Source organism: Dietzia sp. IBK-p2-16D, from assembly GCF_057773085.1.
Map to the genome: position 1 here is coordinate 111,515 of NZ_JBYMTL010000007.1, position 57,671 is coordinate 169,185.

Sequence of the window (57,671 nt, forward strand, 5' to 3'; positions counted from 1 at the left end):
ACTCCGAAGCCGGATCCGCTACCCCGATACGGGTAGCGGATCCGGCGGGAGAGTAGCGGATCTCGTTGTCTGCGGGGTGGTCCGGGCGGCGGAAGGGCCGGGCGGGGTGTACAGGCCGGGTGACGGATGGGCCGGGTCCACAGGCGGGCTCACACGGCCCAGCGGCCGCCGGCGTTCCAGGCGTCCCCTGGCGAGGGCCGGCCGCGCCGCGAGTGCAGGAACCGGCCCACCACGGCCGCCCCGAGGTCGTCGACGTCCGGCGCGACCACCGTGCCGTCGACCCGCCGGGCGAGGGCATCGAGGAACCGGGACAACCCCGGGTCGTCGCCCAGTCGGAAGAACGTGGTCTGGGCCCCGAAGCGCGCAACCCGGTCCAGCTCGTCCACCGTGGTGCGGATGGTGTCGGGGTCCGGCGGGTAGGCGAACCACGGATCACCGCCGCTGAGCAGGTGGGCGGTGGGTTCGCCGTCGGTGACGATGAGCAGCACGGGCTGCATCGTCGGGTGCTCCCGGAAGTACCGCCCCGCCAGGAGCAGCGCGTGGTGCAGATTCGTCCCTGCCTCGTACTGCGCGTCCAGGGCGAGCAGGTCCTCGACGGTCCGGGTCTGGGCGAAGCGGCCGAACGAGATGAGCTGCAGCCGGTCCTGCCGAAAGCGGGTGCTCACCAGGTGGTGTAGCGCCAGGGCCGTCCGCTTCATCGGCACCCAGCGCCCCTCCATGGCCATGGAGAACGACGTGTCCACGAGCAACGCCACGGCGGCCTGGGTGCGGGCCTCGGTCTCGCGGACCTCGATGTCCTCCGGCAGGAGCCGGACCCCCGTCCCCGGGTCACCTCCCTCGGCGGCGATGCGGGAGATCGCGTTGCCCACCGTCCTGGGCACGTCCCACGACTCGACGTCGCCGAACTCCCATTCGCGGCTCGATCCCGTCTGCTCCCCCGCGGCCCCCGACAGCCGGGTCTCGCGCGCCCCGGTCCGTCCGGACAGCCGCTGCGCGGCGTCGCGGAGCAGGGACCTGCCGAGCTTGCGCAACGCGGACGGGGAGAGTCTGAGGTCCCCGTCCGGCCGGCGGCTCAGGTAGCCCGACTCACGCATCTGCTGCTCGAGCCGCGCGAGGGTCTGCACGGACACCGCCGCCTCGCGCCCGAGATGGCGGGCCACGGCCTCCAGGTCGAGTTCGGACAACGGGGACCGGTCACTCCGTGACAACTGCTCGGCGAGCCGGTCCAGGTCCCCGATTTCGGCCATCGCCGAGGTCCCGTCGGACATCCCCAGCCCCTCGGACCCCTCGAAGTCCTCGGAGCCGTCCCAGTCCTCGCCCGGACGCAGGGACTGCAACAGCCCGTCGAGCCGGCCGAGTTGCTCCATCAGTTCGGGCGAGCCGAACGCCTGTTGCGACAGTGCCATGAGCTCTTCGCGCTGCTCCGGGGTCATCGAGCGCATCATCCGCTGGGCGGCCGCCGCTCTCCTGGCGAGGGTGTCGATCAGCTCCTCGACGTTCTCCGGCTGCTCCGGGAACGCGTCGGAGTGCTTGTCCATGAATTCACGGAAGTCCTCGGGGGTGTCCTGCCCGCGCGCGTGCTTGTCGAGTAGATCGGTGAGGTCCGACAGCATCTCCGAGACCGCGGCGCGGTCGGCGTCGGTCGCGTTCTCCAGTGCCTGCTTCATCCCGGCGAAGCGGGCGTCGAGCACCTCGGCACCCATGAGGTCCTGGATCCTGCGGTAGGCCTCGCGTGCGTCGGAGGAGGCCCAGTCGTAGTCCTTGAGCTCCCCCACCGCGGCGGCGGGCGAGTCGGGCAGGCTCTCGATGGTCATCTCCCGCAGGGTGCGGTCCATCGGGTCCATCGCGGTGTCGCGTGCGAGTTGCCCGCGCTCGGCGAGCAACGCCTCGTCGAGCAGCTGGGAGATCTGGTCGAGAGTGCCGCCCAGACGATTCCGCTGGAGCAGTTCGCGGCGACGACGCTGGACCCGACCGGCCAACTCGTCGAGGCCCGTCTGGTCGCGGCCGCCGCTGCGGAGGAACTCCCGCATGGACTGCTCCGGGGAGTACCCGGCCATGACTCCCTCGGATACCGCGTCGAGCGCCTCGGACAGGTCGAGTGGGGGCGCGAGCGGGTCCGGCCCGCCGACGTAGCGCCCGTAGCGGGCGCGGGGTTCCGGTCGCGACATCGCGCACCTCCTGTGCCGGCGGCCCACGGCCACCGGGCGATCGTCAGCCGTAGACGGCGGCGCCGTCCCCGGTCTCCTTGGACAGGCGCCGCGAGAGGTAGAGACCCTCCAGCGCGAGTTCGATACCGCCGGCCCGCTGGCCGACGTTGCTCGCCCCCACCCGCGAGGCGATCTCGTCATAGAGCCCCGGCACGGACAGCTCGGGCAGGGCGGCGAGGAACTCGGCGGCGGTCACGCTCGCGCCGGTCGTCAGGGTCACCGACCCGTCGAACGCCTCGACGAGCGGGGCCATGTCGATCCCCCGGAACAACCCGCGGACCACGTCCACCGTGGCGATGCGCAACAGATACCGCAGGATCTCGGTCTCGCGCCCCTCCTCGCCGGGTTCGAACTCGATCTTCCCTCGCAGGACCTCCACGGCGGCGTCCACGTCGACGAGCCGCGCCACGGCCTCGCCGGGGTCGTCCGCGCCCCGCACGGCCGCCCGGCGCCGGGCCGCTGCGGCGACGGTCTCCGCGCCGGCGATGGCGAAGCGGGCGGAGACGCCGGATGCCTGGTTGATCGGGTCGGAGGTGCGCAGCTCGCGCGTGAACCGGGCGAGCAGCTCCATCAGCGGGTCCGGCACCTCGGCGGTGAGCTCGGCCTCCTGCCGCACGACCTCGATCTCGTCGGCCAGGTCGAGCGGGTAGTGGGTGCGGATCTCGGCGCCGAACCGGTCCTTGAGCGGGGTGATGATCCGGCCGCGATTCGTGTAGTCCTCGGGGTTGGCCGAGGCCACGACCAGCACGTCCAGTGGCAGGCGCAGGACGTATCCGCGGATCTGGACGTCCCGCTCCTCCATCACGTTGAGCAGTGCCACCTGGATCCGCTCGGCCAGGTCGGGCAGCTCGTTGAGGGCCACGATCCCGCGGTTCGCGCGTGGGACCAGCCCGTAGTGGATGGTCTCCGGGTCGCCCAGCCGGCGCCCCTCTGCGACCCGCATGGGGTCGACGTCGCCGATCATGTCCGCCACGGAGGTGTCCGGGGTGGACAGCTTCTCCACGTAGCGCTCGTCGCGGTGTCTCCATTCGACGGGTAGCGCGTCCCCCTCGGCGGCGATCCGCTCACGGGTGGGCCCGGTGATCGGTGCGAGTGGGTCCTCCCCCAGTTCGGACCCGGCGACGACGGGTGACCACTCGTCGAGCAACCCGACCAGCGTTCGCAGCAGGCGGGTCTTGCCCTGCCCGCGCTCGCCGAGCAGGACGATGTCGTGCCCGGCGATGATCGCCCGCTCGACCTGGGGGATCACGGTCGTGTCGAAGCCGTGCATGCCGGGCCACGGATCCCGCCCGGCGGCAAGAGCCGCGAGCAGGTTCTCGCGCAGCTCCTCCCGGAGGGTGCGGCTGGTGTACCCGGCGGCGCGCAGCTCGCCGAGGGTCTTCACGTCCGGCTTATCGCTCACACCGCCCACCGTAGCCCTGCGGTGCGACTTCCGCTTCCGGCCAACAGCGGCCACCGTGCGTGCAGTGCTGGCCCTGGCCCTGGCCCTCGGGCATCATCCGCCTGGGTGACCGCGGGCGTCCGGCTGTTCCTCGGCTCTGTGGCGGCCGGGCCCGGCGGGGTGAGCACGGCCGCTCCGACCGGCCGTCGAGGGTGCCGGTCGCCACCCGCTGACGACGCGGGCGTCGGTCAGTCGTCGATCGTCGGCTGGTGGTGGCTCGCGACCGACACCCTGTTGAACGCGTTGATCAGCACGATCGTCCACTCCAGTGCCGCGAGTTGCTCGTCGGAGAAGTGCTCCGCCGCGGCGGCGAGGGCGGCCATCCGCTCATCGGAGTCGTCCAGTCGCGTGAGTGCCTCGGCCAGGCGGAGCGCCGCCCGCTCCGGCTCACCGAAGTCGTCGAGCTCCCGCCACGCCGAGAGGAGGTCGAGCCGCTCCCGCGACACCCCCGCCTTGCGGGCGGCCGGCACGTGGGTCGCCAGGCAGGCCGCGCAGCCGTTGATCTGCGAGACCCGGACGTTCACCAGTTCGAGCAGCGACTCCTCGAGCCCGGCCTCCCCGGAGGCCTCCCGGGACGCGACGGCGGTGCGTACGAGCCGCTTGTAGACCTCCCGCGGGGTCCGGTCCAGCTGCGGGACCGCCATGTCAGCCGTCCTCCCCGCCGACCCGGGCGCGGTCCTCGTCGGTGGCCGCGCGGTACGCACCCGCGAACTCGTCGGCGTTCTTGGCGAGGAATCCCTCCACCATCGAGCACACGGGCACGATCGTCACGCCCTCGTCCCGGGTGGCCTCCACCGCGCCGCGCACGAGCGCGGTGCCGATGCCCCGGCCGCCGAACTCCCCGTCGACCACGGTGTGGTGGAAGATGCGCTCGCCGGCGATGTCGCGGAAGTCGGCGTGGCCGGCGGTCACACCGGAGGCGTCCCGGATCTCGAACGCGTCGGTCCGGTCGGAGCGCTCCACGGTCACGGCGGCGCCGGTCTTGTCGGTGTACTCGGTCATCTCCAACGGTCCTCTCACATCGGGGTCGACTGCGCGCGCGGGTCCGGGTTGACCCGCGGCTTGAGGGTGGTGGTGGGCAGCGTGGGCGCGGGCAACCGGGTCAGTCCCCGGGGGTCGTGGCCGATGTACCCGTCCACGCGCCCGAAGCGCTCCGCACCGGCCTCCCACTGCTCGCGGTAGCCGGCGATCTCGTCGTGGGTCCGGCCGATGAAGTTCCACCACATGATGATGTCCTCCTCGAACGGGGTGCCGCCGATGAGGATCGCCCGCCCGGCTGTGGTGCCGGTGTTGCGGATGGTCAGCGTGGACTCGCCGACGCCGGTGTAGGCGAGGTACGACACCTCGACGGCGACGCCCTCGAGCGTGAGGTCGCCGGCGTCGACGAGCAGCCCGTGCTCGAATCCCGGGTCCACGTCCAGGCGCATCTCGGCACCGGGGTCCAGGCGGAGTTCCGCTGCGACGAGTGGGGTGTAGGTGGGGACCGACGACGACGAGCCCAGCAGCGAGCCCAGGAAGACGCGTGCCGATCCGCCGTCGACGCGGACGGGGTCGGGTACGTGGTGATCGAACCTCCGCCCGCTGCTGTCGCGGTGAGCCTCGGGCAGGACGGTCCACAGCTGCACGCCGTGGAGCACGGTGGTGTCCTGGGTCGAGACCTCGGTGTGGCAGATGCCGGCGCCGGAGGTCATGAGGTTGACCTCCCCCGGCCGCACCACCGCGTGGTTGTCACCGGAGTCGTGGTGGGTCACATTGCCCTCGAAGAGCCAGCTCACGGTCTGCAGGCCGGTGTGCGGGTGCGAGGGCACGTCCATACCGCCGGTGGCCGAGACGTCGTCGGGGCCGTAGTGGTCGAGAAAACAGAAGGCGCCGATGAGCGAGCGCTGGCGCTGGGGCAGGGTCCGGCGGACGGTCATCGCCCGTGGCCCGCCCAGGGGCACCTCGCGGGAGGTGATGATCTCCACGGCGGCCCCGCCGGGCTGTGCCTCCTCCGAACGGGACCCGCCCGGCGCACCGCCGGCCTCGCACTCGATCTCGGGCGGGTCGGGGTCGAGGTTGCTCATTCGATGACCTCGCTCATCTCGGCCCTCGCGTCGACGGCCTCGCGGCGCAGCTCCAGCTTCTTGGCGTTGATCTTCCCGCCCAGCGCCAGGACTAGCGCCTTGTCCACCACCGCCACCGGCAGGTGGTCCAGGAGACGTCGGCCGAGGTCCCATCGCACGGCGTAGCGGCGGCGGGGACGCGCGGTGGTGCCGGCGGTCCACACGGCCTCGGCGAGCACGGACGGGTCGGTGGCCTTGTCGTCCTCACCGGCGGCCATCTCCCCCATCACCGCGGCCATCGCGGCGAAGGGCGAACCGGGGGCGGTGGATTCCTGGAAGCGCCGCCGGATCGAGGCGGTCATCCCGGTGCGGAACGGCCCCGGTTGGACGAGCACCACGTCCAGACCGAGGAACATCAGCTCGCGCCGCAGGGCGTCACCGTAGGCCTCGACCGCGTGCTTGCTCATGGCGTAGGCGCCGTTCATCGGCATGCCGTGCTGGGGGCCGGTCTCGGAGCTGATGAGCACCACCCTCCCCCGGGTCTCGCGGAGCAGGTCCCACAGGGCGTGGACGGTGCGCACGGTGCCCATGACGTTGACGTCCAGGACCTGCTGGACCCGGTCCGGGTCGGTCTCGGCCAGCGGTCCGATCCCCAGGACGCCCGCGAAGGTGACGACCACGTCGAGACGGCCGTGCTCGGCGCGGACCCTGTCGGCCAGCGCGGTGAGCGAGGCGGTGTCGGTGACGTCGGCGGCGACGGGCGTGATGCGGTCCCCGCCGGACGGCGCCCGGAGGTCGACGGCCACGACGTGCCAACCCCGGGAGGCGTAGAGCGCGGTGGTGGCTGCCCCGAGGCCGCCTCCGGCTCCGGTGATGACGACGACGGGGGCGGCGGGAGCGCTGGTGTCCATACCCCGACGGTACCGGCGCGCGGGGCCCCGGTGGGGCGCTCCCGGGAGCCCGGGCCGCCTCAGACCAGGGCGTCGAGTCCGAGTTTGCCGGCGAGGCGGTCGATGTAGGCCAGGACCTCGTCCTCGGCCCGGTCGGGAGTGCCGTAGACGAGCTCGTGGACACCGAGCTCGCGGTAGGTCTCGATCTTCTCGGGGTCCGGCTTCCCGTCGAGGACGACGATGTAGGGTTCGCCCTCCCGGCCGGCCTCGGCCCACAGCTCGCGCAGCATCCGTACGCTGCCGGTGATGTCCTGCGAGATCGGGGTGGTCATCCAGCCGTCGGCACTGCGGCATATCCACTTGAAGTTCTTCTCGTTGCCCGCGGCTCCCACCAAGGTGAGCGGGCCCGGCGTCCGGGCGGTCTTGGGCCAGGCCCAGCTGGGCCCGAAGTCCACGAACTCGCCGTGGTACTCGGCCTCGTCGTGGGTCCAGAGCTCGCGCATCGCCTCGAGGTACTCGCGCAGCATGGTGCGACGACGCTTCGGCGGCACGTTGTGGTCGACCATCTCGTCGAGGTTCCACCCGTACCCCACCCCGAGCACGGTGCGCCCGTCGGAGAGGTGATCGACGGAGGCGATGGTCTTGGCCAGCGTGATGGGGTCGCTCTCCACCGGGATGGAGACGGCTGTCCCGAGCCGGATGGTCGACGTCACCGCAGCGGCGGCGCCCAGTGCGACCCACGGATCCAGGGTGCGGCAGTACCGCTCGTCGGGGAGTTCCGCGCCGCCGGTACCCGGGTGCGCGGCATCGCGACGCACCGGGATGTGGGTGTGCTCGGGCACGTAGAACGCCGAGAACCCTGCCCGCTCGGCCGCCACGGCGGCCGTGGTGGGCCGAATGCCCCGGTCACTGGTGAACAGGGTCAGTCCGAATTCCATGCGTGCTCCCTCGTGCGCCGGCTCCACCCACCGCCGAACACCTGACCAGACAGGTGTCCAGCGGCGGTTTCGCCACAGACTAGCGCACGACGGCGGCGGGTGGGCAGACCTCGCCCGCCACGCAGTCGGCCGGATCCCCCGGCTGCGACCGTAGCCTCTGCATGGTGTGGTCCGACACGTAGCGGAAGATCTCGTTGCCCGGCGTCGTGCGGGAGAGCGCATCCGCGGCCAACAACATGACCGCCGCGGTCCACGTGCTCAGCTCGACCGGCCACCGCTTGCCGTCGGCAAAGACGAGCCCGGTCCAATAGGAACCGTCCGAGTCGCGGAGATGCTGCATGTTGGTGAACTGCTGTAGCGCCTGCTCGTGCCGCCCGGCCGCCTCGAGTGCGAGCACCAGCTCACACGTCTCGGCCCCGGTGACCCACGGTCGGTGGTCGACACAGCGGATGCCGAGGCCGTCCACCACGAAGTCGTCCCACCGGGAGTCCAGGCGCGCCTGGGCCTGCTCCCCGACCATCACGCCGGCCAGGACCGGGTAGTACCAGTCCATCGAGAACTCGTCCTTGGGCGTGAAGAGCTCAGGGTGGGCGCGCAGTGCGTGGCCCAACCTGTCGGCGGCCGCGTCCCAGTCCGGGGCGCTCCCGCCGAGCTCCTCGGCTATCGCGACGCCGCAGCGCAGCGCGTGGTGGATGCTGGACGAGCCGGTGACGAGCGCCTCGTCGCAGAACCCCTCCGGCCCGGCGCCCCACCACATCTGCCCCTGGGGACCCTGGAACGTCAGTACCAGGTCGAGCGCCCGGCGCACCGTCGGCCACATCGACTCGAGGAATCCGGGCCTGGCGCTCACCAGATGGTGGTGCCACACGCCCACCGCGACGTACGCACAGAAGTTGGAGTCGACGTCGCCATCGGCGACGTGTCCGTCCTGCCACTTCATCGGCCAGGACCCGTCGCCCCGCTGGGTGTCCCGGAGGAACCCGTACGCCCGCTCGGCGGCCTCCCACTGCCCGGCGACGGACAGTCCCATCGCGGACTCCACGTGATCCCACGGGTCGGTGTGACCGCCGGTGAACCACGGGATCTCACCGTTGGGCTTCTGCACCGAGGCGATCCACTCGCCGGTCGCGCGGACCGCGTCGGCGTCGAGGACCCCCGGGACGGCCGGGACCGGACGCTGGCTGGTGACTCCGTTGTTGGACGTCTGCACGGACGATCAGGCCTCCACGGGCTTGCGCAGGTAGAACACGATGGACTTGCCCATCACCGGGTTGAGGACCTTCTCGGCGGTGCGGGTGATCCAGGGACCCTTCATGAGGTCCCACACGAGCAGCTTGTGGTACGCCTTGGGCAGCGGGTGGTCGTCGTTCTCCGTACCCACCGCGCACTTGAGCCACCAGTACGGGGCGTGCAGCGCGTGGGCGAACCCGGTGCCGGTGACCTCCAGACCGGCGGCGCGGAGCTTGAAGCCCAGCTCCTCGGCGGTGTAGATCCGGCAGTGCCCGCCCGGGTTGGAGTGGTAGGCGTCGGACAGCTTCCAGCACAGCTTCTCCGGCCACTCGCGCGGCACGGTCACCGCGGCGACCCCGCCCGGCTTGAGGATCCGTACCAGCTCGGCGATGGCCTTGGTGTCCTCCGGCACGTGCTCGAGGACCTCGGAGATGAGCACCAGGTCGAAGGTGGCGTCCTCGTACGGCATGTCGAGCGCGTCGCCGGTGACGGCCTCACCCTTCGAGGTGGGCAGCCCCTCGCCCTCGGCCTCCATGGCCGCGAGCATGTCGGAGACCTGCTGCATCTCATCGGCGTTCTGATCGAACGCGGTGACGTTCGCGCCCCGCCGGTAGAGCTCGAAGGTGTGGCGGCCGAGGCCGGCGCCCACGTCGATGGCTCGCATGCCGGGGGTGACCCCCAGACGGTCGAAATCAGCGGTCAGCATGCGGCGTCCTCCTGCTCACGGATGGTGTACTCGCCGGACTCCGGGAGCACCTCGGGCACGTCGTCGGTGACGTGCTCGTCGATCTCTGTCTGGTCCGGTCCGAGGACCGGACCGGCTGTCAGGTCCGGCAGCTCCTCGCCCCGGACCCTGGCGATCGCGGCGTCGTAGACCTCGACGGTCCGGCGGGCCACCGCGGCCCAGCTGTAGCGCTCCATGACCCGGGCGCGGCCACCCTCGGAGAGCCGGGCGCGCTCGCCGGGGTCGGACAGCAGCGCACTGATCTCGCGGGCGAGTGCGTCGACGTCGCCCGGCTCGACCAGGCGGGCCGCCGAGTCGTCGGTCCCGACGACCTCGGGAAGGGCGCCGGCCCGGGTCGCGACGAGTGCGCACCCACTGGACATGGCCTCCACCGCCGGCAGGGAGAACCCCTCGTACATACTCGGCACGACCGCGATCTCGGCCGACCCGACGAGATCGGCGAGCTCGTCGTCGTCGACCCCCGACACCAGGTCCACCGCGTCCCGCAGGCGCAGTTTCTCGAGCAGTCGCTCCGCCTCACCCTTGCGCTTGAGCTTCGACACCAGCGTCAGTCGCACGCCGGGGTGCTCCTCGCGGACCTTGGCCAGCGCGCGTAGCAGGATCGGCACGCCCTTGAGCGGCTGGTCGGCGCTGGCAACGCACACCAGACGGCCGGGCTCGCGCACGCGGCGGTGATGGAAGCGGTCGGTGTCCACGCCCAGCGGGATGGTGACGATCCGGTCCGGATCCACACCGAAGTCGGAGGCGATGTCCTCGGCGGAGTTGCTGGAGACCGTGATGATCTCCTGCAGCTTGCGAGAGACCCGCATCTGCATGCCCAGGAAACCGAACCAGCGCCACGTGGTGATCTTCTTGCGCAGCGGGGCCTCTTTCATGGCCAGTGCGCGGTCCCGCGTGATGGGGTGGTGCACGGTGGCCACGACCGGGAAGCCCGCCTTCTCCAGATCCAGCAGGCCGGAGCCCAGGCACTGGTTGTCGTGCACCACGTCGAAGTCCCCCAGCCGCTCACGCAGCGTGCGGGCGGCCCGCATACTGAACGTCCGCGGCTCCGGGAACCCGGCGCTCCACATGGTGACCACCTCGAGCACGTCGATGAGGTCCCGGATCTCCCGCGGGTGCGGGGTGCGGAACGGATCGGCGTCGTTGTACAGGTCCAGGCTCGGGACCTCGGTCAGGGTGGGGCCCGGGTCGAGTTCCGGGTAGGGCTGACCGGAGAACACCTCGACCGTGTGTCCGAGTGCCGCCAACTCACGGCTGAGGTGACGGACGTAGACGCCCTGGCCTCCGCCGTGTGGCTTGCTCCGGTACGAGAGCAGCGCGATCCGCACGGTCGATCGCCTCCTTCATGGTCGTCGGCCCGCCGCCGGCGGGAGTCGCTGGCCGCGACGGGCACATCGGGAAAGTCTAGAACACGTTCGCCCCGGTCCCGCACACGGCCGGATGAACGCAACGGACCCCCGGCGCTCCGGGGCGCTCGGGGGTCCGGTGGTGGTGATGACGCGCGGCCGTCAGACGGTCACGCGGGCCTGTCAGTAGCCCAGGTCGTCCAGGCGGACCGAGGCGCCGGTGGCGTCACCGAAGCCGTCCTCGGGGCCGTAGAAGCCGTCGCCGTAATCCGGGATGGAGTAGGCGGCGGCGCGGGCCTCCTCGGTGGGCTCGACCGTCGAGTTGCGGTAGCGGTTGATACCGGTACCCGCCGGGATGAGCTTACCGATGATGACGTTCTCCTTGAGGCCCACGAGCTTGTCCGACCGCTTGTTGATGGCGGCGTCGGTGAGCACGCGGGTGGTCTCCTGGAAGGAGGCCGCCGAGAGCCACGAGTCCGTGGCCAGCGAGGCCTTGGTGATGCCCATGAGGACCGGGCGCGCCGAGGCCGGCGAACCGCCCTCGGTGAGGACGCGACGGTTCTCCGCAGTGAGCTCGGCACGCTCGACGAGTGCACCGGGCAGGAACTCGGTGCTGTTCGAGTCGTTGATCGCGACACGGCGCATCATCTGGCGGACGATGACCTCGAGGTGCTTGTCGTGGATCGACACGCCCTGCGCACGGTAGACCTTCTGCACCTCGTCGACGAGGAACTTCTGCACACCGTTGGGGCCGAGGATGGCCAGGACCTCGTGCGGATCGGCCGGGCCCTCGAGGAGTGCCTGCCCGCGCTCGAGGTGGTCGCCGTCCGCGATCGGGCGGGACGAACCGTCCTCCAGCGTGATGTGGGCCAGGCCCTGACGCTTGGACAGCTTCTCGTACACGATCTCGTCCGCGCCGTTGTCGGGCACGATCGTGATGGTGTAGAACCGCTCCTCCTCCTCGAGGCGGATGCGGCCCGCCTCCTCGGCGATCGGCGCCTTGCCCTTGGGCACGCGGGCCTCGAACAGCTCCTGGACACGCGGCAGACCACCGGTGATGTCGTCACCGACGCCACCCTGGTGGAACGTACGCATCGTGAGCTGGGTACCCGGCTCACCGATCGACTGGGCGGCGACGATGCCGACGGCCTCGCCGATGTCCACCAGCAGGCCGGTGGCCATCGAGCGGCCGTAGCAGGTCGCGCAGACACCCGTGCCGGTGGTGCAGGTCAGGACCGAGCGGACCTTGACCTTCTCCACGCCGGCGTTGATGAGCGCCTCGATGTTCGGGTCACCGAGGTCGGTGCCGGCGGCGACGACGACGTTGCCGTCGGAGTCGACCGCGTCCTCCGCGAGGGTCCGGGCGAACGTCGAGGTCTCGACGTGCTCGTCGCGCTCGAGGACACCCGTCGACTTGCCGTGAGCGTCCATGACCGGACGGGCGATGGTCGTCTCCACGCCCTTCGAGGTGCCACAGTCGGTCTCGCGGACGATGACGTCCTGCGAGACGTCGACCAGACGTCGCGTCAGGTAGCCGGAGTCGGCCGTACGCAGGGCGGTGTCGGCCAGACCCTTACGCGCACCGTGCGTGTTCATGAAGTACTCGAGCACCGTCAGGCCCTCGCGGAACGAGGACTTGATGGGCTGCGGGATGAACTCGCCGTTCGGACGCGTCACCAGACCCTTCATGCCCGCCAGCGAGCGGATCTGGGTCATGTTGCCCGCCGCGCCCGACTTGACGATGGTCGGGATCGGGTTGGAGTCCGGGTAGTTGGCCTCCATGGCCTGACCGATTTCGTCGGTGGCCTCCTGCCACAGCTTGACCAGGTCCGACTTGCGCTCCTCGTCGGTGATCTTGCCCAGGTCGAACTGCGACTCCAGGCGCGCGGCCTTGGCGTCGTACGAGGCGAGGATCTCCTTCTTCGCCGGCGGGACCAACACGTCGGACATGGCGATGGTGACACCCGAGCGGGTGGCCCAGTAGAAGCCCGTGTCCTTGAGCTTGTCCACCGTCTGCGCCACGACGATCATCGGGTAGCGCTCGGCCAGGTCGTTGATGATGACGGCCTGACGCTTCTTGGGCATCTGCTCGTTGACGAACGGGTAGTCCGCCGGGAGCAGCTCGTTGAACAGCACACGCCCGAGGGTGGTCTCGGCGATCCACTCCTGGCCGGGGGTCCAGCCCTCGGGGAACTGCTCCGCCTCGATCTCGGCGCTGGGGCGCTGATGGGACAACCGCACCTGGATCGGGGCGTGGATGTCCAGCACACCCAGGTCGACGGCCATGATGGCCTCCGACGCGGTCGAGTACACGCCGGTGGCCGGCGTGTCCTTCTCCGCCGGCGTGTACGAACCGGTGGCGCCCTCGTCCAGACGGGTCAGGTAGTACAGGCCGGTCACCATGTCCAGACGGGGCATGGCGAGCGGGCGACCCGAGGCCGGCGACAGGATGTTGTTCGAGGCGAGCATGAGGATGCGCGCCTCGGCCTGCGCCTCCGCGGACAGCGGGAGGTGCACGGCCATCTGGTCACCGTCGAAGTCGGCGTTGAAGGCCTCACAGACGAGCGGGTGCAGCTGGATGGCCTTACCCTCGACGAGCTGCGGCTCGAACGCCTGGATGCCGAGGCGGTGCAGGGTCGGTGCACGGTTGAGCATCACCGGGTGCTCGGCGATGACCTCTTCGAGCACGTCCCACACCTGGTCGCGCTGACGCTCGACCATGCGCTTGGCGGACTTGATGTTCTGCGCGTGGTTGAGGTCGACCAGACGCTTCATGACGAACGGCTTGAACAGCTCGAGCGCCATCAGCTTGGGGAGACCACACTGGTGCAGCTGCAGCTGCGGACCGACGACGATGACCGAACGGCCGGAGTAGTCGACACGCTTGCCGAGCAGGTTCTGGCGGAACCGGCCCTGCTTGCCCTTGAGGAGGTCCGACAGCGACTTGAGCGGGCGGTTGCCCGGGCCCGTGACGGGCCGGCCGCGACGACCGTTGTCGAACAGTGCGTCGACGGACTCCTGCAGCATCCGCTTCTCGTTGTTGACGATGATCTCGGGGGCGCCGAGGTCCATCAGTCGCTTGAGACGGTTGTTGCGGTTGATCACACGACGGTAGAGGTCGTTGAGGTCCGAGGTGGCGAACCGGCCACCGTCGAGCTGGACCATCGGACGCAGCTCCGGCGGGATCACCGGGACCGCCCCGAGCACCATCGCGGCCGGGTGGTTGCCCGACTGCAGGAACGCGGAGACGACCTTGAGGCGCTTGAGGGCGCGGATCTTCTTCTGGCCCTTGCCGTTGCGGATGATCTCGCGCAGCGACTCGGCCTCTGCGGCGAGGTCGAAGTTCAGCAGCAGCGACTGGATCGCCTCGGCACCCATGCCGCCCTCGAAGTACTCGCCGAAGCGGTCCTCGAGCTCACGGTAGATGCCCTCGTCGACGATGATCTGGTTGACGTCGAGCTTGGTGAAGGTGGTCCAGATCTCGTCGAGGCGGTCCAGCTCGCGCTGGGCCGACTCGCGGATCTTCTTCATCTCCTTCTCGCCGCCGTCCTTGACCTTGCGGCGCTGGTCGGCCTTGGCGCCCTCGGCCTCGAGCTCGGCGAGATCGGCCTCGAGCTTCTTCGCCCGGGCCTCGATGTCGGAGTCGCGCTCGTCCTCGATGATCTTGCGCTCCTCGAGGACCTGGGCCTCGAGGGTGCTGAGCTCGTTGTGACGCAGCTCGGTGTCGACACCGGTGATGACGTAGGCGGCGAAGTAGATGATCTTGTCGAGATCCTTGGGCGCCAGGTCCAGCAGGTAGCCCAGGCGTGACGGGACGCCCTTGAAGTACCAGATGTGGGTCACGGGCGCGGCCAGCTCGATGTGGCCCATCCGCTCGCGGCGCACCTTGGCGCGGGTCACCTCGACGCCGCAGCGCTCACAGATGATCCCCTTGAAGCGCACGCGCTTGTACTTGCCGCAGTAGCACTCCCAGTCCCGGGTGGGGCCGAAGATCTTCTCGCAGAACAGGCCCTCCTTCTCCGGCTTGAGGGTGCGGTAGTTGATGGTCTCCGGCTTCTTGACCTCGCCGTAGGACCAGTTACGGATGTCCTCGGCCGTCGCGAGGCTGATGACCAGCTCGTCGAAGTAGTTGACGTCCTGCACGTAGGCGTCCTTTCCCGGGTGGGATGATGGCGGGCTCTCGCGGGGTGGGGCCGGGGCCCGCCGTGGTGGAACTGAATTCTTCGGGTGCGGGGCGGGCGACAGGAGCTGCCGCCCGCCCGCCTACTTATTGCGCCAGCTCGTCGGCCGCGGAGGACTCGTCGCGCGAGAGGTTGATCCCCAGGTTCGCGGCGGTGCGGTCGAGATCGTCGTCGTCGCCCTCACCCAGGGAGACGGCCTGGCCGTCGCTGGAGAGCACCTCCACGTTGAGGCACAGCGACTGCAGCTCCTTGAGAAGCACCTTGAAGGACTCCGGGATACCCGGCTCCGGGATGTTCTCGCCCTTGACGATCGCCTCGTAGACCTTCACGCGACCCACGACGTCGTCGGACTTGATGGTGAGCAGCTCCTGCAGCGTGTACGCCGCGCCGTAGGCCTGCATCGCCCAGCACTCCATCTCACCGAAACGCTGGCCACCGAACTGGGCCTTACCGCCGAGCGGCTGCTGGGTGATCATCGAGTACGGACCGGTCGAGCGCGCGTGGATCTTGTCATCCACGAGGTGGTGCAGCTTGAGGATGTACATGTAGCCCACGGACACCGGGTACGGGAATGGCTCGCCGGAACGACCGTCGAACAGGGTCGCCTTGCCGTCGCCCTTGACCATGCGCTCACCGTCACGGTTCGGCAGGGTGCAGTCGAGCAGGCCGGTGATCTCCGTGTCCGCCGCGCCGTCGAAGACGGGCGTGGCCGTGTTGGTGCCGGCCTCGACGCTGTGGATCTCCTCCGGCAGCTTGGCCGCCCACTCGGGCAGGGAGCCGTCCGCCTCACGGGGAACCTCCCAGCCGGCCTTGGCCAGCCAGCCGAGGTGGGTCTCCATGATCTGGCCGATGTTCATACGACGCGGGACACCGTGCGTGTTGAGGATGATGTCCACCGGCGTGCCGTCGGGCATGAACGGCATGTCCTCGGCGGGGAGGATCTTGCCGATGACGCCCTTGTTGCCGTGTCGGCCGGCGAGCTTGTCGCCGTCCTGGATCTTGCGCTTCTGCGCCACGTACACGCGCACCAGCTCGTTGACGCCGGGGGGCAGATCGTCGTCGTCGTCCCGCGAGAAGACGCGGACGCCGATGACCTTGCCGGACTCACCGTGGGGCACCTTGAGCGAGGTGTCGCGCACCTCGCGCGCCTTCTCACCGAAGATGGCGCGCAGCAGGCGCTCCTCCGGGGTCAGCTCGGTCTCGCCCTTGGGCGTGACCTTGCCGACGAGCACGTCGCCGTCACGGACCTCGGCGCCGATGCGCACGATGCCGCGGTCGTCGAGATCCGCCAGGACCTCGTCGGAGACGTTGGGGATGTCCCGGGTGATCTCCTCCGCGCCCAGCTTCGTGTCGCGGGCGTCGATCTCGTGCTCCTCGATGTGGATGGACGTGAGCACGTCCTCCTCCACCAGGCGCTGCGAGAGGATGATCGCGTCCTCGTAGTTGTGGCCCTCCCACGGCATGATCGCGACGAGCAGGTTCTTGCCCAGCGCCATCTCGCCGTTCTCGGTGCAGGGACCGTCGGCCAGCACCTGGCCGGCCTCGACGCGGTCACCCTCGTCGACGATCGGCTTCTGGTTGGAGCAGGTGCCCTGGTTCGAACGGGCGAATTTCGACAGGCGGTAGGTCTGACGCCCGCCGTCGTCGTCCATCACGGTGATGAAGTCGGCCGAGACCTCCTCCACCATGCCCGCGGTGGTGTTGACGACCACGTCGCCGGCGTCCACGGCCGCGCGCAGCTCCATGCCGGTGCCGACGAGCGGCGCCTCGGAGCGCACGAGCGGGACGGACTGCCGCTGCATGTTCGCACCCATGAGGGCACGGTTGGCGTCGTCGTGCTCGAGGAACGGAATCATCGCGGTGGCCACGGAGACCATCTGGCGCGGCGAGACGTCCATGTAGTCGACGTCGCCCGGCTCGACCATCTCCACGTCACCGTGCTTCTTGCGCACGAGGATGCGGTCCTCGACGAAGCGGTACTCGGCGTCGATCTCCGAGTTGGCCTGCGCCACGACGTAGCGGTCCTCCTCGTCGGCCGTCAGGTAGTCCACCTGATCGGTGACGACACCGTCGACGACGCGGCGGTACGGGGTCTCGATGAAGCCGAACGGGTTGACCCGCGCGTACACCGACAGCGAACCGATCAGACCGATGTTCGGACCCTCGGGGGTCTCGATCGGGCACATGCGGCCGTAGTGCGAGGCGTGCACGTCGCGGACCTCGAGGCCGGCGCGCTCACGCGAGAGGCCACCGGGGCCCAGCGCGGACAGGCGCCGCTTGTGGGTCAGACCCGACAGCGGGTTGTTCTGGTCCATGAACTGCGACATCTGGGAGGTTCCGAAGAACTCCTTCAGCGCCGCGGTGATGGGCCGGATGTTGATGAGCGACTGCGGGGTGATCGCCTCGGAGTCCTGCGTGGTCATGCGCTCGCGGACGACGCGCTCCATGCGGGACAGGCCGACGCGGACCTGGTTCTGGATGAGCTCGCCGACGGTACGCAGACGACGATTGCCGAAGTGGTCGATGTCGTCGACGTCGACCGGCACCTCGCGGCCACCGCTGACCTGCATCGAGTTCTCGCCCGCGTGGAGACGCACGAGGTACTCGATGGTGGCGGCGATGTCCTCGCGGGTGAGCGTGGTGGTGGCGTCACCCTCGGGGTCCGGCAGACCGAGCTTGCGGTTGACCTTGTAGCGGCCGACTCGGGCCAGGTCGTAGCGCTTCTCCTTGAAGAACAGGTTCTCCAGGAGCGCCTCCGCGGACTCGCGGGTCGGCGGCTCGCCCGGGCGCAGCTTGCGATAGATCTCCAGCAGGGCCTGGTCGGTGTCCTCGACCGTGTCCTTCTCGAGCGTGGACATCATGATCTCGGAGAAGCCGTAGCGCTCCTTGATCTCCGTGGTGGTCCACCCGAGCGCCTTGAGAAGGACGGTGACCGACTGGCGACGCTTGCGGTCGATACGGACACCGACGGTGTCGCGCTTGTCCACGTCGAACTCGAGCCACGCGCCACGCGACGGGATGACCTTGACGGAGTGGACGTCCTTCTCCGTGGACTTGTCGCGGTTGCGATCGAAGTACACGCCCGGGGACCGGACGAGCTGCGAGACGACGACCCGCTCGGTGCCGTTGATGATGAACGTGCCCTTGTCGGTCATCATGGGGAAATCGCCCATGAAGACGGTCTGGGACTTGATCTCGCCGGTCTCGGTGTTCTCGAACTCGGCGGTGACGAACAGGGGCGCCTCGTAGGTGCGGTCCTTTTCGCGGCAGTCCTCGAGGGACGCCTTGACCTCTTCGAAGTACGGCTCCGAGAACGAGAGCGACATGGAACCGGAGAAGTCCTCGATCGGGGAGATCTCCCTGAGGATCGACTCGAGGCCTCCCTCGAGGTTCGTGGTACCGCGCGAGGCGGCCCTCTCTTGCCACTCCTCCGACCCGATGAACCACTCGAACGACTCCGTCTGGAGGTCGAGCAGCCCCGGCACCGGCAACGGCTCGGTGAGCTTCGCGAACGAAACTCTCCTCGGCGCACCGGGAACGGTGGAGACTGACGTGGTCTGGCGGGAGACTGCCAAGATGGGTCCTTCCAGCACCTCACGTGATCACCACGGGCGGTGACCACAGATGTATCTGCGAGCGGTCCGCCGACGGGTATCCGCCCGGATCCGCCGCGATACCGAGGGCTCGGAGAACACCCGGTGAAACCGGGATAGAGCCGTCACGGACGGACGGGAGGGCAAATAGCAGCCAGCGCAACGACCTAATCTATCGGAAGGCGGCGACAAAGTCCAGCCTTCAACGGAGAAGACCCCGGAGGCTGGTCGCGTGCGTGGCGCGGCGTCCGTCTCTGCGCTGGTTGCCCTCGTGGCTCTCGCCTCATCGGCCCCCGGTCGGGACGTCGCACCCGGACCGTGACGCCCTCACTTGAGCGGGTCTCGTCCGATGCACCTAAAGGGTGACGGGTGAAAGCGCGTTCGTCAAGGATCCGACCCGGTCCGTTGCCGGATCGGCCTCCCCGCGGTCCCCGTCAGGAGGGCAGATCCGGGATCCGCGACAGTTTCCACACGCCATCGACCTTGTCCAGGCCGACCAGGTACGTGCCGCTGGTGCTCCCCGCGGCCGCGCCGTCCCGGGTCATCGACACGTCCTGGACCAGGAGGACCTCGGCCTTGTCGTCCTCCAGGTAGGACAGGCCGGCCTCGCGCACCTGCGCGTCGACCGTCGTGGCGGTCTGCTCGTAACTGTCGCGCAGCGCGGGCCAGTTCTGGTCGAGCTCGTCGACGAGCGGCGGGGTGAGGAACTCACCGAGGGAGTCGTGGTACTGGTCCAGCGTCTCGTGGTCGATCGCGACGAGCCTCTGGACGTTGGTCGTGGCGGCGGTGAGGACCTCGTCGGTGGCCTGCTGGTCGACGAACGCCCGGTTCTCGACCGAGATGCCCGGCTCGGTCGCGAGGAACGCCCCTGCGGCCCCGGCGACGAGGCCGACCGAGAGAGCGGTGATGGTCAGCGTCCGCGCCGTGGGACGACGACGAGCGGCACCTGCCCCCGATCGGTCGTCGTCTCCGTGATCGCGCACCTCGTCGTCGTCACGATCCCGGCCCACCCCGGACGTGGAGTCCACACGGGTGGGTCCGCCGTGGCCGGCCAGGCGTCGCCTGGCGGGCGCGGGGACAGGTTTCTGGGTCCTCTTGATGGGTGGCATCAGTTGCTCCCGCTCTTCCTCATCGCCCGGCGGAGGTGGTCGGCGCCGGCGTCGGCGTCGATGTCTCCGCCTCCTCGGCCTCGGCCGTCTCGTCCTGCGCGTCCCCTGCCTCGGGCATCCGGAGTTCCTGCACCGACCGGCTGGACTGCCCGACCGGGACCGTCACTCCCACCTGGTTGACCGCGTCTGCCTTCCACTGCCCGTCCACACGGGTGAGGTCGACGCGCATGGCCTGCCGACCGGTGATGTCCTCCTGGCCCTCGCGCTCGGAGTGCGCGGTGAACACGACGAGGACCGCCGCGTCCCCGGCGTCCCGGTCCAGCATCTCCACCGCGGCGTGGGACACCGTCGCCGTGGTGACCGCCTTCTGCTCGGTCACCCGCGTGCGCACGTCCTCGGCCCACTGTTCCTGCTCGGCGAGGAAGTCGCCCGTCGACGCCGCGGCCAGCTGGCCCAGGGAGTCGTCCACGCTGCGGTGGTCGAAGCTGAACGCGTTGATGATGACCTGGGAGGCGACGTCCGCGACGGCCTCCCGCTCCTGCGCCACCTCCTGCGCCGACCGCGCCTGGAGGTACTTCGCCCCGAACACCCCCAGCGTCGCCAGGCCGGCGACGAGGATCACGACGGCCACGACCGCCAGCCACCGCGGGACCCTCACCCCGGTGCGGGCCGCGCGCCCGGCGTCGACTCCCCCGTTCGTCTCCTGAGAACTCATGGCGGCGACGGTACCGGAACCCCCGCGGGCCGGGTCATCGCCCGGTGCCGTCGTCACCGCGGGATCAACCCCTGGAGGACGGCGAGCTGCTCGGCGGCCACGGACAGGTTGAGCTTGTCCGGGTCGATCTTGGGCTTGGTGTCCCACGGCTGCGGGACGTCGGGGTGTGCGTACTCGACCCGGTCGGCGCCGCGGACGGCCGTGGGGCTGCCGAACGGCACCGTGCACCGCGCGTCGTAGTTCGGCGGGAAGTTCTGCTCCTGCGGGTCGAAGGACGGGTCCTGCGCCTTCATCTGCTCGATGATCTCGTAGGTGCCCTCGTAACCCTGGGTACACGTGGTCGGGTTGTCCATCTCCAGGACCAGCCCGAAGTGGATCGTGCCGTCTCCCGGCGCCACGGACAGGCCACCGGCGGACAGGGCCGGCAGCAGCTGCAGCAACACCACGAACGACGGGGCGAGCGGGTCGACCGTCTTCATGGTGGTGGACAGGTTGCCCACCGCGCGGGTGAGCGGCTCGCCCGAGTTCTCCACGAGGTAGCGGGTCTCGTCTGCGAACTCCGGCGCGGTGGTGATGAGTCGTTCGAGATCCGAGTCGGAATCGCGCAGCGCCTCCGTCACGGTCCGGAGGTCCCGGGAGAAGCTGATGATCTCCCCCGACTGGTCGGCCTGGGTGTCGAGCACGGTCGCCCCGTCGCGGATCAGTGCCTGGAGCTGCGGCATCGTGCGGATGCCCTCGTCGGAGAGGCGGATCAGCGAATCCGACAGGCGCTGGAGTTGTGGGCCGCGGCCCTCGACCGCCTTGCCGAGTTCGTCGACCATCACCTCGAGGTCGTCCAACGGCACCGAGCGCGACAGCTCGTCGACGGAGGCCAGCAGGTCCTCCACCCGTACCGGGAGGGCCTCACGGCCGGCCGAGACCACGTCCCCGTCTTTCAGGTGCGGCTCGGAGTAGCTGTTGGGACGCAGGTCGACGTACTGCTCACCGATCGCCGAGCGGTTGGCGACCACGGCCACCGTGTCCGCCGGGATGTCGGGGGTGCTGGAGTCCAGGTCCAGCTCGACCCGCACGCCGTCGTCGGTGAGCGTCAACTCCCCCACTCGTCCGACGGGTGTGCCGCGATAGTTGACCGCCGCGTTGGTGAACACACCGCCGGTGTCGGGCAGGTCCAGATAGACCTTGTACTGCCCGATGCCGAACAACGACGGCAGGCGCACGTAGTTGGCGCCGACGTAGGCCACGCCGACCGCCGCGATCACGCAGAACGCGATGAGCTGGGCTCTCAGTGTCTTGCTCATCGGTATCCGGGCTCCCCTGGTTCGGGCAGGTACTTGTCGGAGAACTCCGAGGTACCCGGCGCGGGCCTGGGCTCCACGGCCCGGTCCATGATCGGTGGGATCGGTAGCAGTGGCAGGACGATGGTGGTTCTCCGGTCAGGGCCGTTGCCACCCTCCCACGGGTTCCCGGGGTCGACGTTGTACGGCCCGCGGGTGGTGATCGGCCGCAGCGGCACCGGATCACCCTGGTTCGCCCCGAGGTTGCGGAGCGTCTCGGAGATGGTCGCGTCAACCGAGAGGAACACGTTGGCCGAGCCACCGATGGTCGACCGGATCGACGAGTCGGGGAACGGGAAGGTGGGGACGAAGCCGGTGAGCTCGATGAGATCGGGCGTCGACTCTCCGAGGTACTGGAGCACCGGCCGCAGTGCGCGCAGGTCGGCGATGAGGTCCTCTCGGCTGGTCAGCAGGATGTCCGATCCCACCTCACCCAACGCGTCGATCCGGCGCAGCATCTCCACCAGCTGGGGCCGCTGCTCCTCGAGGACGGCCACGCCGGCCGGGAGCTCGTCGAGTGCGGCCTGGATCTGCTGACGCTGGTCGTTGGCCCGCGTCGTCATGAGGTTCACCCCGTCGAGCGCGGCGGTGATGCTGTCCCGCTGTCGGTTGAGCCCGGAGATGAGCTCGTCCGCGGACCGCAGGGTCTCGGTGAGCCCCTCCTCCCGGCCGTCCGTGACCTTGCGTAGCTCGGACACGATCGGCTGCAGCTGGTCGACCCCGCCTCCGTTGAGCAGGAGCGAAAGGGCCCCGAGGACCTGTTCGATATCAGTCGCGGTGCGGGAGTTGGAGGTTGCGATCACGTCGCCGTCCGACAGCTGCCCGGTGGCCGGCTCGTCCTCCGGCGGGGTGAGCTGGACGAACTTCTCGCCGAGCAGGTTGGTCTGCTGGATCGAGGCCTCGGCGTTCGCCGGGAGGTCGAGATCATCGCGCAGGACGATGTCCACCTGGGCGGTCCACCCGTCCTCGGCGAGCGAGATCCCGGTGACGCGCCCGGCGTCGAGGCCGTTGACCTTGACGGTCGACTGCAGCACCAGGTCGAGCACGTCGTCGAACCGGATGGACACCTCCATGGGGTCGTCCCCCACTTCTGCGCCGCCCGGCAGGGTGTAGTCCTCCAGGTTCATGGAACACCCGGCGGCCAGTGCCGCGACGAGGGCGGCCGAACCCAGCGCACGGCCCGCGCGTCCTGCCGTGGTGATGTGGCGGATCATCCCCGTCCCCCTTCGGACGCGGGCGTCATGGGCCACCCGCGGTTGCCCTCGACGGTGCCGGGCACCGGGATGGACTGCTTCATCTCGCCCGCCAGGATGCCCAGGGGCAGGTCCGGGTTGGCGTCCCTCAGCTCCTGGTTCCGCTGCGGGGCCAGCGCCTCGCACGCCTGGATGTCGGCGCGCCGCAGGTTGTCGAGCTCCTGGAAGAGCTCGCTGCCCGGGTTGAGGCGACCGAGCTTCATGATCTGACAGAGGATTCCGGCCGGGTTCTGCTTCTCCGGGATGTTCGGCCGCATCGACAGGGTCCCCGACTCCGCGTCGTACGCGCTGATGAGGTTGGACAACGCCAACGGCGCCACCTTGAGGATCTCCTCCAGGTCGTCGCGTTGGTCGGCCGTGATCTGGCTGATGGTGACCAGGCGGTCGGCGTTGCTGCGGATGACGTCCTGGTTGTCCCGTACCAGTCGCGCGACGTCGGCCAGCGCGTAGCTCAACTCGCCGAGCGCTCCCTGCAGGTCTTCGCGTTGCCCGGCGACGGTCTGGTTGAACGTCGCCATCTGGGAGTTGAACTGGCGTACCTGGGCGTCGTTCTGCGCGAGCATCGTGACGAAGGACTGCAGGTTGACCACGGTCTCGCTGATGTCCTGGCTCGAGTCCGCGAGCGTGGTGGCGGCGCCGGACAGCTCGTCGATCGACCGTCCGAGCGCGGCCCCGTTGTCCGCGAGGGTGTCGGCCGACGCGGCCACGAACCGGTCGAGTGCACCGTCCCGGTTGGCGCCGTCCGGGCCGAGGGCCTCGGTGAGGTCCTTGATCGACGCGTAGAGCTTGTCGACCTCGACGGGCGTGGCGGTGCGTTCGAGCGGGATGTGCGCTCCGGATTCCATCGTGGGTCCACCGGAGTACGCGGGCACCAGCTGGATGTTGCGATCCGGGATGACCGAGGGGGTCACCTGGACGGCCTTCGCGTCGACGGGGACCTCGACCCCGCGGGAGACGTGGAGTATGACCTCCACCGTGTCACCCATCGGCGTCACCTCGTCCACCGAGCCCACGGTCACGCCGAGGATCCGTACGTCGGTCCCCTTGGAGATGCCCACCGCGCTCGGGAAGGTGGCGGTGATGGTGGTCCGTCCCAGCCGGGTGACGGCGAGGTAGGTGACGGCCACGATCGCGACGACGACGACGAGGAGCAGCGCGACCAGCCAGTACGGCAGCTTCTTGTGCATCATTTGATCCCACTCTGTCGAGCCGGCGTGCGGGCACCCGGGTAGAAGGGCGGTTCCGGCACGCCCGGCGGGATGAGGTTGGTGACCACGGAGTCGAACCACCGTCCGGTGCCCAGCATGTTGGCGTACAGCCGGTAGAAGGGTGCCAGGTTGTGGATGGACTTCTTCAGGTCCTCCTCGTGATCGGTGAGGATCTCGAGGGCGGAGTCGAGGCTGTCCAGGGTCGGGCCGAACTTCGCCTCGTTCTCCCCCACGAACCGCCGCAGTTCGCCGGACAGTCCGCGCGTCGAGGCCAGGACCAGTTTGAGAGTCTCGGACCGCTGGTTGAGTTCACCGAGCAGCTGACCGGTTCCGATGATGAGTCGCCGGAAGTCGTCGTTGCGCTCCGCGAGGATCGCCGAGCTGGTCCGGGTGGCCTCGAGGAGCTGGCGTAGCTCCTCGTCCCGGCTGGAGATGGTCTGGGAGAGTCGGGACACCCCGTCCACTGCGCTGCGGAACTCCTCGGGTGAGGCCTGCATGGCGTCGGTGAGGGTGTCCAGGCTCTCGGCCAGTTTGGCGTCGTCGATCGCGTCGAGGGTCTCAGCAGCGGAGGAGAACGCGGTCACCACGTCGTACGGGGCCACGGTGCGCTCGAGCGGAATCGGCTCGGAACGGTCCAACTCCCCCGTCCCGGCCGGGCTCAGCGCGAGGTACTTCTGCCCCAGCACCGTCTTGACCTGGATGCTCGCCCGCGTGTCGTCCCCGAGCCACGCGTCCTTCGCGCGGAAGCCCACGAGCACCTTGTCGCCCTCGAGCTCCACGCCGGTCACGACGCCCACCTTCACTCCGGCGACACGTACCTCGTTGCCGTCGGCGAGGCCCGCGGCCTCGGAGAAGTACGCCTCGTACTTGGGGCCCGCACCCACCACGGGCAGCGAGTCCAGCTGGAACGACCCGAGGGTGAGCACGAGGATCACGACCACCCCGATCGCGCCGATCGTGGCGTTTCCGAACCGGGGCTCGCCCGGCCTGCGCTTGCTCACGGGATGCCCCCTTCATGGCACCGCGGTGCGACGTTGGTGTACACGGTGTGGTTGACGGTCGGCCCTCCGGACGGGAGGAGATTGGGCACTCCGTTGCCCGGTCCGTGGACGACGTCGAGGCCGCAGAGATAGAACTGGAACCAGGATCCGAACGACCCCATCCGGATGAGGTTGTCGGTCTTGCGCGGCATGTTCTCCAGGACCTGGCTGAGCTTGTCCTCGTTGTCGGCGAGGTTGTCGGTGACGAGCTTGAGGTGGTCGAGGGACTCGGTGACCGCCGGGCGCGTCGCGGTGACGACGTTCTCCGCCGAGGACGTCAGGTCCGCCATCGAGTCGAGCGAACTCCCGATCGCGTCCCGTTCGTCGGCCAGCCCCTCGACGAGCTGCCGGGTGGTCACGACGAGCTGCTGGAACTGCACGTCCCTCTCGTTGATCGTCTCCAGGACCCGGGTGAGGTTGTCGATCACCTCGCCGATCACCCGGTCGCGATCGGCCAGGTGGTTGGTGAGCTGCCCCGTCTGCTGCACCAGGCTGGTCACGGTGCCGCCCTCGCCCTGCAGGACCCGCACGAGGGAGTCCGCGAGCGCGTTGACGTCCTCGGGCTGCAGGGTCGTGAACAACGGTCGGAACCCGTTGAACAGTGCCGTGAGATCGACCGCGGGGGACGTCTTCTCGATCGGGATGGTGGTGCCCTCGGGCAGGGCCGGCTGGACCGGGCCCGGCTCTCTCGAGATGTTCATGTACCGCTGGCCGATCATGTTGCGGAACCGGAGGGACAGGTGGACGTTGGCGGGCAGCGTCCGGTCGCCGGACATCGTGAAGTACACCTTGGCCTTGTCCCGGTCGTGGACCTCGAAGTCGGTCACGTGCCCCACCACCACGCCGGCGATGCGTACGTCGTCGCCCTTCTCGACCATGGTGGCGTCCGAGAAGACGGCCGAGTACTCGACGCCGTCCTCGCGGGTGCCGCCGCGGATCGTGGTGGCGAGGATCATGCTCAGCAGGCCGGTCACCACGATGAAGACGACGAGCTTGATGAACGAGGACAGCAGCCCACCTCGGAAGAGCGCCTTGAGTTTGGTGGTCATCGGAAGGCCACCTCCGTCCCGCGCAGCGCCGGGGCGCCGATCGCGCCGATCCAGCCCGGGATCTCGGCGGCGTCACGTGAGGTGGCGACGCCGTACACCGTGCGGACGGTGTCCGTCTCGACCGGCGATCCCGCGTAGGCCATGGCCATGACGTCGCGGTCCTGCCCGGCCGTCACGGTGGACGGGAACGGGAGGTTCGGCTGCTCCGGAACGGCGCGGCCCGGCGCGGCGGGAACCGATCCGCGGGTCCGTAGGGACGGCACCGGGCCGTCCAGGTCGAGGGGGTTGGGCAGGGTGGGGATGAACTGCGGGCCCGGGTTGCGCGTCGGCGGTTGGAACGACCCGTCCGCGATCGCCCCGCCCGGGGCCATGGGGAAGATGGCCGGCTCCTGGGCCGGCTCGTAGCAGCGCGGTCCGCGGGTGTCGAAGAAGCGGGGCTCATCCTGGTTCGGCACGTACCGGCCCTTCGGGTTGACCACCTCGATCGTCACCCGGATGCCCGGGTGCGGATCCCCCACACCGAGGATCGCGTCGGAGCGGTCCAGCGCGAGCATGAAGTTCTCGACCGTGCAGGGCAGGGCCGGGGAATACTCCGCCAGGTACTCCAGGGAGGTCCGCGAGTCCGCGGCCAGGGCGATGAGATCGGATCGGTTGTCCGAGAGGAAACCGGTGAGGGTCTCCGCCGACCGGGTGATGCGCTCCAGTCCGTCCGCGATGTCGGGGCGTCGCTGCACCACCGTGTCGCCGGTGGTGCGCAGCGCGTCGAGGGCGTTGATGAGATCCGGGAGTGCCTCGGAGTAGGTCTGGGAGAAGGTCGCGAGGTCGGCGAGACCGGACTCCAGGGCCGGCATCTCCTCGGTGATGCCCTCGAAGACCTGACCGATCTCCACCAGGCTCGCCCCGATCTCGTCTCCGCGACCCGCCAACGCCTGGTTGAGGGCCCCGAGGGTCCCGGCCAGCTTCTGCGGCGGGACGGCTTCGAGCACGGGGAGCAGACCGTCCAGGACGCGGCCGAGTTCGGTGGCGTTACCGCGGGTGTCCTGTTCGATCGTGCTGCCTGCCTCGAGGGTGCCTGCGGGCTGGTCGGGGAATCCGAGGTCCACGTACCGCTCGCCGAACAGTGTCTTGGGCAGCAACCGGCCACTGACGTTGGCCGGCAACTGGTCGATGAGGTCGGGATCGAACTCCAGGTTCACGCGCACCCGTTCACCGTCGGGCTCGAGGCCGGCGACCCGTCCGACGAGAACGCCGCGAGCCTTGACGTCGGCGTCGACGGGCAGCGAGTAGGCCATGTCGTCGGTGATCATGGCGACGCTGTCGGAGGAAGTGAACGCGCGGTTGTAGATCGCGATGGTGGTGCCGACGAACGCCACGACGATGACGATGAACAACGCGGCCAGGAGTCGCGTCTTAAACGGGGACAACTCGTTCATCCGGCCACCCGCACAGTCGTGGTCGTGCCCCAGAGGGCGAGGCCGACGAAGAAGTTGAGGATGGCGACGACGACGATGGTCGTCCGCACCGCCCGGCCGACCGCGACGCCGACGCCGGCAGGCCCTCCGGTGGCGGTGAATCCGTAGTAGCAGTGGATCATCACCAGCACGAACGCGAAGATGATGACCTTGACGAACGAATAGATGACGTCTTCCGGCGGCAGGAACAGATGGAAGTAGTGGTCGAACGAGCCGGTGGACTGGCCCTGGATCATCGTGTTCACACCTCGGGTGGCGAGGTACGACGAGAGCAGACCCACCACGTAGAGCGGGATGACCGCGACGAAACCGGCGATGATGCGAGTGGTGACCAGGTAGGGCACGCTCGGGATCGCCATCACCTCGAGGGCGTCGATCTCCTCTGAGATCCGCATCGCGCCGAGCTGGGCGGTGAAGCCACACCCGACGGTGGCGGACAACGCGAGCGACGCCACGAGGGGCGCGACCTCGCGGGTGTTGACGTACGCCGACAGGAACCCGGTCAGGACCGAGCTACCGATCTGATCCAGCGCCGCGTACCCCTGTAATCCGACGACGACGCCGGTGAACCCGCTCATCATGACGATGACGCCGATCGTGCCGCCGAGGACGGCGAGCACGCCCACCCCGAAGGTCACCTCGGCGATGAGCCGCAGGACCTCCTTGCGGTAGTGAACTACGGTCTGTGGGATCCACCGGATGGCCCGGAGGTGGAAGGCGAGCTGGTCGCCGAGTGAATCGAACGAGGCGATGGGGCCACGGACCATCGCCCTCAGCCGGGCCCGCGTGGGTCCGACGTCGGTATGGATCGCCATCTACGACCCCTTCGGCGGGACGATCTGCAGATACATCGCCGTGAGGATGAGATTGGCGAAGAACAGCAGGAGGAATGTGAGGACGACGCCCAGGTTGACGGCATCGCCGACTCCCTTGGGACCGCCCTTGGGGTTCATGCCGCAGTACGAGGACACGACTCCGGCGATGAGGCCGAATACGAGGGCCTTGATCGAGGACATGATGAAGTCCGGCAGCTGGGCGAGCGCCCCGAAGGACATGAGGTAGGCGCCCGGGGTGCCACCCTGCAGGAGGATGTTGAACACGTAGCCCCCGGCGATGCCGACGATCGACACCAGACCGTTGAGCAGGACCGCGATGAGCATCATGCCCAGCACGCGGGGTACCACGAGGCGCTGGACCGGGTCGATTCCCAGCACCCGCATGGCGTCGAGCTCCTCGCGGATGGTGCGGGCGCCGAGATCGGCCGCCACCGCGGATCCGGCGGCCCCGGCGATGAGCAGGGAGGTCACGAGCGGCGCGCCCTGCTGGACGACGGCGAGGACGCCGGTCGCGCCGGTGTAGGCCTCCGCCCCGAGCTGCTGCACCAGCGAGCCCGTCTGCATCGCGACGACCGCGCCGAAGGGGATCGCCACCAGCGCCGACGGCAGGATCGTCACCGACGCGATGAACCATGACTGGCCTATGAACTCGCGGAACTGGAACGGCCGCCTGAATATGCCCCGCAACACCTCGATGAACAGACGGAACACCTTGCCGGCTTCGCCGACGGCCTGCTGGACGCCGTTGCCGACGTCCGCCGGTGCCACTCCGGATGTTCGCCTGGGCTGCTGAGTCGCACCCTCCGCCATCTGTCTCCCCCGGACTCGTCGCCGCCTCAGTTCGCCGCAGAACCGTAGTGGTCGTCGACCCCTGCCCCCGGAGCCGCGACGGCGGCGGGCTCGGTGGACTGCGACGGGGTGGCGGCTTCGGCGGCGGGAGCGGACGCCCCTGACGACGCCGCAGCCGGGACCTTACCGTTACCGTGTCCGCGCGCTGCCCACTCGGCCCGAATGGCCTCCTGGGCCTCGGGGGGCAGGGTGTCCAGCATCTCGGCGACGCGCTTCTCTCGCCGGATCTCCCCCTTGCGTTCGGGTCCGCCCGGGGTGGGCTGCATCTGTGGCGGCACACCCGTGACCTCGTCCTCGCCCGGGGAGCCGTCGTTGTGTCCCGCGTCGGCCTGCGCCTGCTCCTCGCGCATCTGTGCGTCGTCCTTCTCCTCGGACATACCGATGGGGCCGAGCTTGGACCCGCGGAGGAACTGACGCACGGAGGGCTCCTCGCTCGTGAGCAGGACCTCTCGAGGACCGAACATGACGAGGTTCTTGCGGTAGAGCATGCCCAGGTTGTCCGGGACGGTGCGGGCGAGGTTGATGTTGTGCGTCACGATGAGGATCGTCGCGTCGATCTGCGCGTTGATGTCGATCAGCAGCTGCGCGAGGTAGGTCGTGCGCACGGGGTCCAGGCCGGAGTCGGGCTCGTCGACGAGGATGATCTCCGGGTCCAGCACGAGCGCCCGGGCGAGACCGGCGCGCTTGCGCATACCGCCCGAGATCTCGCCCGGCAGCTTGCCCTCTGCGCCGGTCAGACCGGTCAACTCGAGCTTTTCCATGACGATGTCGCGGATCTCGGACTCGGACTTGCGGGTGTGCTCCCGCAGCGGGAACGCGACGTTGTCGTAGAGGTCCATGGACCCGAACAGCGCGCCGTCCTGGAACAGGACCCCGAACAGCTTGCGGATCTCGTAGAGCTCCTTGGCGGTGCACTGGAGGATGTCCGTGCCGTCGATGATGATCTTGCCTCGCTCGGGGCGCAGGAGGCCGATGAGCGACTTGAGGAATACCGACTTACCGGTACCCGACGGACCGAGCAGGGCACTGACCTCACCCTCGGGAAGGGTGAACGTGACGTCCTCCCAGATCTTCTGCGAACCGAAGGACTTGGTCAGACCCTCTACGGAAACCTCGACACCCACGTCAACCACTCCTCACTGCAGCCCCTGATCTGTGGCCACGGTCACTGTAAACTACCGCTCCGGCGGTGTGCTTTGTTACATGCCGTGGAAAAGTGTTCCGTTATCGACGTCAGCAGGCGGGCGGGCCGGGAGATCCGCGGGAAATGCCGCAGGGGCGGCCCGGCGAAGTCGCCGGGCCGCCCCTGGTGAAGCGGTGGTGCGTCAGATCACTTGAGGGTGACCTTCGCGCCAGCCTCCTCGAGCTTGGTCTTGGCGGCCTCGGCGGCCTCCTTGTCGACCTTCTCGATGATTGCCTTGGGGGCGGACTCGACGAGGTCCTTGGCCTCCTTGAGGCCCAGGCCCGACACGAGCTCGCGCACGACCTTGATCACGCCGATCTTCTTGTCGCCGGCCGACTCGAGGACGACGTCGAACTCGTCCTGCTCGGCGGCGGCCTCGCCACCGGCAGCCGGGGCACCGGCAGCGGCGACGGCGACCGGAGCGGCCGCGGTGACCTCGAAGGTGTCCTCGAACAGCTTCACGAACTCGGAGAGCTCGAGAAGAGTCATCTCCTTGAAGGCCTCGAGCAGCTCGTCGTTGCTGAGCTTCGCCATGGTGGCGTCCTTTCTGTTGGTCCCGGTGCCGTCAGACGGCCCGGAAGCATGTGGGGTGTGTCAGTTCTTCTTGTCCTGGAGCGCCGCGAACAGACGTGCCAGCTGCGAAGCGGGCGCGTTGAACAGGCCGGCGGCCTTGGCCTGGTTGCCCTTGAGGGCACCGGCCATCTTCGCGAGCAGGACCTCGCGGGATTCGAGCTCGGCGATCTTGTCGAGTTCGGTGGCGGACAGCGGGGCGCCGTCCATGACACCGCCCTTGATGACGAGCGCCTTGTTGTCCTTGGCGAAGTTCTTGAGCGCCTTGGCGGCGTCCACGACCTCACCGGTGACGAACGCGATGGCGGTGGGGCCGGACAGGAGGTCGTCGAGACCCTCGACTCCGGCTTCCTCAGCCGCACGCTTGACCAGGGTGTTCTTGGCCACGGTGTACGTGGCCGCGTCACCCAGCGTCTTGCGCAGCTCGGTGACCTGCGGAACGGAGAGTCCGCGGTACTCGGTGACCACGGCGGTCGTGGAGTTCTGGAAGTGCTGCTTGATCTCCTCGACGGCCTGGACCTTTGCGGGCTTTGCCATGTTTCGCCTCCTTTCTGCATCATCTCGCCCGAGAAAACACGAACGCCCCGTGCGCAGGCGGCACGGGGCGTGGAAGAGCTGGCACGGATCCTGGGGATCCACTGCACATCCGACGCTGACCGGTGTTCTCCTGCGCGGGCCGTCCGGGCGCTCCCGGACCCTTCGACCACCCCCGGCGGGAGCAGCGACCTGCGGTCTTCGGTGAAACTTGATCAGGTATCCGAGGGCAGGACCCTCGGACGTTCAAACTTCGGCCCCAAGGATATAGCCGGCGGACGGCACACGCCAAATCGGCCCGGGGGCGGTGAATGGCGGCACGCTCGGCTTTCTGACACATTGGTGCGGTGTCCCCAACCCCGTCTCGCCTCGCCGTCATCTACAACCCCACCAAGGTCGGGGTCGACGAGGTACGCCGCCGCGCGGAGGAGCGGGCGTCCAGGCACGGATGGACGGACCCCGTCTTCTACGAGACCACCGAGGAGGACCCGGGCACGGGCCAGGCTGCGCAGGCCGCCGCGGACGGTGTCGGACTGGTGATCGCGTGCGGTGGCGACGGCACCGTGCGCTCGGTGGCCCAGGGACTGCTCGGTACCGCTGTCCCGATGGGCGTGGTCCCACTCGGCACCGGCAACCTGCTGGCCCGCAACCTCGACATCCCCCTGGACGACATCGATCGTGCGCTGCGAATCGCCATGGGTGGCCGGAGCCGGGCCATAGACATCGGCGAGGTCCGCTACACCGACGGGGACGGCGCGTCCCGGGACGACGTGTTCCTCGTGATGCTCGGAGCCGGCATGGACGCCGACATGATCGCGGGCACGGACGACAGGCTGAAGGCGCGGGTGGGCTGGCTCGCCTACGTCGGCGCGTTCGCCAACACGCTGTTGCACGGTCACCGCATCAGGGTCGAGTACGCCCTCGACGACGGGTCGCCGATCCAGACCCGTGCGCGCACCCTCCTGGTGGCCAACTGCGGAATGCTGCAGGCGGGGATGGTGTTGCTGCCCGACGCCGTCATCGACGACGGTCTCCTGGACGTTCTCGCGCTGCGCGCCAAGGGCCCTCTCGGGTGGGCGCAGGCGGGTGCGGTCCTGGCCCATCACACGTTCCAGCATCGCCTCAAGCCGATCCTGCGGAGGAGTCCCACCCCGGAGAGCGAGAGGGAAGAGCATCGGACCCGACCCCTGGATTTCCGCCAGGGGGTGGGGGTCACCGCGCGGATCATGGAGAAGCCGGCCTCCTTCCAGATCGACGGCGAGGACTGCGGCTCCGTGACCGATTTCTCCGCCCGGATCAAGCGGAGGGGGCTGACGGTCCGGGTCGCCGTCTGACCCGCGCCACCCGGCCCGACCGGTTCAGGCCTCGCCGCGCAGCAGTAGAGCCAGGACGTCGTGGATCTCCTCCACGGTGGGCACGGGCAGGGCTGATCGCCCGTAGACGAACCCGATGCCGGCGTACACCAGCACCCCGGCGCGGATACGAGCTCCCCGTTCGGAGAACCCGAGTTCCACGAACGCGTCGTGGACCACCCGCAGGATGCGCTGGTCCAGCTCCGCCACCGCCACGGCGACCGTCTCGTCCGCCCTGGCCCACTCCCGGATCGCGGCCTCCCCCTCCCAGGCCCGGGATTCCACCAGCATCGCGCTCATGGTCTCCAGCCGCTTGTCGGGCGGCATCGCCTCCATCGAGACCAGTCCACGGGCGGCGTCCATCTCCTGCGAGAAATACAGTCTGGCGACGGCGGCCATGAGGGCGTCGAAGTCGGCGAAGTGCCAGTAGAAGCTGCCCTTCGTGACGCCGAAGTCCGCGCACAGCCGGCTGATCTTGACCGCGGACCTGCCCTCGGTCATGAGCAGGTCCAGCCCGGCGCGGGCCCAGTCCTCCGCCGAGAGACGCCCCGTCCGGGGACCGCTCGGCCGGGCGGACCACGTCGACCCCTGGGTCATCGGCCCGCCCCACCGTGTCGTGTCATCATCGTCGTCACCCTACGTCGGCCCGAGCGCCTCCACGACCTGAGCACGGGAGTCCGGGTCTCTCCCGAGTTCGCCGTGCCACACCGGGAGACCTCGGGCGAACGGTCCCGCGACCCGCACCACCGTCCCCGGCGGGGACTGCTCCAGCGGCGGGTGGACCAGCAGGTCGACCGGCGAGACGATGTCGGTGTAGGCCACCCCGGGCGTACGCAGACCGTCGGAGTGCAGCCGGGCGAGGAGATCCGATCCGCGCACCGCCTCCCGGCAGCCCTCGCAGATCGGGTCCATCCAGGTTCGCTCCCACGCGAGGATCGGCTCGAAGACCCCCGCGGCGCGGCTGAGATCCTCGACGTCGGCGATCCCGAGCACGTTCGTACCGTTCCAGACCGGCCCCAGCGTGACCAGCGCACTGATCGGCGGGATTGTCGGACCCACGAGCTGGACGGCACGCTGCACCACGAGTCCACCCACCCCCTTGGCCACCACCGCCACGGGCTCGGACACCGGCGTTGCGGAGGTCCAACCCCGGCTGCGGGCGAGCTCCGCGGCCGCGGCGTCCACGCCGGTCAGTCCACCGACGGGGAGCGGGACGTCACCCGGGCGAGGACGTCCCCAGTCGACGGCGACGGGGCACCACCCGGCTGACCGCAGGTCGGCGACGAGCAGATCCCAGTCCCGTGGTGTTCCCGTCAGGTCGTGGACCAGCAGCACCTCGGGGCCCGTGCACGCCTCCCGCTCCGTCGGAGCCGCGTTCGCCGTCGTCGGCGACGACACCGCGAGGAGCAATGTCACGCCTAGGACTTTCATCCTCCTGCGCCAGCGCATCTCCCCTCGAGCCCCTTCTCCCCCGCTCACTCGGTGAACCCCACTTCCAGACCATACCGTAGGGTACTGTGACTCGCGTCATAGCAACGGGAGGTCAGATGGTGGGGTTCGGTGTCGGTACTCGCGGCCCGGTGGTGACGCGGCGGAGGGTTCTCGGCACCGCGGCCGGGGTGGCGGGCATGGGTCTGGTCGGCGCGTCCGCCACGCGCGCGCAGATCGGCCCGGGGTCGGTCGGGCCGAGCCCGCTCCTGTTCCACTCCCCCGACCTCGAGCCCTACGTGGACGATCTCCCCCGCCCGGAGGTCCTACGCGGTGAGAACCTGGGCCTGACCGCTCGGACGGGTAGACATCGCTTCCACCGGGACCTCCCGGCGACGCTGACCCTGGGCTACGGCGCGGCCGGCTACCTGGGTCCTCTGATCGAAGCCCGCGCCGGGGTGCGGACGACGCTGACCTACCGCAACGAGATCTCGGCCCACCCCCACGCCGCCGACATCGACACGAGCCTGCACGGGTTGTCGGAGTCGGTGCGGACGCGGGTTCCCACATCGCTGCATCTGCACGGCGGGGTCACCGAACCCGCCAGCGACGGCCATCCGGAACAGATGTCCCTTCCCGGACAGGGCCACGTGCACCGTTTCGACAACCGGCAGGAGGCGGCCGGACTCTGGTACCACGACCACGCCATGGCCATCACCCGGCTCAACGTCTACGGCGGCCTCGCCGGCGGTTACCTGCTCCGCGACCGGTTCGACACCGGCCGTCCGGACAACCCGCTGGGGCTGCCCGCCGGCGAGTTCGAGATCCCACTGGTCTTGCAGGAGAAGATCGTCCGCCCCGACGGCGCGGCGTCCATGCGTTCCACCCCGATCGTCCCGGCGGGCCACTGGGAGGGCGGGGCGGTCGGTGATGTCGGGCTGGTCAACGGCGTGATCTGGCCCGACGCCGAGGTCGCCCGCGGGCTCTACCGGCTGCGCATGGTCAACGCCGCCTCGTTCAGCAACTGGATGCTGCACCTGTCCCGGCCGCTGGCCATGTGGGTGATCGGGATGGAGGGCGGCCTACTGCCCGCGCCCGCCAGGGTGGACCACTTCCGGCTGGGGCCGGGCGAGCGCGCGGATGTGCTCGTCGACTTCTCGACACTGGCACCCGGCGAGACCGTCGAGTTGCTCAATTCGGAGGAGGCGGCGCCCCAGGCCGCCCAGATCGGAGCGGTGAAGCTCGGGAGCCTCATGCGATTCCGGGCCACGAACGCCAGGGGCCACACGGGCCCGGTCCCGACGACCCTGCGCGGTGGCCCCGGCCAGCCGCCCGCGCTCGCGCCGATCACCCGGGCACCGGCGGTGCGCAACGTCTCACTGAGCCAGACCGGCGATATCCGGATCCCCCCGTCGATGATGAGCCTGAACAACCTGCGGTGGTCCAGCGAGCAGATCGAGTTGCCGCGCCAGGGTTCGGTGGAGATGTGGAACATCGTCAACGCCACCCCGGACCCGCATCCGATCCACATCCACCTGGTGCACTTCCGGGTGCTGTCCAGGCAGGCGATCGACACCATCGCGATGTGCCTGAGACAGCCGCAGCCTCCCACGGGCATCAAGTGGACCCCGGACCCCGACCCCTACGTGGTGGGACCCGTCCGTGCGCCCGAACCGTGGGAGACGGGGATGAAGGACACGGTCATCGCCGATCCCAACTCCGTGACCAGGGTCCTCGTCCACTTCCCGACCGCCGATGAACTCGGGTTCGACCCCGACGCGACCTTCTCCGCAGCGGTGTCGATCGGTGGACACGCCGGCGGCGGACACGGCACCGCCGGGCACGAGGCCGGTGGGCACGGCACCGCCCACGCACCCGGAGCGGGACCACGGATCGACCGGCTCGGAGGCGACTACATCGGGTCCGTCGCTCCCCCGGCAGCCCACCACCGCCCGGACACGCTGCAGGGATACGTGTGGCACTGCCACATCCTCGACCACGAGGACCACGACATGATGCTCCGCTACAGGACGGTGACCTGATGCCCCCCGAGACGATGCACACCCAGGACCCGCCGGCCGGGACCACACCCGTCGACCACTTCCAGAGGATCCCGTACCAGCCGGCCGACGACGGCCGGATCGAGATGCACTCGGGGCTGTCGCGTCATTATCCGACTCTCCACGCCAATCTCGTGGAGCTGCCGGGGTCCTCGCGTCGCCGCGGGGTCATCATGTGCCACCCGGCGTCGAACTTCCTCAGTCATTTCCTCCTCGCCGCCCTCGCCCGTGCGGATCAGCCGGCCATGGGCCTCAACACCCGGTACGCCAACAACGAGCCGGCGCTGCTCATGGAGCGGGCCGCGGCGGATCTCGGCACCGGTATCCGGTGGATGCGTGAGGAGCTGGGCTTCGAGAAGGTGGTCCTGCTCGGGTTCTCCGGCGGCGGCTCGCTGGCGACGTTCCATCAGTCGCGCGCCCGGGGAGTCGAGGCGGCCGACGCCGTGATGCTCGTGGGGGCGCACCCCGGTCGGGCGCGGGTCCTGCGGCACTGGATCGACCCGTCGGTCACCGACGAGGACGACCCCTGGTCGGTGGACCCGGAACTGGATCTGTTCGCCGCGGGGCGCAGCGCACCCTTCGACCCGGAGTGGGTGGAGCGCTACCGGGCCGCACAGTCGGAGCGGATGCGTCGGATCGACAGGCGGGCCCTCGAGGCCCTCGAGCGCCTCGAGAAGGAGGGCGGGTCCGACCGCGGGTTCGTGGTCCACCGGACCACCGCCGATCCACGCTTCCTCGACCTGACCCTGGACCCCAGTGATCGCGAGGCGGGCTCGATGTACGGCGACCCGGCGGCGGCCAACACCGCGGCCGGAGGGCTCGCCCGCTTCGTCACCGCCCGCAGCTGGCTGAGCACCTGGAGCCCGGAGCACACCGCCGCCGACGCGCTCACCGACCTGACCCGCATCACCGACCCGACCCTCGTGATGAGCCTGCTCGGGGACCAGGCCGCGTTCGCCGAGGAGTCCCGGCTCATGGCGGCCTGCTCGGCGGACCCGAGGGTCGAACTGGTGGAGATGCGCCACCTCAACCACTACCTGGTCGACCAGCCCGAGGGCCTCGACAGCGTCATCTCCGGGCTCCTCACATGGATGGACACCCGGCTCAGCGGCTCACCCGCACCACACACCGCACAGGACGAGGAGGGACTGTCATGACCAGCACCGACCGGGACTCCGTGACCATCGAGATGGGTGACGAGGTCGGCATCCACCCCGACCGACCGGCCGTCCCCGAGGGGGTCCGCTGCCCCACCCGGTTCGCCTACTGGGAGGGCCGGGAGAATCCCGCCTTCAGGCGTCTGCGCTCGGCCGTGCTCAAGGTGACCGGGTTCGACCTCCTGCCCACCGACGAGCAGGCCGCCGCCGTGTGCGCGGACCTGTTCTCGGGGGATCCCGTCGCCGAGCGGTTCGTCGACGAGGTGTACCACGGCGAGACGGGTCCCGGGGAGACGCGGCGGATGCTGGACAGGGCCCTCGCCGACGGCATCGACTCGGTCGAGGGCGCGCCGGACTCGATGCGCGAATTGTTCGCGGAGTTCGAGACGGTCCCGGACTGGGTTGATCCGGACCTCATCGAGGAGGGTGCCAGGATCTGGCGGCGCTGGGGGACCATGCTGTTCAGCTTCGCCGGTGCCGAGACCCTGGAGATCTACACCGAGTCCGCGGTGGCCACGCCCCTGTCGCTGGCGGGCGGCTACGCCGGGGACAACGCCCTCCGGCGATTCCTCGAGACCTGCCGGTTCTGGATCGACGTATCCGAACCGGGAGCACTGCTCCGGCCCGGTTCGCAGGGGCGGGCCACGGCGATGAAGGTCCGCGTCATGCACGTCTCGGTCCGCTCCCGGGTCGCCTCCCACGGGGAGTGGGACATCGGGAAGTGGGGGCTGCCGATCAGCCAGTCGTACATGGTTCTCACCCTCATCGCCGGCTCCGTCACGCCCGGGTTCGGACTCTGGGCGCTCGGGTACCAGACCACCCTGCGCGAGATCCGGGCCCTGATCCACTTCCAGAAGTACATGGGCCATCTGCTCGGGGTGCGCATGCGGTGGTACCCGGAGACCATCGCCGACAGCATCCGCATGCTGCTCATGGCGATGCTCTCCCGCTCGCACGACTCGGGACAGCACGGCCGCGAGCTCATCGAGTCCTACCCACAGGCGTTCGCACCCCGCGAGGGCCACACCGGCCTGCAACGCCTCCGGGAGCACTACAACTTCCGGATCAACTCGGTCTACTCGGCGATGTACATGGCCCCGGGCACGCGCCGGAGGTACCGGATGCCCGCCGCGCTGCCGTGGGCGCTCATCCCGGTGGTCCGTTTCCCACTCGTCACGGCCGTCGAGGTCGCCCGCCGGGTGCCTCCGATCGGCCGGGTGCACGAGCGCGTCATGTGCTGGCACCGCGAGAACTGGTACCGCGCCCAGATGGCCGGCCGCGAGGCCGCCTTCGACGCCTCCGGTGCCCTGCGCCGCTGATGCCCGGACCGCGCACCGCCCGTACCCCTGTCACCGCCCCTTCCCGCCGCCTACCCGATCAAGAGAGTTCCCCATGCCCCTCCTGCAAGGTCCGTCCCTGAACATCGTCGAGGCCTGGAACGGCCCCGGCCGCCGCGACGGCCACCTCACCGACGTCGCCCCCGCCGACAACGCCGCCCACCTCGACTCCGACAAGCAGTCGTTCGAGCACTGGTATTTCGACGCCCACCTCGACGACGGCCGGATCGTGGTGGTCATGCTGCAGAGTCGCGAGCTCGTGCGGCGCCGGCCCGGCGTGGAGATCCACCTCTACACCCCTGACGGGCAGCGCAGGGAGTCCAACCGTCACCACACCGACGCCGAGCTCGGCGTCTCGACCGAGAAGGTCGACGTGACGATCGCCCACCACAGCGCCGTCCTCGTCGACGAGGTGGACGGCCTGCCCGTCTACCGGGTCAGGGCCGAGCAGGACGGCATCGGCGTGGACCTGACCTTCCACGCCGAGGTCCCGGCGTGGATGCCCGGTCGCGGCCGCACCAGCTACACGGACCGGGAGTACTTCGCGTGGTGTGTGGGCGCGCCCCGGGCCCGGGTGGAGGGCACCGTCACCGTCGACGGCCGTGCCGAGCAGGTGAGCGGCCGCGGGTACCACGACCACAACTGGGGCGTCGGGGACATGAAGCGCATCATCTCCAAGTGGTACTGGGGGCGCCTCTACACCGACGAGATCTCTCTGGTCTACGCCATGGTGCAGACCACCGCGCGCTACGGCTCCCACTGGTCCCAGCCGATCATGGTGGCCCGGGGGCGCGAGGTCGTGCTGTCCGAGGGCGAGGTGGACATCACCGAGGGGCCGGCGGTGTACGACGCCGTCGCCGACCGCTCGTACCCGTCGTTCCTGCGCCTCGAGGTCCCGGGGAAGATCGACCTCACCCTCACCGTGCGGGAGATCGTCCACGCACACGATCTGCTCTCCGACATTCCAGTGGTGGGTCGCCCGCCACTGAACAAGCTGGTCAAGAAGGCCGTCGGGCACCCGGGATACTTCCGGTTCCGCTCCGACTTCGACCTCACCGTGACCATCGACGGTAGGCAGGAGACCCACACCGGACAGACCCTCCACGAGATGGTCGCGCTGTCGTGAGCCCCGACAGCACCTCAGCCTCGGGCGTCCCGAGACTCGACTACCTGCACGGTTTCGCCGGCCACCACCAGACGGAGGCCGAACCGGGCGCGCTGCCACGTCGCCAGAACTCGCCGCAGCGCGCCCCCCTCGGCCTCTACGCGGAGCAGCACTCCGGCACCGCCTTCACCGAGCCGCGGGCGGTCACGCGCCGCACCTGGAGCTACCGCATCCGGCCGTCGGTCGCCCACACCGCCTTCCGCCGGCGCGCCGGGCTCGACGGCTGGCAGGCCGCACCCTCGGCCGCGGGGATCGCCTCCCCCAACCGGCTGCGCTGGAACCCGCCGCCGGTGCCCGCCCCGGGGGTCGACTTCCTCGACGGGATCCAGACCTACGGGACCTGCGGCGACGTCGGACAGCGCACCGGCGTGGGCATCCACTGGTACGCGGCCTCGGCGTCGATGACCGACCGCTACATGGTCGATGCCGACGGCGAGCTGCTCATCGTGCCGCAGGCCGGGCCGATCATGCTGCTCACCGAGTTCGGACGGCTCGTGGTCTCCCCCGGCGAGTTCGCCGTGATCTGCCGGGGCGTGCGGTTCCGCGTCGACCTGCTCGGTGAGACCGCCTCGGGTTACGTGCTGGAGAACTACGGTGCCGCACTGACCCTGCCCGAACTCGGCCCGATCGGCGCGAACGGCCTGGCCGACGCCCGCCACTTCCGCTACCCCACCGCCTGGTACGAGGACCGTGAGGATCCCGTCGAGCTGTGGCAGCGGTTCGGGGGTCGCTGGTGGTCGGTCGAGCTGGACCACTCCCCGCTCGACGTGGTGGCCTGGCACGGCAACCACGCCGCGTACGTGTTCGACCTCGACGACTTCTGCCCCCTCAACACCGCGCTGTGGGATCACCCGGACCCGTCCGTGTTCACGGTCCTGACCTCACCGGGTCCGTTCGAGGGGCAGGCGAATGCCGACTTCGCGGTGTTCGGCGACCGCTGGGTCGTGGCCGAGGACACCTACCGGCCTCCGCACTTCCACCGCAACCAGATGTCCGAGTTCATGGGGCTGGTCCGCGGCTCCCACGACTCCAAGGCCGAGGGATTCGTCCCGGGCGGGGCGTCACTGCACAACCAGTGGTCCGCGCACGGTGCCGACCGCGAGACCTTCGAGATGGCCGGCGAGGCGGACCTGGTGCCGCAAAAGCTCACCGGCTCGCTGCCCTTCATGTTCGAGACCAGGTTGGCCCTGGCGGTGACCGACTCCGCCATGGTCGCCGGCCACCGTCAACCCGACTACGACTCGTCGTGGACCGGGATAGAGCGTCGCTTCCGCCGCGGATGACCTCGCCGTCGTCGTCGAAGTCGTCACCACCCCGACCCACCCGTCCCGCCACCACCTCGTTCCACCACCACCCTCTATAGGAGTAAAGCAATGACCGCGACGTTCCCCGAAGTAGCACCTCTGACCCTCCCCGACACCGGGCTACGCATCGGCGGCCGGGCCGTCGCCCCCGCCGCCGGCGGGACCCTCGACGCGGTCAACCCGGCCACCGAGGAGCGGATCACCGGACTCGCGGCCGGCACCGCCGTGGACGTGGACCGGGCCGTCGCCGCCGCCCGGGAGTCGTTCGAGTCCGGGGTGTGGTCGCGCATGCCCGGTGCCGAACGGGGGCGGATCCTCATGCGCGCCGCCGACCTCATCGAGGAGCACGCGGGCGAGCTGTCCACCCTCGAGACCACGGAGATGGGCAAGCTCTACCTGCACACCGTCGGTGGGGACATCCCCGCCGCCGCCGGGGTGTTCCGCCACTACGCCGGCTCCGCCGACAAGATCTACGGCCAGAGCGCGCAACTGCCGAACGTCGGCGACCAGCGTCGGTTCGGGTTCACCCTTCGTCAGCCCCTCGGGGTGGTCGGCGCGATCACGCCGTGGAACAACCCCACCGTGGTGGCGTCGTGGAAGGTCGCCCCGGCCCTCGCCGCCGGGTGTTCGGTGGTGCTCAAGCCCGCCGAGGACGCCTCACTGGCCCCGCTGCGCCTGGCCGATCTGCTCGCCGAGGCCGGAGTGCCGGACGGGGTGGTCAACGTGGTCACCGGTACCGGGGAGACCGCCGGCGCCGCGTTGGCCGCACACCCGGGCGTGGACAAGATCACCTTCACCGGTAGCCCGCGCGTGGGGCGTCAGATCCAGATGCTGGCCGGGGACAGGTTCCGCAAGGTCACTCTCGAGCTGGGCGGCAAGGCCCCGCAGCTCGTCTTCGGCGACGCGGACCTGGAGTCGGCCATGCCGTGGATCGCGATGGGCAATTTCTACCACCAGGGCCAGGTCTGCGCGGCCGGCACCCGGGTGGTGGTGCATGAGTCGATCGCCGATCAGGTGGTCGAGGGACTGGCGGAGTTCGCGCAGTCCTCGGTGGTGGGCGACCCGTTCGATCCCGCGAGCACGCAGGGCACGATCGTCAGCCAGCGCCAGTTCGACCGGATCATGGGGTACATCGACGCGGGCCGGGCGGAGGGAGCCGAGCTCGTCACCGGCGGCGGCAGGGTGGGCGACCGCGGCTACTTCATCGAGCCGACCGTGTTCCGCGGCGACAACTCGCTGACGATCGCCCGCGAGGAGATCTTCGGCCCCGTTGCCACGGTCATCACCTTCTCCGACACCGACGAGGCCGTGCGCATCGCCAATGACACCCCCTACGGGCTCAACGCGTTCATCTTCTCGCGCGACCTGTCCACCGTGCACTCGGTGATCCCGCAGCTGCGGGTGGGTACGGTCTGGGTCAACGGCTGGGGCGTGCCGGACCCGTCGCTGCCCTGGGGCGGCCGCGAGGCCAGCGGCATCGGGCGCGAGCTCGGGGTGAGCGGCCTGGAGGCCTTCACCGAGGAGAAGACCGTGCACCTAGGGTTCTGAGAACACCGACCCGCGGGACGAGGAGGCACCGGACGTGACAGAGGGTGTGGGCGAACAGGGCGCGGAGCAGGCGCGGACGGGCCCGTTGGCCGGGATGCTCGTGCTGGAACTGGGCACCCTCATCGCCGGGCCGTTCGCCGGCCGCCTCCTCGGGGACATGGGCGCCCGGGTCATCAAGATCGAGGACCCCGGCCGCCCGGACCCGCTGCGCACGTGGGGCCAGGGCGAGCGTGACGGTCGTCGCCACTTCTGGACCGTCCACGCCCGCAACAAGGAGTCCGTCACCCTCGACCTGCGCTCGAACGAGGGCGCGGCGCTCTTCCTCGACCTGGTCGCCCGCGCGGACGTCGTGGTGGAGAACTTCCGCCCCGGCACGCTGGAGAAGTGGGGGCTGGGCCCGGACCGGCTGCACGAGGTCAACCCGGGCCTGGTGATCGGGCGGGTGTCGGGCTACGGGCAGACCGGGCCGCAGGCCACCCGCGCCGGGTACGCCTCAGTCGCCGAGGGCGTGTCGGGCCTGCGACACCTCAACGGTTTCCCAGACATGCCCCCGCCGCGCATGGCCCTGTCGATCGGCGACACCCTCGGTGGCATGTTCGCCGTCCAGGGGATCCTCGCCGCGCTGCTGGCCCGCACCACCACCGGCCGCGGCCAGGTGGTCGACGTCGCGCTCACCGAGTCGTGCCTGGCGGTGCAGGAGTCGGTGATCCCCGACTACGACGCCGCCGGGGTCGTGCGCGGCCCCTCCGGAACCCGACTGGAGGGCATCGCGCCGTCCAACCTGTACCGCGCCGCCGACGGGCCGTGGGTGATCATCGCCGCCAACCAGGACACCGTGTTCCGTCGGCTGTGCGCCGCGATGGGGCGTCCCGACCTGGCGGAGGATCCCCGCTTCGTCGACCACTCCGCGCGCGGGGTGCACCAGGACGAGATCGACGCGATCATCGCCGACTGGGCCGCCGAGCGCACCGCCGAGCAGATACGCGAGACCCTCGAGGCCGCCGGCGTGGTGGTGGGCCCGGTCAACACCGTCGCGGACGTGGTGCGCGACGAGCAGTTCCTCGCCCGCGACATGATCGTGCCGCACACCGTGCCGGGCGTCGACGACACCGTGCTCGGCCCCGGCGTGGTGCCCGTCCTCGGCGACACCCCGGGGTCTGTCAGGCGCGGTGGGACGCCCGAGCCCGGCTTCGACAACGCCGCCGTCTACCGCGACCTGCTCGGCATCGACGCCGATCGCCTGTCCGACCTGGCCGCCCGCGGTGTCATCTGACCCGCCGCGCGGAGCGGCCGGGAGGCGTCCGGTCCTGACGACCGTGCTGGTGGTGGCCCTGGTGCTCGCCGCCGCGATCGCCGTGGCCGTGCCGGCGTCGTCGGTGTGGGCGCGCCGCGCCGCCGACGCCGACCGCGCGCGCCTGACCTCCGTCGCCACCGAGGTCGCCGTACTGCTGTCGTCACTGTCCACCGGCGACGCCGAGGGCTCCCTGGATCGGCTCACCGCCCTGGGTACCGGCCGGTTCCGCGAGGAGGTGACCGGACGACGGGCGGAGGTACTACGCCTGGTCGACGACGACGAGGTGCGCTCCAGCGCGCGGGTGGTCGCTTCCGGGGTCGAGCAGGACGTGGCCGTCCGCGGCATCCTCGACGGTGGGCTCGTCGACAGCGGGGACGAACCCGCACGGGCTCGCCTGCTGGTGGCGGTCCGGTCCGAGGTGAGCAACACGCGGACCGAGGCCGCGCACGCGGGATCCGAGGCGCGCGGCGATGCCGGTGCCGACGACGTCGACGACACCGGTGAGGGCGACCGTGCCGGCGAGCGGCTGTGGCGCTGGCGGATCGAGGCCGTGATCGAGGACGGCCGCGCCGTCGTGGCCTCGGCCGAGGTGGCGGTGTGAGGGCGAGGTCAGCCCCGGGGCAGGGTCCAGTCGAACTCGCGGCCGTTGCCGTGCGCACCGGCCGAGGCCCGCGACCGCGAATCCTCGCCGAGCTCGCCCAGCATGCGATCGGATGCTGCGACCAGCTCGTGGAACCGGCCGGGGTCCAACCAGTCGGGGCGCAGGGCGAACAGCACGTCCTCGGTGGCCGTGTTCCCGGACGCGCCGGGGGCGAACGGGCAGCCCCCGAGGCCGCCGAGCGCCGCGTCCACCATCCGTGCCCCCGCGTCCACGGCGGCGAGGGTGTTGGCCACACCCATCCCCCACGTGTCGTGGCCGTGAAAGACGATCCGGCGGTCACCAGCCGGCTCGACAGCGGCGGCGACGAGGTCGCCCACCTGCCGCGGGTGCGCCTGGCCAAGAGTGTCTGCCAACACCACGTCGACGGTGCCCTCGCCGCGAGGGTCGGCGACCAGCTCGAGCACGCGCGCCGGATCGACCGGCCCGGTGATCGGGCAGGTGAACGTGGTCGCCAGGCAGAGCTGGACGGTGCCGCCCACCGCCGCGGCGGCCTCGACGGCCTCCGGGAGCGCGTCCATGCTGGTCGCGGTGTCGCGGCCGATGTTGGCCGTGTTGTGCTCGTCGGTCACCGACAGGCAGTACTGGAACCGGCGGACTCCTGCGTCCGCGGCCCGGCGGACGTGGCCCGGGGTCGCGACCCACACCCAGCAGCGGTCGCGTTCGGACTCGTCGAGGGCACCGACGACGTCGAGGGTGTCCGCCAGTGCCGGGACGAGGTCCGGCCGGGCCATGGACCCCACCTCGAGCTCCGGGACCCCGAGGCCGAGCAGGGTCCGCACGAGTTCGACCTTGGAGGTGGTGGACAGCCTGCCGTCGGTGAGCTGGAGCCCGTCGCGCAGGGCGACGTCGCGGACGGCGACGGAACTCGTCGGGTGCGTGGTCATGGGGTCATCCTCCCGTATCGGCGTGCGGCGGGGGGCCTGACATGGCGGTCGGCGGCACGGTGAGCCGCGCGCGGGTCAGGACCGTCCTGGTCGTGCTGCTGGTGGTGCTGGCGGTCGCCGCGGTCGGCCTGACCGTGGTCGACCGACGGGCCGCGGAACGGCAGCGGCTGGCCGCCGGTGCGGTGGCCGCGGCGGAGGCCGCCTCGCTGGCGGTCCTGGACTACCGGCCCGAGACCGTGGCCGGGGACCTCGCCGCCGCGGAGCCCCTCCTTGCGCCGCCGTTCCTCGACCGTTTCCGCGAGCAGAGCAGACTGGTCACCGTGCCTCGCAGTACCGCCGGCCAGGTGGCCTCCTCGGCCCGTTCGGCGGGCTCGGCTCTCGCGGGGCTGGACGGGGACGACGCGCTCGTCGTCGTCTTCCTGGACCGCCACACGGTCGGCGCCGACGGCATCCCCCATGTACTCCAGACCGTGGTCGAGGTGGGGCTGGTCCGCGACGGGGACCGGTGGCTGGTCTCGGGGTTCACGCCGCGCTGACCGCGGAGACGGCCGCTCCTCCGCGGGGGTCGCACCTGGGGCTCGCACATCCGGGGCGTGTACAACCGGGGCTGGCGTCACCGGCGCGGACATCGACGCCGGCTCACCGGGGCGGGGACAGCAGATCACCGACGTCCACCGGGCCGGTCGGACGGTCGAACGCCGAGACCCCCGCGCCGGCGGTGGGATACACACCGGTGCCCCGGTCGTACGAGCGCGGCGTGGCGACCACGGAGACCCCCGCGGCCCCGGCCTTCTCCCGGCACAGCGTGACCGTGGCGGCACGGACCCCGGGGTACTCCATGCACGGCATGTTGCGGGCGCCCCGCACCGCGACGGGCGAGTCCTCCGGCACCTTGCAGTACAGGTCGCGGGGCGTCTCGGGCACGTCGAGCTCGGTGGGCGAACGCCGCTGGTCGGCCGGCAGGAATCCTGTGGTGCACGGCGGCGGGTCGTTGTAGCTGTTGACGAAGAAGGTGTTCTGGGCGGGCATCGCGTCGTCGGAGTTGGGCAGCGCGGCCGACTGGGTGGAATCCATGATGGCCGGGAAGAGCACGAGGATCTGCTCGATCGACGGCGTGTACACGGCCGCGACCTGCTCGACGGTCACCAGGTTGGACAGCAGCAGCGGCCACGTCGGCGACAGTTCCTGGAAGGCCCTGATCGTCTCGCCCGCCGCGGCTGGCGCCCCGGCGATCACCCCGCGCAGCGCCGGGTCGGCGGCGGCCACGTCGCCCGCCACGCGGTCCACCGCCGCGGCCCACTCGCGCACGTCCGGCGACGACGCGGCCTGGGCCTCGAGCAGCGGCGCCGACTGGCGGAGCAACGCCGCCCACTGCTCGCGATCGCGTCCGGCACCCTCGGCCAGCAGGGTGAGCGCGTCGACGGAGGAGGACAGATCGCGTCCCGCGCCGCCGACGCCGCGCGAGGCCTCGTCGACGAGTGAGGTCAGTCGCGCCGGTCCGACCGAGTCCAGGGTGGCCTCCAGCAGGTCCACGGTCTCGGCCACCGACACCGGCGGGCGGACCCGGTCGGCGCTGATGACGTCGCCGTCGGAGAGGTGGGGGCCGCCGGTCGCTTCGGGGACCAGGTCGACGATGAGCTCCCCCACCGCCGACATCGCGCCGACGTACGCCGTCGCGTCGGCGGGGATCCGCGCGTCGCCGTCGATCAGCAGCGTCGCCCGCGCACCGGCGGGGGTCATCTCCAGGTGATGCACGCGCCCCACCTCGACCCCGCGGTAGAGGACGTTGGCCCGTGGGTACAGCCCGGACGCGTCGCGCATCTCCAGCGTGACCTCCACGCGGCCCCATCCGAGGTGCTGTGGGATGCGGGCGAACGAGAACACCACCAGCACAAACGCCACGGTGCCGACGAGCACGAACGCCAGCAGCTTGAGCGCCATCGTGCGGTCGGCGCCGCTCATCCCCCGCCAACCCCGCCTCATGCGCCGGCCTCCCCTGCGGGGGCGGGCGCGGCCTCGGGTGGCGGTGGCGCCGGGTGCGGGGTCGACGGGGGCGACTGCGGCGGGGGTGGCGGTGGCGGGGCGAGCACGTCGCCGAGCCCGTCGCGGGCCGGCTCCACAGGTGGGGCGGGTACGCCCAGGATGGTATCGAGCGAGGCCAGCGACCCCTCGAACGGTGTGCCGATGAGCAGCGCGGTGTCCAGGATCGGCAGGCGCAGGTCGAGGATCACCGTGCCGTTGGCGTAGTCCCCGCGCACCGCGTTGCGGTAGGTGTCCAGCGGGAACGGGAAGGTGGCCAGGTAGCGCAGTGACTCGGTGAGCGAGTCCCCCGAATCCGCCAGTCCCTGCAGGACGGGGTCGAGGGACTCCAGGCCGGCGCGGAGGTCACCGCCAGAGGCCTCGACGACCCGGCCCGCGGTCGCGGTGACGGTGTCCACCGCGCGGGTCGCCTCGACGAGCCGCTGCCGACGCTGCGCGAGGACCTCCAGGGCGGGCCCGAGGTCGGCGACCCCGCCCTCTACCTCGTCGCTGCGGACCGCGAGCTCGGCCGAGAGCCTCTCCAGTGACTCCAACGCCACCACGATGTCCTCCTTCTGCGCCTCGAGCCCGGTGAGCAGCTCGCTGACGCGCCCCACCACCGCCCGGACCTCGTCGGTGCGGCCGGTCATCGCGACGTCGAGTTCCCCGAACACCTCGGCCGCCTGCGCCAGGCCGCTGCCGCCGAGCGCTGCGGCGAGCGTGGCCAGCGTCTGCTCGGTGGTGGGGTACCCGCCGCTGCGTTCCAACGGGACCAGGTCGCCGTCGGCGAGCGTGCCCTCGGCGGGTTCGCCCGGAGGCGCAGACAGCTCGAGGTGGGATGCACCGAGGAGACTGCTCTGCCCCACCCGGGCCGTGGCGTTGCGCGGCAGGCGGACCTCCCCGTCGAGGTCGACCGTCACCTCCGCGTACCCCGGGCCGAGGCCGATGTCGGCGATGCGGCCCACCGTCACGTCGCCGACCCGGACACGGGCATTGCGGTCCAGGGTGGTGACGTCGGCGAGCTGCACCGTCACCGAGTAACCGTCCGGCCCGCCCCCGGCCGTCCCGGGCAGCGGGAGACTGTTGAGCCCCGTCCAGTCGCAGCCGCTCATCGTCGTCGTCGACGCCACCACAAGCGCCACGGTCACGGCGCGCCGCCCGGTCACCGGACGCCCTCGGTGAGCAGGTCCGTCACGCCGGCGGGACCGACCGGAGCCGCGGTCGCGGGCCGCAGGTGGTCATGGGTGTAGTCGAGCTGGTGCGGCAGCGCGCCGACACCGCGACTGGGGTTGATCGCCACCGTCGGGTAGTCCACCGCCAACGCGGTGAGCGTGGGGCCGAGCAGACGCACGCACTCCTCGGACGCGGTGTGCACGTCGGTCTCCTCCGCGGCGGCGAGGGCGGAGCAGATGAACTGCATCGGGTTCGCGAAGTTGGTCAGCGCGAGAGACGAGATCACCGCGTTCTGCGACGGCTGGTAGATCCCCTGCAGGTTCGACAGCGCCGTGGGGGCCACGTGCAGGATCTGGGCGATGTCGTCGCGCTGCTCCGCGAGGACCCGCAACAGGTCGGTGGTCGTACGGGCGGTCTCGGTGGCCACCTGCCGGTTGTCGCGCACGAAGTCGCGGACCTCGTCGACAGCGAGGTCGAGCTCGGTGAGCGCCGGACCGATCTCACCGCGACCGCGGCCCACCGAGACGGTCACGGCCGCCATCACCTCGTTGAAGGTGGTGATCTGCTCGCCTGAGTCCTCCATCGCGGCGGTGAAGGCCTCGAGGTTGCGGACGGTGGCGAAGAGGTCGTCGCGGCCGTCGGAGACGGTCTGCAGCGCCGATCTGAGTTGGCGGACCGTGTCGCGGACGTCGTCGCCGCGATCGTCGAGCACCTCGTCCGCGGCGGCCACCGCACGACCGGCCGGGCCCGTCTCATCCCCTGGGCCCGGACCGAGCGTCCCGGACAGACGGTGCAGCTGGGTGATGAGCTCGTTCCACTCCACGGGCACGGCGGTGTGCTCGAGCCCGATGGTGGCGCCGGGCTCGGTGACCGGCCCGCCGGTGTAGGGCGGGCTGAGCTGGAGGAACCGGGCCGCGACGAGGGTGGGTGCCATGACGACCGCGTCCACCCCGGCGGGCAGGGGCTGATCGCGGCTGACGAGGAAGTCCACCACCACGCGGTCGCCACGCGGTTCGATGGCCGTCACCCGTCCGACGGGCACTCCCATCACCCGGACGTCGTCGCCGACGTAGAGACCGCGCGCCGAGACGAACTCGGCGGTGTAGGTCACCTGCGGGCGCCACGGCACCCGCAGGTCCACCAGGCCCGCGGCGAGCAGCAGCACGAGCAGTCCCGCCACCCACGGGGCGACGGTCGGGACGACGCGGCGGATCACCGCGGTCCCCCGGCCGGGACGGGCGGGGCGCCGATGCCCGCGCGGGTGAGGGCGTCGTTGAGGGCCGGCTCGATGACCTCGACCGGGAGCAGGTTCTGGATGTAGGAGTTGAAGAACGGCCCGGAGGCCACGGCCTCGCCCAGCTCGGTGGCGTACGGACCGAGCCGCCGGATCGCCTCCGCGAGCCCGTCCCGGTGCTCGAGGACCAGCTCCTGCAGGCCCGTGACCCGCTCGAGGGTCGGGGCGAGGGTGCGATCGTGGTCGCTGATCAGCCCCCGGATCTGGACGGTGAACGCCCGCAGGTCGCCGGCCAGGGTCTCCAGCGAGTCCTGCTCCTCGCGCAGCGCGGCCAACAGCACGCGGGCGTCGCGCAGCAACGTGTCGATCTCCCCGCCACGCCGGGCGAGCAGCCCGGAGAGGGTCTCGGCGTCCGCGAACAACTCGCGCAGGGCGGCGTCGCGCTCCGCGATCGAGGTGGACAACCGGCCGACCCCGTCGATCGCGGCGTCGACGTGCTCGGGCGCGCGGTCGAGGCTGTCGGTGACTGTGTCCAGGGCGAGCGCGAGCTGCTCCATGTGGATCTCCTCACCGGTCCGTCCGAGCCGGCCGAGGGTCTCGGCGAGGTTGTACGGCGCGGTGGTGCGGTCCAGGTCGAGCACCGCGCCGGCGTCCAGCACGCCGGGGCCCGCCGGCAGGACGCGCAGCTCCCGGGCGCCGAGCGCCGTGGCGGTGGCGATCTCCGCGCGGGTGTCCGAACCGAGGCCGAGCCCGCGGTCCACCGTGAAGTCGATGCGCACCGCGTCACCGTCGATCGCGATCCCCGTGACCCGCCCGGCGTCCTTACCGGCGATCCGCACCGGGTCGCCCACCCCGAGGCCGCCGGTGTCGACGAACCGTGCCGTGTACCCCACAGTCCGGTCGACGCCGGGCAGCGCCCGCAGAGTGAGTGCGGCGAGCACCACCACGGCGATGAGCACCGAGCCGATCAGGCCCACGAGGAGGGGGTTTCCGTCGCGCACTCGTCTGTGGATCCTCATGCCGGCGCGCACCGCCCGCCGTGCTGGGTGAACAGCGGGCTGGTGGTGGACCCACCCCGCAGATCCGAGACGCGGATCTGCAACCCGCACAGGTAGTAGTTGAAGAACCCGCCGTACGCGCCGAGCCGGGTCAACGACCGGTAGGTCTCCGGCAGCTCGGTGAGCAACTGGGTGAGGGTGTCGCGCCGCGAGTCCACCTGACGGGCCACCGCATCGACGCCGTCCATGTCCGCCCGCAGCGGCGGCCGGATGCCCTCGGCGAGCACGGACAAATCGGCGGCGGTGTCGTCGAGGTTCCGGGTGGCGGAGGCGACCGTGTCCGAGTCCGCGGCGAGCGCGGAGGTCAGTTCCCTCGCGTGGACCAGGGACTGCTCCATCGCCGGCTGCTGCCGCTCGAGGGTGTCGAGCACCTGTCCCAGGTGGGTGATGACCGAACCGATGACCCGGTCGCGGTCGGCCAGGTGGCCGGTGACCTCGCCGATCGCGCGCACGATGGCGCCGACGTCGTCCTGCTGCCCCTGCAGGACGGCGATCAGCTCGCCGCTGAGCCGGTTGACCTGGCCGGGTTCGAGCACCCGGAACAGCGGCTGGAAGCTGCCCACCAGCGCGTCGAGGTCCAGCGCCGGGGTGGTGCGGTCGAGCCCGATGGTGGCGCCCTCGGGGAGCGTCGAAGCATGGACGGGCGCGCCGTCCGAGCCGGCGGTCGCATCAGGCGGGTCCGTGCCGTCGGTCAGCTCGAGATAGCGGTCACCGACCAGGTTGAGGTACCGCACCGTGGCCCCGGTCGTGACGCGGGGCCGGTAGTCGTCGTGCAGGCTGAACCGCACGGTGACCAGGGGTGCACCCGCGGTCGCCTCCGCGCCCGCCCCGGCCCCGGGCGCGGTCTCCGGCGTGGTGAACTCCACCGAGTCCACACGGCCCACCTCCACGCCGTGCACGCGGACCGTCTCGCCTCGCTCGAGGCCGGAGACATCGGAGAACTCGGCGGCGTACGACGCCGACTCCCCGAACCGCACCTGCGCGAACACCACCCACAGCCCGGCCAGGACGAGCAGCATGACCAGGGTGTAGATCGCGGCCGGGATCGTCGATCCGGTGCGCCGGCGGTGGGGCCGCGGTGCCCGGTGCGTCCCCGACCCGGCCTGTTCCCGGCTCATCCCATCCCCTCCGTGAGCAGCACCCACAGCGGGGCCGCATCGAGTTCGGGCGAGGTGTTGCCGCGTTCGAAGGGGTTCATCCCGACGTCGGCCACGAGATAGTCCGCGTTGCCGTCCTCGGGCGTGCGCACGGGCAGCTCCCCGCACCGTGGACCCCCGCCGGCGCGCACCACGGGCAGGTCGTCCGGATAGCGGTACGGGTCGACGCCCAGCAGCAGGGTCGAGTTGAGCACCATCGAGTACCCGTTGGCCCCCGACGCCGGCTCCGCCAGCTGCCGTGCCCGGTCCGCGCCCCGGAAGAAGCACGGGATGGCCGGCGCGTAGTGCTCCAGCAGTTCGGCGGTGGGCCGCAGGTAGCCGACCGCGTCGGCGATCTCCTGCTCGTGGGGCTCCAGCAGGGCGTTGCCCTCGATGGCGACGCCGGCGATCGCCGGCAGCAGCACGTCGAGCGTGTCCGCCTGGTCGGTGAGGGTCCGCGCCGGCACCCGCAGGCCGCCCAGCGCGGAGACCAGTTCCGGGGCGGCCGCCGCGAGCCCGTCCGCCGCCGCGGCCCCCGCCCGCAGGTCACGCTGCAGCGAGCCCAGCTCCGGGGTGAGTGCCCCCGTGAACTCCGACAGCGCCACGGTCGCCTGCCCGATCTCCTCGCCCCGCCCCCGCACCCCCTGCGCGAGTGCACCCGTGACCGCGGCCGCCTTCTCGGGCTGCACGGCCACCATGACCTCCGTCAGCGACTGGAACACCGTCTGGGTCTCGGTGGTCACCGACTCCGCCCGGAGCGCGTCACCCGGGGCCAGCACGGCGGTGGCGGCGCGGACCTCGTCGTCGTCGTCATCCGAGAGCACCACCCGCTTGCCGCCGAACAGGGAGCTGGAGGTGATGTCCGCCGTCGTGTCGGCGGGCAGCGCCGACGAGTACTCGCGGTCGAGTTCGAGCTCGATGCGCGCGCCGTCGCCGTCGGGGTGGACCGAGGCCACCGTCCCGATCCGGACCCCGTGCCGCATGACCATCGCGCCCGGCTCCAGCACCAGCCCGGACCGGTCGGCGTGGAGGGTGAGGTCCATGGTGCGCGCCCACCCACCCCGGAAGGACACGGCGACGACGACGAGGACCGCCGTCACCAGAACGAGTGCCGCCAGCACGGTCAGCCGACCTGTCGCACGGGCACCCACGTCAGCCCGCCAGCCTCACGGTGGGCGCGTCGCCGTACAGGGCGAGCGAGATGAGCAGGGTCACCAGCACGACCGCGGTCAGGGACATGCGGACCGCCCGGCCGGTGGCCACGCCCACGCCCGAGGGACCGCCGGTGGCCGTGAAGCCGTAGTAGGTGTGGATGACCATCACCGTCAGAGCCATGGCGATCGCCTGCGCGAACGACCACACCACGTCCACAGGGTTGAGGAAGGTCTGGAAGTAGTGGTCGTAGACGCCCGGTGACTGGCCCAGCACCGCCACGGTCGCCACCCGGCTGGCCAGGAACGACGCGAGGACCGAGAGCGAGTACAACGGGATCACCGTGAGCAGACCGGCCACGATGCGGGTGCCCACGAGGTAGCGGACCGGGTCGACCGCCATCACCTCGAGGGCGTCGATCTCCTCGCTGATGCGCATCGCGCCCAGCTGCGCGGTGGTGCCGGCGCCGATGGTCGCGGCCAGCCCGACCCCGGCTGTGACCGGGGCGACCACCCGGATGTTGACGTACGCGGCGAGGAAGCCGGTGAGGGCCTCCACCCCGATGTCGCCGAGCGAGTTGTAGCCCTGGACCGCCACCGTGGCGCCGGCGAACAGGGTGATGAACCCGAGGATCGCCAGGCTGCCGCCGAACATCGCCAACACGCCCGTCCCCAGGCCGACCTCCGACGTCACCCGCAGCGTCTCGCGACCCTGGCGCACCGGTGCGGAGAGGGCGGCGCGCAGGGCGCGGCCGACGAAGAGCAGGGCGTCGCCGAGCTCGTCGACGCGCTCGAGCGGGCCGCGTCCGCCCATGCCGCGGTCGAGCGGGCCGCGCTGCCGCGTCCGGCGATGCTCCCCCGTGCCGCTGGCGCTCACCGGCCGGTCACCTGGATGCCGATCGCGGTGAGGACGAGGTTCGCCAGGAAGAGGGCGACGAACGAGAACACGACCGTCTCGTTGACCGCGTCGCCGACACTCTTGGGCCCGCCCGTCACCGCCAGGCCGCGGTAACAGGCGACCAGACCGGCGATGAGCCCGAACAGTGCGGCCTTGACCTCGGACAGGATGAGTTCGGCCGGACCGACGAGCAGCGTGACCCCGGCCGCGAACGCCCCGGGGTCGACGTGGTTGAGGTACACGGAGAACATGAACCCGCCGGCCAGGCCGATCGCGCAGACCGCCGCGTTGAGAGTGGCCGCCACCAGCGCCGAGGCCAGCGCCCGGGGCAGGACGAGGTGGGTCGCCGGGTCGAGTCCGAGGACCTCGAGCGCGGAGATCTCGTCCCGGATCGTGCGAGATCCGAGGTCGGCGGCCACCGCGGTCGCTCCGGTTCCCGCGACCACCAGCACCGTCACGAGCGGGCCGATCTGGGTGACCGCCCCCAGGCCCGCCCCGGCGCCCGCCATGTCGCTGGCACCGATCTCACCCAGCAGAGAGTTCAGGGTGAACACCACCAGCACGGTGAACGGGAGCGCCATGAGCACCGTGGGCACCAGGGAGACACGGGCGATGAACCAGTACTGGTCCACGAATTCCCGCCAGCGCCACGGACCGGTGACCATCCCGGCCAACGCGTCGAGGGACAGCGCGTAGAAGTCGCCGACAGACCGCACCGCGGTCGTCATCCGACCCACCATCGCCGCCCCCTTCCCGTGTGCGTGGCCGGCTCAGCGCGTTCCCACGCTGCGTGACCGAACCATACCTGAGGGTATTGTCGTGCGGGTGGGCTAGGTCACAGTGTGCTCCTGGCTGCCGTACCGCGCGTGCGAACGCGAGGGAATCCGTGCCCCCGGCCGCTCGTTGCGATGGCGTCTCGCCCTCGCCGCAGCCCCATCTCCCCCACAGCCGCGCCCGAACATGGCGTCTCGCAAGCCCCGAAGTGACGGCGAGACGCCATCGCGAGGAGCGGGTGCGTGGGGGGCGGGCATGCCGGCACGCGAGACGCCATCGGGAGGAGCGGCTGCGGACCGGGCGGCCGGCGACCGGGCGGCCGGCGGCTCACGGCATGCCGGGAAATGCGGAAAGGCCCCGCGTCCGGATAACCGGTCGCGGGGCCTTCCGCCGTACTGGTGGCGTCTCTCAGGCGAGCTGGTCAGCTCGCAGCGGAGTCGGCGCCTGCCTCGAGGAGCTTGGAGATCGCCGAGGAGTCGACCGGGATGCCGGGGCCGGTCGTGGTGGAGATGGTGATCTTCTGCAGGTAGCGGCCCTTGGAGGAGGACGGCTTGAGTCGCATGATCTCGTCGATCGCGGCCTGGTAGTTCTCCGTGAGCTGCTCGGTCGAGAACGACGCCTTGCCCACGATGAAGTGCAGGTTGTTGGCCTTGTCGGTGCGGAAGGTGATCTTGCCGCCCTTGATGTCGCCCACGGCCTTGGTGACGTCCATCGTGACGGTGCCCGTCTTGGGGTTGGGCATGAGACCACGCGGGCCGAGCACACGGGCCACACGGCCGACCTTGGCCATCTGGTCCGGGGTCGCGATCGCGGCGTCGAAGTCGAGCCAACCGCCCTGGATACGCTCGATGAGCTCCTCGGAGCCCACGGCGTCGGCGCCGGCGGCCTCGGCCTCGGTGGCCTTCTCGCCCGCGGCGAAGACGATGACGCGGGCGGTCTTACCGGTACCGTGCGGAAGGTTCACGGTGCCACGGACCATCTGGTCCGCCTTGCGGGAGTCGACGCCAAGTCGCATGGCGACCTCGACGGTGGAGTCCATCTTCGTCGAGCCGGTCTCCTTGGCCAGGGCCAGGGCGTCCAGAGGCGAGTACAGCTTGGTGCGGTCGACCTTCTCAGCTGCGGCCTTGAAGGCCTTGCTGTTCTTGCTCATGTCAGTTCCATTCCTGCCGCGTCGAACACGCGGCGGTCGGGTGTGGTGCGGGCCTGAGCTGCCCTCCCACAGTTACTTGGGGTGGCGGAGGTCAGGCCTCGACCGTGATGCCCATGGAACGGGCGGTGCCGGCGATGATCTTCGCGGCCTGGTCGACGTCGTTGGCGTTGAGGTCCTCCAACTTGGTCTGCGCGATCTCGCGGACCTGGTCCATGGAGACCTTGCCGACCTTGGCGGAGTGCGGGGTGCCGGAGCCCTTCTGCAGGCCGGCGGCCTTGAGCAGGAGCTTGGCGGCCGGCGGCGTCTTCAGCTTGAAGTCGAACGACCGGTCCTCGTAGACCGTGATCTCGACCGGCACGACGTTTCCGCGCTGGTTCTCGGTGGCGGCGTTGTAGGCCTTGCAGAACTCCATGATGTTGACACCATGGGCACCCAGAGCCGGACCGACCGGCGGGGCCGGGTTGGCTGCGCCGGCCTGGATCTGGAGCTTGATGAGCCCTGAGACCTTCTTCTTCTTCGGAGGCATCGTCTTCCTGATTCTTCGACTGGATCTCGGCTCCGCGCTGTACACGCGGGCGGCCGACTGTCGTGTGCGCCCCGTCCCCCACTCGACCCCGGAGGGCATGCGGGAACACAGGCGCAACCTTGGAGAGTCTACGCGCGCGGCGGGTCGGAACCCTAATCGCCGCCGCGGACCGTGCACACAGACGACCGACCCGCCCCACGCCGGGCGCGGGACGGGTCGGGCGTGGACGTGCTGCGGGTCAGTCGATCTTCTCGACCTGCGTGAAGCCGAGCTCCACCGGGGTCTCGCGGCCGAAGATCGACACCAGGACCTTGAGCTTCTGCGCGGCGGGGTCCACCTCGGAGATCGAGGCGGGCAGGGTCGCGAACGGGCCGTCCATGACGGTGACCGACTCGCCGACCGCGAACTCCACCTCGACGTTCTGCGGGGCGAAGCCCTGATCGTCGGCGGTGCCCGCGGCGACGGACTTCTTCTCGGGCTTGGGGGCCAGGAACTTGGCCACGTCGCTCAGTGAGAGCGGCGTCGGGCTGCCGGAGGCGCCGCCGGTCGCGCTGACGAACCCCGTGACGCCGGGGGTGTTGCGCACGACGCCCCACG

Annotated in this window: 49 protein-coding genes (1 of these 49 cut by a window edge); 10 read left to right on the plus strand and 39 right to left on the minus strand. The window is 70.4% G+C overall.

The genetic code is table 11. The features are described 5' to 3' along the window. Positions 1-149 precede the first annotated feature (149 nt). The 25 genes from AC3DE3_RS14870 to rplJ form a co-directional block, all read right to left on the minus strand. The gene (locus tag AC3DE3_RS14870; protein WP_488370476.1) at positions 150-2,168 is read right to left on the minus strand and encodes a vWA domain-containing protein; all 2,019 of its coding nucleotides are present in this window, start codon (positions 2,166-2,168) and stop codon (positions 150-152) included. Between the two features lie 43 nt (positions 2,169-2,211). Continuing rightward, positions 2,212-3,618: a sigma 54-interacting transcriptional regulator gene (locus tag AC3DE3_RS14875; protein WP_488370477.1), complete on the minus strand. Its 1,407-nt coding sequence runs from the start codon at positions 3,616-3,618 to the stop codon at positions 2,212-2,214. Between the two features lie 218 nt (positions 3,619-3,836). Continuing rightward, positions 3,837-4,292 carry a carboxymuconolactone decarboxylase family protein gene (locus tag AC3DE3_RS14880; protein ID WP_260488481.1) on the minus strand — a complete coding sequence of 152 codons (456 nt, stop codon included), beginning with the start codon at positions 4,290-4,292 and terminating at the stop codon, positions 3,837-3,839. Between the two features lies 1 nt (position 4,293). Further along, positions 4,294-4,650 (minus strand): GNAT family N-acetyltransferase, encoded by a 357-nt coding sequence (locus AC3DE3_RS14885; protein WP_488370478.1) that lies wholly within the window; start codon positions 4,648-4,650, stop codon positions 4,294-4,296. 14 nt (positions 4,651-4,664) lie between these two features. After that, positions 4,665-5,711 carry a pirin family protein gene (locus tag AC3DE3_RS14890; protein WP_488370479.1) on the minus strand — a complete coding sequence of 349 codons (1,047 nt, stop codon included), beginning with the start codon at positions 5,709-5,711 and terminating at the stop codon, positions 4,665-4,667. After that, positions 5,708-6,601: an SDR family NAD(P)-dependent oxidoreductase gene (locus AC3DE3_RS14895; protein WP_260488484.1), complete on the minus strand. Its 894-nt coding sequence runs from the start codon at positions 6,599-6,601 to the stop codon at positions 5,708-5,710. Before AC3DE3_RS14895 ends, AC3DE3_RS14890 begins: the two co-directional genes overlap by 4 nt. Before the next feature lie 59 nt (positions 6,602-6,660). Then, positions 6,661-7,518, minus strand: a complete 858-nt coding sequence (locus tag AC3DE3_RS14900; RefSeq protein ID WP_260488485.1) for an LLM class F420-dependent oxidoreductase — start codon at positions 7,516-7,518, stop codon at positions 6,661-6,663. Between the two features lie 79 nt (positions 7,519-7,597). Next, positions 7,598-8,728: a glycoside hydrolase family 15 protein gene (locus AC3DE3_RS14905; RefSeq protein WP_260488486.1), complete on the minus strand. Its 1,131-nt coding sequence runs from the start codon at positions 8,726-8,728 to the stop codon at positions 7,598-7,600. Between the two features lie 6 nt (positions 8,729-8,734). Continuing rightward, positions 8,735-9,454, minus strand: coding sequence for a class I SAM-dependent methyltransferase (locus AC3DE3_RS14910; RefSeq protein WP_260488487.1), 720 nt, complete (start codon positions 9,452-9,454; stop codon positions 8,735-8,737). After that, the gene (locus tag AC3DE3_RS14915) at positions 9,448-10,821 is read right to left on the minus strand and encodes a glycosyltransferase family 4 protein (protein WP_260488488.1); all 1,374 of its coding nucleotides are present in this window, start codon (positions 10,819-10,821) and stop codon (positions 9,448-9,450) included. The genes AC3DE3_RS14910 and AC3DE3_RS14915 overlap by 7 nt, the downstream gene beginning before the upstream one ends. A 201-nt stretch (positions 10,822-11,022) precedes the next feature. Then, the gene (locus AC3DE3_RS14920; RefSeq protein ID WP_488370480.1) at positions 11,023-14,982 is read right to left on the minus strand and encodes a DNA-directed RNA polymerase subunit beta'; all 3,960 of its coding nucleotides are present in this window, start codon (positions 14,980-14,982) and stop codon (positions 11,023-11,025) included. 124 nt (positions 14,983-15,106) lie between these two features. Then, entirely contained in the window at positions 15,107-18,613 is a 3,507-nt protein-coding gene (gene rpoB / locus AC3DE3_RS14925) for a DNA-directed RNA polymerase subunit beta (RefSeq protein WP_260488490.1), read from the minus strand. A gap of 434 nt (positions 18,614-19,047) precedes the next feature. Continuing rightward, positions 19,048-19,722, minus strand: a complete 675-nt coding sequence (locus AC3DE3_RS14930) for a hypothetical protein (RefSeq protein ID WP_488370481.1) — start codon at positions 19,720-19,722, stop codon at positions 19,048-19,050. 19 nt (positions 19,723-19,741) lie between these two features. Continuing rightward, entirely contained in the window at positions 19,742-20,437 is a 696-nt protein-coding gene (locus tag AC3DE3_RS14935) for a hypothetical protein (RefSeq protein ID WP_260488492.1), read from the minus strand. Between the two features lie 53 nt (positions 20,438-20,490). Next, positions 20,491-21,735: an MCE family protein gene (locus tag AC3DE3_RS14940; RefSeq protein WP_488370482.1), complete on the minus strand. Its 1,245-nt coding sequence runs from the start codon at positions 21,733-21,735 to the stop codon at positions 20,491-20,493. Further along, positions 21,732-22,985 (minus strand): MCE family protein, encoded by a 1,254-nt coding sequence (locus tag AC3DE3_RS14945; protein ID WP_260488494.1) that lies wholly within the window; start codon positions 22,983-22,985, stop codon positions 21,732-21,734. Before AC3DE3_RS14945 ends, AC3DE3_RS14940 begins: the two co-directional genes overlap by 4 nt. After that, a complete protein-coding gene (locus AC3DE3_RS14950) occupies positions 22,982-24,211 on the minus strand; it encodes an MCE family protein (RefSeq protein WP_488370560.1) in 1,230 nt (409 codons plus the stop codon). The genes AC3DE3_RS14945 and AC3DE3_RS14950 overlap by 4 nt, the downstream gene beginning before the upstream one ends. Next, positions 24,211-25,233 carry an MCE family protein gene (locus AC3DE3_RS14955; protein WP_488370483.1) on the minus strand — a complete coding sequence of 341 codons (1,023 nt, stop codon included), beginning with the start codon at positions 25,231-25,233 and terminating at the stop codon, positions 24,211-24,213. Before AC3DE3_RS14955 ends, AC3DE3_RS14950 begins: the two co-directional genes overlap by 1 nt. Further along, positions 25,230-26,321 carry an MCE family protein gene (locus AC3DE3_RS14960; RefSeq protein ID WP_488370484.1) on the minus strand — a complete coding sequence of 364 codons (1,092 nt, stop codon included), beginning with the start codon at positions 26,319-26,321 and terminating at the stop codon, positions 25,230-25,232. The genes AC3DE3_RS14955 and AC3DE3_RS14960 overlap by 4 nt, the downstream gene beginning before the upstream one ends. After that, positions 26,318-27,754 carry an MCE family protein gene (locus AC3DE3_RS14965; RefSeq protein ID WP_260488498.1) on the minus strand — a complete coding sequence of 479 codons (1,437 nt, stop codon included), beginning with the start codon at positions 27,752-27,754 and terminating at the stop codon, positions 26,318-26,320. Before AC3DE3_RS14965 ends, AC3DE3_RS14960 begins: the two co-directional genes overlap by 4 nt. After that, complete coding sequence (locus AC3DE3_RS14970; protein WP_260489172.1) at positions 27,751-28,560, minus strand: MlaE family ABC transporter permease; 810 nt, start codon at positions 28,558-28,560, stop codon at positions 27,751-27,753. Before AC3DE3_RS14970 ends, AC3DE3_RS14965 begins: the two co-directional genes overlap by 4 nt. A 48-nt stretch (positions 28,561-28,608) precedes the next feature. Beyond that, positions 28,609-29,439 carry an MlaE family ABC transporter permease gene (locus AC3DE3_RS14975; RefSeq protein ID WP_260488499.1) on the minus strand — a complete coding sequence of 277 codons (831 nt, stop codon included), beginning with the start codon at positions 29,437-29,439 and terminating at the stop codon, positions 28,609-28,611. A 26-nt stretch (positions 29,440-29,465) separates the two neighbouring features. After that, complete coding sequence (locus tag AC3DE3_RS14980) at positions 29,466-30,602, minus strand: ABC transporter ATP-binding protein (protein WP_488370485.1); 1,137 nt, start codon at positions 30,600-30,602, stop codon at positions 29,466-29,468. Between the two features lie 206 nt (positions 30,603-30,808). Then, entirely contained in the window at positions 30,809-31,195 is a 387-nt protein-coding gene (rplL, locus tag AC3DE3_RS14985) for a 50S ribosomal protein L7/L12 (protein ID WP_260488501.1), read from the minus strand. Between the two features lie 60 nt (positions 31,196-31,255). After that, on the minus strand, positions 31,256-31,768 hold the full coding sequence (rplJ, locus tag AC3DE3_RS14990; RefSeq protein ID WP_260488502.1) for a 50S ribosomal protein L10: 513 nt from the start codon (positions 31,766-31,768) through the stop codon (positions 31,256-31,258). 344 nt (positions 31,769-32,112) lie between these two features. Here rplJ and AC3DE3_RS14995 point away from each other — a divergent pair, with 344 nt between their 5' ends. Further along, positions 32,113-33,099 carry a diacylglycerol/lipid kinase family protein gene (locus AC3DE3_RS14995; RefSeq protein ID WP_488370486.1) on the plus strand — a complete coding sequence of 329 codons (987 nt, stop codon included), beginning with the start codon at positions 32,113-32,115 and terminating at the stop codon, positions 33,097-33,099. Between the two features lie 24 nt (positions 33,100-33,123). On the opposite strand, the gene AC3DE3_RS15000 is transcribed toward AC3DE3_RS14995, so the two are convergent. Both AC3DE3_RS15000 and AC3DE3_RS15005 read right to left on the minus strand, forming a co-directional pair. Further along, entirely contained in the window at positions 33,124-33,714 is a 591-nt protein-coding gene (locus tag AC3DE3_RS15000) for a TetR/AcrR family transcriptional regulator (protein ID WP_488370487.1), read from the minus strand. Positions 33,715-33,753: 39 nt separating this feature from the next. Continuing rightward, complete coding sequence (locus AC3DE3_RS15005; protein WP_260488505.1) at positions 33,754-34,533, minus strand: esterase/lipase family protein; 780 nt, start codon at positions 34,531-34,533, stop codon at positions 33,754-33,756. A 101-nt stretch (positions 34,534-34,634) separates the two neighbouring features. On the opposite strand from AC3DE3_RS15005, the gene AC3DE3_RS15010 reads away from it, so the two are divergent. The 8 genes from AC3DE3_RS15010 (at position 34,635) to AC3DE3_RS15045 (ending at position 45,011) form a co-directional block, all read left to right on the plus strand. Next, the gene (locus AC3DE3_RS15010) at positions 34,635-36,587 is read left to right on the plus strand and encodes a multicopper oxidase family protein (protein ID WP_488370488.1); all 1,953 of its coding nucleotides are present in this window, start codon (positions 34,635-34,637) and stop codon (positions 36,585-36,587) included. Beyond that, positions 36,587-37,762: an alpha/beta hydrolase gene (locus tag AC3DE3_RS15015; RefSeq protein ID WP_488370489.1), complete on the plus strand. Its 1,176-nt coding sequence runs from the start codon at positions 36,587-36,589 to the stop codon at positions 37,760-37,762. The genes AC3DE3_RS15010 and AC3DE3_RS15015 overlap by 1 nt, the downstream gene beginning before the upstream one ends. Before the next feature lie 32 nt (positions 37,763-37,794). Continuing rightward, on the plus strand, positions 37,795-39,081 hold the full coding sequence (locus AC3DE3_RS15020) for an oxygenase MpaB family protein (RefSeq protein ID WP_396119753.1): 1,287 nt from the start codon (positions 37,795-37,797) through the stop codon (positions 39,079-39,081). A gap of 73 nt (positions 39,082-39,154) precedes the next feature. Continuing rightward, positions 39,155-40,225, plus strand: coding sequence for a lipocalin-like domain-containing protein (locus AC3DE3_RS15025; RefSeq protein ID WP_488370490.1), 1,071 nt, complete (start codon positions 39,155-39,157; stop codon positions 40,223-40,225). Continuing rightward, positions 40,222-41,547 (plus strand): homogentisate 1,2-dioxygenase, encoded by a 1,326-nt coding sequence (gene hmgA, locus AC3DE3_RS15030; protein WP_488370491.1) that lies wholly within the window; start codon positions 40,222-40,224, stop codon positions 41,545-41,547. The genes AC3DE3_RS15025 and hmgA overlap by 4 nt, the downstream gene beginning before the upstream one ends. Before the next feature lie 90 nt (positions 41,548-41,637). Further along, positions 41,638-43,116: an aldehyde dehydrogenase family protein gene (locus AC3DE3_RS15035; RefSeq protein WP_488370492.1), complete on the plus strand. Its 1,479-nt coding sequence runs from the start codon at positions 41,638-41,640 to the stop codon at positions 43,114-43,116. Positions 43,117-43,210: 94 nt separating this feature from the next. Further along, positions 43,211-44,389: a CaiB/BaiF CoA transferase family protein gene (locus AC3DE3_RS15040; protein ID WP_488370561.1), complete on the plus strand. Its 1,179-nt coding sequence runs from the start codon at positions 43,211-43,213 to the stop codon at positions 44,387-44,389. Beyond that, positions 44,379-45,011 carry a hypothetical protein gene (locus AC3DE3_RS15045; protein WP_488370494.1) on the plus strand — a complete coding sequence of 211 codons (633 nt, stop codon included), beginning with the start codon at positions 44,379-44,381 and terminating at the stop codon, positions 45,009-45,011. Before AC3DE3_RS15040 ends, AC3DE3_RS15045 begins: the two co-directional genes overlap by 11 nt. Positions 45,012-45,019: 8 nt before the next feature. Here AC3DE3_RS15045 and AC3DE3_RS15050 read toward each other — a convergent pair whose 3' ends face one another. Further along, positions 45,020-45,955: a beta/alpha barrel domain-containing protein gene (locus tag AC3DE3_RS15050; protein ID WP_488370495.1), complete on the minus strand. Its 936-nt coding sequence runs from the start codon at positions 45,953-45,955 to the stop codon at positions 45,020-45,022. 41 nt (positions 45,956-45,996) lie between these two features. Between AC3DE3_RS15050 and AC3DE3_RS15055 the strand changes: the two genes are divergently transcribed. Beyond that, the gene (locus AC3DE3_RS15055) at positions 45,997-46,491 is read left to right on the plus strand and encodes a hypothetical protein (protein WP_488370496.1); all 495 of its coding nucleotides are present in this window, start codon (positions 45,997-45,999) and stop codon (positions 46,489-46,491) included. Between the two features lie 103 nt (positions 46,492-46,594). Here AC3DE3_RS15055 and AC3DE3_RS15060 read toward each other — a convergent pair whose 3' ends face one another. From AC3DE3_RS15060 to nusG, 11 genes are all read right to left on the minus strand, one after another. Then, on the minus strand, positions 46,595-47,917 hold the full coding sequence (locus AC3DE3_RS15060) for an MCE family protein (protein ID WP_488370497.1): 1,323 nt from the start codon (positions 47,915-47,917) through the stop codon (positions 46,595-46,597). 17 nt (positions 47,918-47,934) lie between these two features. Further along, complete coding sequence (locus AC3DE3_RS15065; RefSeq protein ID WP_488370498.1) at positions 47,935-49,140, minus strand: MCE family protein; 1,206 nt, start codon at positions 49,138-49,140, stop codon at positions 47,935-47,937. Continuing rightward, positions 49,137-50,363 (minus strand): MCE family protein, encoded by a 1,227-nt coding sequence (locus tag AC3DE3_RS15070; RefSeq protein WP_488370499.1) that lies wholly within the window; start codon positions 50,361-50,363, stop codon positions 49,137-49,139. Before AC3DE3_RS15070 ends, AC3DE3_RS15065 begins: the two co-directional genes overlap by 4 nt. Then, positions 50,360-51,382 carry an MCE family protein gene (locus AC3DE3_RS15075; RefSeq protein ID WP_260488517.1) on the minus strand — a complete coding sequence of 341 codons (1,023 nt, stop codon included), beginning with the start codon at positions 51,380-51,382 and terminating at the stop codon, positions 50,360-50,362. The genes AC3DE3_RS15070 and AC3DE3_RS15075 overlap by 4 nt, the downstream gene beginning before the upstream one ends. Before the next feature lie 14 nt (positions 51,383-51,396). Next, entirely contained in the window at positions 51,397-52,557 is a 1,161-nt protein-coding gene (locus AC3DE3_RS15080) for an MCE family protein (protein ID WP_488370500.1), read from the minus strand. Further along, complete coding sequence (locus AC3DE3_RS15085) at positions 52,554-53,726, minus strand: MCE family protein (protein WP_488370501.1); 1,173 nt, start codon at positions 53,724-53,726, stop codon at positions 52,554-52,556. The genes AC3DE3_RS15080 and AC3DE3_RS15085 overlap by 4 nt, the downstream gene beginning before the upstream one ends. A gap of 1 nt (position 53,727) precedes the next feature. Further along, positions 53,728-54,603 carry an MlaE family ABC transporter permease gene (locus AC3DE3_RS15090; protein ID WP_488370502.1) on the minus strand — a complete coding sequence of 292 codons (876 nt, stop codon included), beginning with the start codon at positions 54,601-54,603 and terminating at the stop codon, positions 53,728-53,730. Next, a complete protein-coding gene (locus tag AC3DE3_RS15095; RefSeq protein WP_488370503.1) occupies positions 54,600-55,352 on the minus strand; it encodes an MlaE family ABC transporter permease in 753 nt (250 codons plus the stop codon). Before AC3DE3_RS15095 ends, AC3DE3_RS15090 begins: the two co-directional genes overlap by 4 nt. A 467-nt stretch (positions 55,353-55,819) precedes the next feature. Then, positions 55,820-56,548 carry a 50S ribosomal protein L1 gene (gene rplA / locus AC3DE3_RS15100; RefSeq protein ID WP_260488523.1) on the minus strand — a complete coding sequence of 243 codons (729 nt, stop codon included), beginning with the start codon at positions 56,546-56,548 and terminating at the stop codon, positions 55,820-55,822. 91 nt (positions 56,549-56,639) lie between these two features. Then, positions 56,640-57,074: a 50S ribosomal protein L11 gene (gene rplK, locus AC3DE3_RS15105; protein ID WP_260488524.1), complete on the minus strand. Its 435-nt coding sequence runs from the start codon at positions 57,072-57,074 to the stop codon at positions 56,640-56,642. 238 nt (positions 57,075-57,312) lie between these two features. After that, positions 57,313-57,671, minus strand: partial view of a transcription termination/antitermination protein NusG gene (nusG, locus tag AC3DE3_RS15110; RefSeq protein WP_488370504.1) — the 3' end only. 574 nt of this gene lie beyond the right edge of the window; the window shows 359 of its 933 coding nt (coding positions 575-933); the start codon falls outside the window, past its right edge; it ends in the stop codon at positions 57,313-57,315.

What these genes read in the sequence shown, in the direction of transcription:
- AC3DE3_RS14870 (WP_488370476.1), bottom strand. Translation starts at nt 2,168, where the DNA reads ATGTCGCGACCGGAACCCCGCGCCCGCTACGGGCGCTACGTCGGCGGG.
- AC3DE3_RS14880 (WP_260488481.1), bottom strand. Translation starts at nt 4,292, where the DNA reads ATGGCGGTCCCGCAGCTGGACCGGACCCCGCGGGAGGTCTACAAGCGG.
- AC3DE3_RS14885 (WP_488370478.1), bottom strand. Translation starts at nt 4,650, where the DNA reads ATGACCGAGTACACCGACAAGACCGGCGCCGCCGTGACCGTGGAGCGC.
- AC3DE3_RS14890 (WP_488370479.1), bottom strand. Translation starts at nt 5,711, where the DNA reads ATGAGCAACCTCGACCCCGACCCGCCCGAGATCGAGTGCGAGGCCGGC.
- AC3DE3_RS14895 (WP_260488484.1), bottom strand. Translation starts at nt 6,601, where the DNA reads ATGGACACCAGCGCTCCCGCCGCCCCCGTCGTCGTCATCACCGGAGCC.
- AC3DE3_RS14900 (WP_260488485.1), bottom strand. Translation starts at nt 7,518, where the DNA reads ATGGAATTCGGACTGACCCTGTTCACCAGTGACCGGGGCATTCGGCCC.
- AC3DE3_RS14910 (WP_260488487.1), bottom strand. Translation starts at nt 9,454, where the DNA reads ATGCTGACCGCTGATTTCGACCGTCTGGGGGTCACCCCCGGCATGCGA.
- AC3DE3_RS14930 (WP_488370481.1), bottom strand. Translation starts at nt 19,722, where the DNA reads ATGCCACCCATCAAGAGGACCCAGAAACCTGTCCCCGCGCCCGCCAGG.
- AC3DE3_RS14935 (WP_260488492.1), bottom strand. Translation starts at nt 20,437, where the DNA reads ATGAGTTCTCAGGAGACGAACGGGGGAGTCGACGCCGGGCGCGCGGCC.
- AC3DE3_RS14940 (WP_488370482.1), bottom strand. Translation starts at nt 21,735, where the DNA reads ATGAGCAAGACACTGAGAGCCCAGCTCATCGCGTTCTGCGTGATCGCG.
- AC3DE3_RS14945 (WP_260488494.1), bottom strand. Translation starts at nt 22,985, where the DNA reads ATGATCCGCCACATCACCACGGCAGGACGCGCGGGCCGTGCGCTGGGT.
- AC3DE3_RS14950 (WP_488370560.1), bottom strand. Translation starts at nt 24,211, where the DNA reads ATGCACAAGAAGCTGCCGTACTGGCTGGTCGCGCTGCTCCTCGTCGTC.
- AC3DE3_RS14960 (WP_488370484.1), bottom strand. Translation starts at nt 26,321, where the DNA reads ATGACCACCAAACTCAAGGCGCTCTTCCGAGGTGGGCTGCTGTCCTCG.
- AC3DE3_RS14965 (WP_260488498.1), bottom strand. Translation starts at nt 27,754, where the DNA reads ATGAACGAGTTGTCCCCGTTTAAGACGCGACTCCTGGCCGCGTTGTTC.
- AC3DE3_RS14970 (WP_260489172.1), bottom strand. Translation starts at nt 28,560, where the DNA reads ATGGTCCGTGGCCCCATCGCCTCGTTCGATTCACTCGGCGACCAGCTC.
- AC3DE3_RS14975 (WP_260488499.1), bottom strand. Translation starts at nt 29,439, where the DNA reads ATGGCGGAGGGTGCGACTCAGCAGCCCAGGCGAACATCCGGAGTGGCA.
- rplL (WP_260488501.1), bottom strand. Translation starts at nt 31,195, where the DNA reads ATGGCGAAGCTCAGCAACGACGAGCTGCTCGAGGCCTTCAAGGAGATG.
- rplJ (WP_260488502.1), bottom strand. Translation starts at nt 31,768, where the DNA reads ATGGCAAAGCCCGCAAAGGTCCAGGCCGTCGAGGAGATCAAGCAGCAC.
- AC3DE3_RS15000 (WP_488370487.1), bottom strand. Translation starts at nt 33,714, where the DNA reads ATGACCCAGGGGTCGACGTGGTCCGCCCGGCCGAGCGGTCCCCGGACG.
- AC3DE3_RS15015 (WP_488370489.1), top strand. Translation starts at nt 36,587, where the DNA reads ATGCCCCCCGAGACGATGCACACCCAGGACCCGCCGGCCGGGACCACA.
- AC3DE3_RS15020 (WP_396119753.1), top strand. Translation starts at nt 37,795, where the DNA reads ATGGGTGACGAGGTCGGCATCCACCCCGACCGACCGGCCGTCCCCGAG.
- AC3DE3_RS15025 (WP_488370490.1), top strand. Translation starts at nt 39,155, where the DNA reads ATGCCCCTCCTGCAAGGTCCGTCCCTGAACATCGTCGAGGCCTGGAAC.
- AC3DE3_RS15035 (WP_488370492.1), top strand. Translation starts at nt 41,638, where the DNA reads ATGACCGCGACGTTCCCCGAAGTAGCACCTCTGACCCTCCCCGACACC.
- AC3DE3_RS15040 (WP_488370561.1), top strand. Translation starts at nt 43,211, where the DNA reads ATGCTCGTGCTGGAACTGGGCACCCTCATCGCCGGGCCGTTCGCCGGC.
- AC3DE3_RS15050 (WP_488370495.1), bottom strand. Translation starts at nt 45,955, where the DNA reads ATGACCACGCACCCGACGAGTTCCGTCGCCGTCCGCGACGTCGCCCTG.
- AC3DE3_RS15055 (WP_488370496.1), top strand. Translation starts at nt 45,997, where the DNA reads ATGGCGGTCGGCGGCACGGTGAGCCGCGCGCGGGTCAGGACCGTCCTG.
- AC3DE3_RS15060 (WP_488370497.1), bottom strand. Translation starts at nt 47,917, where the DNA reads ATGAGCGGCGCCGACCGCACGATGGCGCTCAAGCTGCTGGCGTTCGTG.
- AC3DE3_RS15080 (WP_488370500.1), bottom strand. Translation starts at nt 52,557, where the DNA reads ATGAGCCGGGAACAGGCCGGGTCGGGGACGCACCGGGCACCGCGGCCC.
- AC3DE3_RS15095 (WP_488370503.1), bottom strand. Translation starts at nt 55,352, where the DNA reads ATGACGACCGCGGTGCGGTCTGTCGGCGACTTCTACGCGCTGTCCCTC.
- rplA (WP_260488523.1), bottom strand. Translation starts at nt 56,548, where the DNA reads ATGAGCAAGAACAGCAAGGCCTTCAAGGCCGCAGCTGAGAAGGTCGAC.
- rplK (WP_260488524.1), bottom strand. Translation starts at nt 57,074, where the DNA reads ATGCCTCCGAAGAAGAAGAAGGTCTCAGGGCTCATCAAGCTCCAGATC.